The organism is Pseudoalteromonas sp. 1181_04, assembly GCF_052850545.1.
The window spans coordinates 1-57,671 of sequence record NZ_VXCS01000018.1 but is presented as its reverse complement, the minus strand read 5'-3'; the positions used below and the strand labels follow the sequence as shown (position 1 = coordinate 57,671).

At 40.8% G+C, this 57,671-nt stretch carries 56 protein-coding genes and 1 other RNA gene (1 of these 57 running past the window's edge); 24 read left to right on the top strand and 33 right to left on the bottom strand.

The genetic code is table 11. From position 1 onward, the window contains the following. Nucleotides 1-250, bottom strand: partial view of a response regulator transcription factor gene (locus FW757_RS15700; RefSeq protein WP_182718062.1) — the start only. The gene continues 365 nt to the left of window position 1, outside the view; only the first 250 of its 615 coding nucleotides appear in the window; the start codon lies at nucleotides 248-250; the stop codon falls past the left edge of the window. Next, a complete protein-coding gene (locus FW757_RS15695) occupies nucleotides 250-1,350 on the bottom strand; it encodes a sensor histidine kinase (RefSeq protein ID WP_182739697.1) in 1,101 nt (366 codons plus the stop codon). The genes FW757_RS15700 and FW757_RS15695 overlap by 1 nt, the downstream gene beginning before the upstream one ends. A gap of 310 nt (nucleotides 1,351-1,660) precedes the next feature. On the opposite strand from FW757_RS15695, the gene FW757_RS15690 reads away from it, so the two are divergent. The 4 genes from FW757_RS15690 to queG all read left to right on the top strand — a co-directional run bounded on the left by FW757_RS15690 (nucleotide 1,661) and on the right by queG (nucleotide 5,739). Next, nucleotides 1,661-2,527, top strand: coding sequence for a DMT family transporter (locus FW757_RS15690; RefSeq protein ID WP_149980630.1), 867 nt, complete (start codon nucleotides 1,661-1,663; stop codon nucleotides 2,525-2,527). After that, on the top strand, nucleotides 2,524-3,222 hold the full coding sequence (locus FW757_RS15685; protein WP_145236954.1) for a glycerophosphodiester phosphodiesterase: 699 nt from the start codon (nucleotides 2,524-2,526) through the stop codon (nucleotides 3,220-3,222). The genes FW757_RS15690 and FW757_RS15685 overlap by 4 nt, the downstream gene beginning before the upstream one ends. A 95-nt stretch (nucleotides 3,223-3,317) precedes the next feature. After that, nucleotides 3,318-4,535 carry a methyl-accepting chemotaxis protein gene (locus FW757_RS15680; protein ID WP_149980629.1) on the top strand — a complete coding sequence of 406 codons (1,218 nt, stop codon included), beginning with the start codon at nucleotides 3,318-3,320 and terminating at the stop codon, nucleotides 4,533-4,535. Between the two features lie 70 nt (nucleotides 4,536-4,605). Beyond that, nucleotides 4,606-5,739: a tRNA epoxyqueuosine(34) reductase QueG gene (gene queG / locus FW757_RS15675; protein ID WP_182718059.1), complete on the top strand. Its 1,134-nt coding sequence runs from the start codon at nucleotides 4,606-4,608 to the stop codon at nucleotides 5,737-5,739. 25 nt (nucleotides 5,740-5,764) lie between these two features. Here queG and FW757_RS15670 read toward each other — a convergent pair whose 3' ends face one another. The 3 genes from FW757_RS15670 to FW757_RS15660 form a co-directional block, all read right to left on the bottom strand. Continuing rightward, on the bottom strand, nucleotides 5,765-6,895 hold the full coding sequence (locus FW757_RS15670) for a response regulator (protein ID WP_145236944.1): 1,131 nt from the start codon (nucleotides 6,893-6,895) through the stop codon (nucleotides 5,765-5,767). Nucleotides 6,896-6,972: 77 nt separating this feature from the next. Beyond that, complete coding sequence (locus tag FW757_RS15665; protein WP_182739696.1) at nucleotides 6,973-8,955, bottom strand: ATP-binding protein; 1,983 nt, start codon at nucleotides 8,953-8,955, stop codon at nucleotides 6,973-6,975. Nucleotides 8,956-9,030: 75 nt separating this feature from the next. After that, nucleotides 9,031-9,519 carry a GNAT family N-acetyltransferase gene (locus FW757_RS15660; RefSeq protein WP_182794613.1) on the bottom strand — a complete coding sequence of 163 codons (489 nt, stop codon included), beginning with the start codon at nucleotides 9,517-9,519 and terminating at the stop codon, nucleotides 9,031-9,033. 124 nt (nucleotides 9,520-9,643) lie between these two features. Here FW757_RS15660 and FW757_RS15655 point away from each other — a divergent pair, with 124 nt between their 5' ends. The 6 genes from FW757_RS15655 (at nucleotide 9,644) to FW757_RS15630 (ending at nucleotide 15,021) form a co-directional block, all read left to right on the top strand. Next, complete coding sequence (locus tag FW757_RS15655) at nucleotides 9,644-10,216, top strand: glutathione peroxidase (RefSeq protein ID WP_404687563.1); 573 nt, start codon at nucleotides 9,644-9,646, stop codon at nucleotides 10,214-10,216. 85 nt (nucleotides 10,217-10,301) lie between these two features. Further along, entirely contained in the window at nucleotides 10,302-10,583 is a 282-nt protein-coding gene (locus tag FW757_RS15650) for a peptidylprolyl isomerase (RefSeq protein WP_145236931.1), read from the top strand. A 68-nt stretch (nucleotides 10,584-10,651) separates the two neighbouring features. Next, nucleotides 10,652-11,230, top strand: a complete 579-nt coding sequence (locus FW757_RS15645) for a glutathione S-transferase family protein (protein WP_182718058.1) — start codon at nucleotides 10,652-10,654, stop codon at nucleotides 11,228-11,230. A gap of 17 nt (nucleotides 11,231-11,247) precedes the next feature. Then, on the top strand, nucleotides 11,248-11,598 hold the full coding sequence (locus FW757_RS15640) for a DUF2750 domain-containing protein (RefSeq protein ID WP_145236925.1): 351 nt from the start codon (nucleotides 11,248-11,250) through the stop codon (nucleotides 11,596-11,598). Between the two features lie 77 nt (nucleotides 11,599-11,675). Next, on the top strand, nucleotides 11,676-12,356 hold the full coding sequence (locus tag FW757_RS15635) for a hypothetical protein (RefSeq protein ID WP_149980621.1): 681 nt from the start codon (nucleotides 11,676-11,678) through the stop codon (nucleotides 12,354-12,356). Between the two features lie 94 nt (nucleotides 12,357-12,450). Beyond that, entirely contained in the window at nucleotides 12,451-15,021 is a 2,571-nt protein-coding gene (locus FW757_RS15630) for a M1 family metallopeptidase (RefSeq protein WP_182739695.1), read from the top strand. A gap of 47 nt (nucleotides 15,022-15,068) precedes the next feature. On the opposite strand, the gene FW757_RS15625 is transcribed toward FW757_RS15630, so the two are convergent. Together FW757_RS15625 and FW757_RS15620 are read right to left on the bottom strand one after the other, a co-directional pair. Further along, on the bottom strand, nucleotides 15,069-15,434 hold the full coding sequence (locus FW757_RS15625) for a hypothetical protein (protein WP_145236916.1): 366 nt from the start codon (nucleotides 15,432-15,434) through the stop codon (nucleotides 15,069-15,071). Between the two features lie 77 nt (nucleotides 15,435-15,511). Then, nucleotides 15,512-16,381, bottom strand: a complete 870-nt coding sequence (locus FW757_RS15620; protein ID WP_182739693.1) for a hypothetical protein — start codon at nucleotides 16,379-16,381, stop codon at nucleotides 15,512-15,514. 137 nt (nucleotides 16,382-16,518) lie between these two features. On the opposite strand from FW757_RS15620, the gene FW757_RS15615 reads away from it, so the two are divergent. From FW757_RS15615 to yjjG, 3 genes are all read left to right on the top strand, one after another. After that, nucleotides 16,519-17,418: a phosphoribulokinase gene (locus FW757_RS15615; protein WP_145236910.1), complete on the top strand. Its 900-nt coding sequence runs from the start codon at nucleotides 16,519-16,521 to the stop codon at nucleotides 17,416-17,418. Nucleotides 17,419-17,485: 67 nt separating this feature from the next. Next, nucleotides 17,486-18,031 (top strand): inosine/xanthosine triphosphatase, encoded by a 546-nt coding sequence (yjjX, locus tag FW757_RS15610; RefSeq protein WP_145236907.1) that lies wholly within the window; start codon nucleotides 17,486-17,488, stop codon nucleotides 18,029-18,031. Continuing rightward, a complete protein-coding gene (yjjG, locus tag FW757_RS15605; protein ID WP_145236903.1) occupies nucleotides 18,031-18,705 on the top strand; it encodes a pyrimidine 5'-nucleotidase in 675 nt (224 codons plus the stop codon). The genes yjjX and yjjG overlap by 1 nt, the downstream gene beginning before the upstream one ends. A gap of 256 nt (nucleotides 18,706-18,961) precedes the next feature. Here the strand turns inward: yjjG and lpxC are convergent, their stop codons facing one another. The 16 genes from lpxC to mraZ form a co-directional block, all read right to left on the bottom strand. Further along, entirely contained in the window at nucleotides 18,962-19,873 is a 912-nt protein-coding gene (gene lpxC / locus FW757_RS15600) for a UDP-3-O-acyl-N-acetylglucosamine deacetylase (RefSeq protein WP_149980618.1), read from the bottom strand. A 103-nt stretch (nucleotides 19,874-19,976) separates the two neighbouring features. Beyond that, complete coding sequence (gene ftsZ, locus FW757_RS15595; RefSeq protein ID WP_149980617.1) at nucleotides 19,977-21,221, bottom strand: cell division protein FtsZ; 1,245 nt, start codon at nucleotides 21,219-21,221, stop codon at nucleotides 19,977-19,979. 21 nt (nucleotides 21,222-21,242) lie between these two features. Next, nucleotides 21,243-22,475 (bottom strand): cell division protein FtsA, encoded by a 1,233-nt coding sequence (gene ftsA / locus FW757_RS15590; RefSeq protein WP_145236894.1) that lies wholly within the window; start codon nucleotides 22,473-22,475, stop codon nucleotides 21,243-21,245. Beyond that, nucleotides 22,472-23,251 carry a cell division protein FtsQ/DivIB gene (locus FW757_RS15585; protein WP_145236891.1) on the bottom strand — a complete coding sequence of 260 codons (780 nt, stop codon included), beginning with the start codon at nucleotides 23,249-23,251 and terminating at the stop codon, nucleotides 22,472-22,474. Before FW757_RS15585 ends, ftsA begins: the two co-directional genes overlap by 4 nt. A gap of 1 nt (nucleotide 23,252) precedes the next feature. Then, entirely contained in the window at nucleotides 23,253-24,173 is a 921-nt protein-coding gene (locus FW757_RS15580) for a D-alanine--D-alanine ligase (RefSeq protein ID WP_149980616.1), read from the bottom strand. Further along, entirely contained in the window at nucleotides 24,170-25,609 is a 1,440-nt protein-coding gene (murC, locus tag FW757_RS15575; protein ID WP_259398783.1) for a UDP-N-acetylmuramate--L-alanine ligase, read from the bottom strand. The genes FW757_RS15580 and murC overlap by 4 nt, the downstream gene beginning before the upstream one ends. 9 nt (nucleotides 25,610-25,618) lie before the next feature. Continuing rightward, a complete protein-coding gene (murG, locus tag FW757_RS15570; RefSeq protein ID WP_145236881.1) occupies nucleotides 25,619-26,728 on the bottom strand; it encodes an undecaprenyldiphospho-muramoylpentapeptide beta-N-acetylglucosaminyltransferase in 1,110 nt (369 codons plus the stop codon). Next, nucleotides 26,725-27,900 carry a cell division protein FtsW gene (ftsW, locus tag FW757_RS15565; protein ID WP_446441419.1) on the bottom strand — a complete coding sequence of 392 codons (1,176 nt, stop codon included), beginning with the start codon at nucleotides 27,898-27,900 and terminating at the stop codon, nucleotides 26,725-26,727. The genes murG and ftsW overlap by 4 nt, the downstream gene beginning before the upstream one ends. Further along, the gene (gene murD / locus FW757_RS15560; protein ID WP_182767583.1) at nucleotides 27,897-29,222 is read right to left on the bottom strand and encodes a UDP-N-acetylmuramoyl-L-alanine--D-glutamate ligase; all 1,326 of its coding nucleotides are present in this window, start codon (nucleotides 29,220-29,222) and stop codon (nucleotides 27,897-27,899) included. The genes ftsW and murD overlap by 4 nt, the downstream gene beginning before the upstream one ends. Next, on the bottom strand, nucleotides 29,223-30,305 hold the full coding sequence (gene mraY / locus FW757_RS15555; protein ID WP_145236872.1) for a phospho-N-acetylmuramoyl-pentapeptide-transferase: 1,083 nt from the start codon (nucleotides 30,303-30,305) through the stop codon (nucleotides 29,223-29,225). Next, nucleotides 30,299-31,687, bottom strand: a complete 1,389-nt coding sequence (locus FW757_RS15550; RefSeq protein WP_446441418.1) for a UDP-N-acetylmuramoyl-tripeptide--D-alanyl-D-alanine ligase — start codon at nucleotides 31,685-31,687, stop codon at nucleotides 30,299-30,301. Before FW757_RS15550 ends, mraY begins: the two co-directional genes overlap by 7 nt. After that, a complete protein-coding gene (gene murE, locus FW757_RS15545; protein WP_446441430.1) occupies nucleotides 31,684-33,189 on the bottom strand; it encodes a UDP-N-acetylmuramoyl-L-alanyl-D-glutamate--2,6-diaminopimelate ligase in 1,506 nt (501 codons plus the stop codon). The genes FW757_RS15550 and murE overlap by 4 nt, the downstream gene beginning before the upstream one ends. Next, nucleotides 33,182-34,999, bottom strand: a complete 1,818-nt coding sequence (locus FW757_RS15540) for a penicillin-binding transpeptidase domain-containing protein (RefSeq protein ID WP_149980613.1) — start codon at nucleotides 34,997-34,999, stop codon at nucleotides 33,182-33,184. The genes murE and FW757_RS15540 overlap by 8 nt, the downstream gene beginning before the upstream one ends. Beyond that, nucleotides 34,996-35,322 (bottom strand): cell division protein FtsL, encoded by a 327-nt coding sequence (gene ftsL, locus FW757_RS15535; protein ID WP_145236863.1) that lies wholly within the window; start codon nucleotides 35,320-35,322, stop codon nucleotides 34,996-34,998. Before ftsL ends, FW757_RS15540 begins: the two co-directional genes overlap by 4 nt. Continuing rightward, nucleotides 35,319-36,257 carry a 16S rRNA (cytosine(1402)-N(4))-methyltransferase RsmH gene (gene rsmH, locus FW757_RS15530; protein WP_145236860.1) on the bottom strand — a complete coding sequence of 313 codons (939 nt, stop codon included), beginning with the start codon at nucleotides 36,255-36,257 and terminating at the stop codon, nucleotides 35,319-35,321. Before rsmH ends, ftsL begins: the two co-directional genes overlap by 4 nt. Nucleotides 36,258-36,286: 29 nt before the next feature. Further along, the gene (gene mraZ / locus FW757_RS15525; RefSeq protein ID WP_145236856.1) at nucleotides 36,287-36,745 is read right to left on the bottom strand and encodes a division/cell wall cluster transcriptional repressor MraZ; all 459 of its coding nucleotides are present in this window, start codon (nucleotides 36,743-36,745) and stop codon (nucleotides 36,287-36,289) included. Nucleotides 36,746-37,250: 505 nt separating this feature from the next. On the opposite strand from mraZ, the gene FW757_RS15520 reads away from it, so the two are divergent. From FW757_RS15520 to FW757_RS15490, 7 genes are all read left to right on the top strand, one after another. After that, the gene (locus tag FW757_RS15520; protein ID WP_182718047.1) at nucleotides 37,251-37,595 is read left to right on the top strand and encodes a DUF883 domain-containing protein; all 345 of its coding nucleotides are present in this window, start codon (nucleotides 37,251-37,253) and stop codon (nucleotides 37,593-37,595) included. A 6-nt stretch (nucleotides 37,596-37,601) separates the two neighbouring features. Next, nucleotides 37,602-38,051, top strand: coding sequence for a hypothetical protein (locus FW757_RS15515; RefSeq protein WP_145236851.1), 450 nt, complete (start codon nucleotides 37,602-37,604; stop codon nucleotides 38,049-38,051). Continuing rightward, nucleotides 38,051-38,308, top strand: coding sequence for a hypothetical protein (locus FW757_RS15510; RefSeq protein WP_182718046.1), 258 nt, complete (start codon nucleotides 38,051-38,053; stop codon nucleotides 38,306-38,308). Before FW757_RS15515 ends, FW757_RS15510 begins: the two co-directional genes overlap by 1 nt. Before the next feature lie 146 nt (nucleotides 38,309-38,454). Beyond that, entirely contained in the window at nucleotides 38,455-41,553 is a 3,099-nt protein-coding gene (locus FW757_RS15505; protein WP_446441417.1) for an EAL domain-containing protein, read from the top strand. A gap of 109 nt (nucleotides 41,554-41,662) precedes the next feature. After that, nucleotides 41,663-42,331 carry a YoaK family protein gene (locus tag FW757_RS15500; protein ID WP_182718045.1) on the top strand — a complete coding sequence of 223 codons (669 nt, stop codon included), beginning with the start codon at nucleotides 41,663-41,665 and terminating at the stop codon, nucleotides 42,329-42,331. Between the two features lie 153 nt (nucleotides 42,332-42,484). Beyond that, nucleotides 42,485-43,114 (top strand): response regulator transcription factor, encoded by a 630-nt coding sequence (locus FW757_RS15495; RefSeq protein ID WP_149980610.1) that lies wholly within the window; start codon nucleotides 42,485-42,487, stop codon nucleotides 43,112-43,114. After that, a complete protein-coding gene (locus FW757_RS15490) occupies nucleotides 43,101-44,690 on the top strand; it encodes an MASE1 domain-containing protein (protein WP_446441416.1) in 1,590 nt (529 codons plus the stop codon). The genes FW757_RS15495 and FW757_RS15490 overlap by 14 nt, the downstream gene beginning before the upstream one ends. Here the strand turns inward: FW757_RS15490 and FW757_RS15485 are convergent. From FW757_RS15485 to rsmI, 5 genes are all read right to left on the bottom strand, one after another. Then, nucleotides 44,687-45,229, bottom strand: a complete 543-nt coding sequence (locus FW757_RS15485; protein WP_446441415.1) for a hypothetical protein — start codon at nucleotides 45,227-45,229, stop codon at nucleotides 44,687-44,689. The two genes, FW757_RS15490 and FW757_RS15485, sit on opposite strands and share 4 nt — an antisense overlap. Before the next feature lie 294 nt (nucleotides 45,230-45,523). After that, a complete protein-coding gene (locus FW757_RS15480) occupies nucleotides 45,524-46,195 on the bottom strand; it encodes a primase 1D-like protein (protein ID WP_446441414.1) in 672 nt (223 codons plus the stop codon). Next, entirely contained in the window at nucleotides 46,182-47,711 is a 1,530-nt protein-coding gene (dgt, locus tag FW757_RS15475; RefSeq protein WP_446441413.1) for a dGTPase, read from the bottom strand. Before dgt ends, FW757_RS15480 begins: the two co-directional genes overlap by 14 nt. Before the next feature lie 245 nt (nucleotides 47,712-47,956). Next, nucleotides 47,957-48,335: RNase P RNA component class A (rnpB, locus tag FW757_RS15470), an RNA gene on the bottom strand. Between the two features lie 43 nt (nucleotides 48,336-48,378). Further along, a complete protein-coding gene (rsmI, locus tag FW757_RS15465) occupies nucleotides 48,379-49,236 on the bottom strand; it encodes a 16S rRNA (cytidine(1402)-2'-O)-methyltransferase (RefSeq protein WP_149980608.1) in 858 nt (285 codons plus the stop codon). A 61-nt stretch (nucleotides 49,237-49,297) separates the two neighbouring features. Here rsmI and FW757_RS15460 point away from each other — a divergent pair, with 61 nt between their 5' ends. From FW757_RS15460 to dolP, 4 genes are read left to right on the top strand one after another with little or no spacing between them, the layout of a single operon-like run. Continuing rightward, nucleotides 49,298-51,175, top strand: a complete 1,878-nt coding sequence (locus FW757_RS15460; protein WP_446441412.1) for a penicillin-binding protein activator — start codon at nucleotides 49,298-49,300, stop codon at nucleotides 51,173-51,175. A 30-nt stretch (nucleotides 51,176-51,205) separates the two neighbouring features. Then, nucleotides 51,206-51,577: a YraN family protein gene (locus tag FW757_RS15455; protein WP_182767585.1), complete on the top strand. Its 372-nt coding sequence runs from the start codon at nucleotides 51,206-51,208 to the stop codon at nucleotides 51,575-51,577. A 1-nt stretch (nucleotide 51,578) separates the two neighbouring features. Continuing rightward, on the top strand, nucleotides 51,579-52,166 hold the full coding sequence (locus FW757_RS15450) for an SIS domain-containing protein (protein ID WP_149980605.1): 588 nt from the start codon (nucleotides 51,579-51,581) through the stop codon (nucleotides 52,164-52,166). After that, entirely contained in the window at nucleotides 52,166-52,732 is a 567-nt protein-coding gene (gene dolP / locus FW757_RS15445; protein ID WP_182767586.1) for a division/outer membrane stress-associated lipid-binding lipoprotein, read from the top strand. The genes FW757_RS15450 and dolP overlap by 1 nt, the downstream gene beginning before the upstream one ends. 516 nt (nucleotides 52,733-53,248) lie before the next feature. On the opposite strand, the gene FW757_RS15440 is transcribed toward dolP, so the two are convergent. From FW757_RS15440 to petA, 5 genes are all read right to left on the bottom strand, one after another. Next, complete coding sequence (locus FW757_RS15440; RefSeq protein ID WP_145236812.1) at nucleotides 53,249-53,689, bottom strand: ClpXP protease specificity-enhancing factor; 441 nt, start codon at nucleotides 53,687-53,689, stop codon at nucleotides 53,249-53,251. Then, the gene (gene sspA / locus FW757_RS15435; protein ID WP_064667929.1) at nucleotides 53,689-54,315 is read right to left on the bottom strand and encodes a stringent starvation protein SspA; all 627 of its coding nucleotides are present in this window, start codon (nucleotides 54,313-54,315) and stop codon (nucleotides 53,689-53,691) included. The genes FW757_RS15440 and sspA overlap by 1 nt, the downstream gene beginning before the upstream one ends. A gap of 79 nt (nucleotides 54,316-54,394) precedes the next feature. Continuing rightward, nucleotides 54,395-55,138, bottom strand: a complete 744-nt coding sequence (locus tag FW757_RS15430; protein WP_182719666.1) for a cytochrome c1 — start codon at nucleotides 55,136-55,138, stop codon at nucleotides 54,395-54,397. Continuing rightward, the gene (locus tag FW757_RS15425) at nucleotides 55,135-56,400 is read right to left on the bottom strand and encodes a cytochrome b (RefSeq protein WP_149980603.1); all 1,266 of its coding nucleotides are present in this window, start codon (nucleotides 56,398-56,400) and stop codon (nucleotides 55,135-55,137) included. Before FW757_RS15425 ends, FW757_RS15430 begins: the two co-directional genes overlap by 4 nt. Further along, on the bottom strand, nucleotides 56,400-56,990 hold the full coding sequence (gene petA / locus FW757_RS15420) for a ubiquinol-cytochrome c reductase iron-sulfur subunit (RefSeq protein ID WP_182719667.1): 591 nt from the start codon (nucleotides 56,988-56,990) through the stop codon (nucleotides 56,400-56,402). The genes FW757_RS15425 and petA overlap by 1 nt, the downstream gene beginning before the upstream one ends. Nucleotides 56,991-57,671: the final 681 nt, after the last annotated feature.

The window sequence follows — 57,671 nt, the reverse complement described above, 5'->3', positions numbered from 1 at the left end:
TAACTATTTTTATAGCAGGGTATTTTGATGCAATTTGCTCACTGAGTTCGATGCCGTTCATGCTAGGCATTTCGATATCGGTTAAAATAATATCAGGAAGAGAGTTACTGTCTAGCATGTTTATGGCTGTTAATGCATCTTGCCCGTTACTTGCTTGACCAATTACCTCAATATTAAAATCTAGACTTAATAATGCTGCGATTGCGTCGCGCACAAGCCCCTGATCTTCTACTAAATACACCTTGATCATTAGAACCCCTTCGCTGTTAAAGGCAGCATTACATTTAAACTAAAGTTATCCTCACAGGTAAATGTAGCCTTACCATCTAGCTGCTCTGCTCGTTCTTTAATGCCATTTAAGCCATTTCCAGGTTTTATTGAGCTACATGGTGCATGATCAATCACATTGATTATTAACTGCTGCTGATTTTGCGCTATGCTAACGATGCATTTCTTGGTGCTGCTATGGCGTAGTAAGTTAGTAACAGCTTCCTTAATAATAAGACTTGCGATACCTTCTACTTTTGCAGGTAACACATTTAACTTGACGTTAAAATCCGCCTCAAAACCTTGTTCGGTTAGCCTTTGTTTCAATTGGGAAATTTGACTCGCAAGATTGAGCTGTTTTAAATCACTGACAGCACTTCTCACATCACTCAATAGCTGCCTTGCAAGCTCTGCAACTTGGGCAATTTCAGTATTTGCTTGTGTGTAACGCTCACCTTGATTTAATTTATTAGCAAGCTCTGCTTTTAAAGCAATTGATGAAAGAGAGTGACCTAAAATATCATGTAAATCGCGAGCAATACGCTCGCGTTCAGCAATTGCTGCTAATTGCTCTAATTGCGTGGCGTTTTCTTGCTCGCGGATTTTATATTGCTGCTCTCTTTTTGCAGCTATACCGTAGCTAAATAAGGCCGCACATAAAATTAAAGATATAGCGAGAAAGTATTCTACTTTTGCAATATCGCCAATATATGCACTTAATAGAACAGTTAAAATGACCACTAACGCTGAAAAAATTCGTTGCAGTTTACTATATGCATAACCGACAATATAGGCAACGAAACCAAATAATGTCGGTGTGCCTGAGGTATAAAAAGTAGCACTAAAACAAACTAACAACATAGCAATAACTAACTTAGTAGTATCGGTATCTTGGCAATTTATTGCTTTTACATAGAGCATAATAAAAGCAATATATAAAGCTAAGGACATAAAAATGTTGTTTGCGGTTAAATTTGCAAAGTTAATCATAATTGGCAACAAATAAAAGCCAGTAAAAATTAAATGTCCATACTTCCAAAACCCTTTATCGATTTGCTCAGCAACCGTGTCAAGTGAACTCATACTAATACCCCAAGTGTATCGTTTTATTTATAATTATGTTTTTACTAAATAACACAAAAACACATAACAGCATAAAGTAACCGGCGTAAGTAATACTAAAACTATATATTTCAAAAAAATCGCTGATATATAAACTGATTAAAATTAAAGCATTCATAATTACCTCCAGTTGAATGTGATAACTATGCCAGCCGCTAAAAAAAATAAGAGTGTAAAATGTCATCAACTTTGCTGACATTTGTCATGTTTTAAAAATTTCACCTTATTATGAGCAGTGATAAGATAGTAAAAAATAGCAGAGCGAATTTACATGCAACCCCAACAACAAAGTTTAATTTATTTACATATTGCGGTATTACTTTTTGGTGGCACAGCACTATTTGCCAAATTAATAAATCTCAACGCATTAGATATCACAGTGTACCGCGCAGCCATCGCGGGTCTGGCTATTATGATATTGCTGTTATGGCAAAAAAAAGCAATTAAACTCAGCGGTGCTAAAGATTACTTAATTGCTTTGTTGTTAGGGGCTGCTGTAGGTATACATTGGGTCACCTACTTTGCTGGTATGCAAATGGCTGGGATTGCGGTTGGCATGATTGCATTTTTTACTTACCCTGTGATCACCGTATTTATTGAACCATTCTTTAATGGTAGTAAGCCCAAAGTAAACGATTTGCTCAGCGCAAGTGTAGTAATAACAGGGATCTATTTACTGACACCAAATGCAGATATGGGTAATGATGTCACCTTAGGCGTGGTAACCGGTGTTATTTCAGCATTTTTTTTCGCGTTTAGAAATATTGTTCATAAGCGATACTTTAGCCACTACGGTGGGCCACAAACTATGTTTTATCAAACATTAGTGGCTAGCTTGTTATTATGTGCTTTTATTGAAGTACCAGTGATTAATATATCGAACCAAGATCTAGGGTTATTGCTCGTCGCTGGCGTAATTTTTACTGCAACTCCGCACTCTTTATTTGCGGCAAGTTTACAGTATTTATCAGCATCAACAGCGGGACTTATTTCTTGTTTACAGCCTTTATATGGCACATTTTTAGCTTTTTTGCTGTTGCATGAACAACCTTCACTACAGACCCTGCTTGGCGGTGCTTTAGTGATTAGTGCAGCATTTTACGAAACATGGTCAGTTACTCGGAAACACACATTATGATAAAAGTTTTTGCTCATCGGGGCGCCAGTGGCACTTATCCAGAAAATACCCAGAGTGCGATAACCGCAGCAGTCGAAATTGAAGTCGATGGTATTGAAGTCGATGTACAAAGCTGTTTGGATGATTACATGATCATCCATGATACTTGGCTAGATCGCACCACCAGCGGCCGCGGCAAAATAAATAAACTTACCCGAGAGCAAATTCAATGTTTTGATGCCGGCAATGGCGAATTTGTCCCAACCCTACAGCAAACTATTGATTGGACAGCCAATAAAGTGCTCTTAAACCTTGAGTTAAAACACACTTTCTCGTTGGATAAATTTGTTGAGCTGATTGAGTTAAATATCGTTAATAACAAACTATCTCAGGATATGCTGTTAGTCTCTTCATTTGATCATCATCAATTAATGTGGCTTAAACAGAAACTACCTTGGCTAAAAATTGGCGCGTTAACGGGCTCCATTCCTATCAACTATGCCGAATTTGCCCAGCGCTTACAGGCGTTTAGTATTCATGTTGATAAAAACTTTATTAACCATGAGTTTGTCGCGGATGCCAAACAACGCGGCTTACAAGTTTATGCGTACACGGTTGATAAACAAGAAGATATTGAGTTAATGCTGAGTTTTGGTGTCGACGGAATTTTTACTAATTATCCATGCAACACGAAAATGATTTTAAACTCACTGTAGTTATCAAAAATAGCTGCCGTTCATCCTATATTCTTGAATTAAAGTGAATTTGAACGATACTGAGTAAAACAATACTACAGCCGAGCGGGCAATTGATGAGTGGGTATATGCGTATTTATAATTTTATAGAACAAAGCTTCTTTTTTACTTTAACCCGAAAGATTGTTGGCAACCTTAGCTTTGTATTTATTTTCCAAGCTATTACTTTGATTTGGTTATATAAAAGTCTAACTACGCAAGACGCAGACACTAGCCTATTTTGGTTACTCACGGTGATTATTATTGCCGGCTTTGCCTTTACACTCTTTTACATGCGCTTTCTGATCGTGCGCCCAGTTACGGCAATGCGCGATACATTAATAAAAATTAACCGCCAAGATGCAAACTTAGCAGCTAAACTCCCCCACTTTACCTATGATGAATTTCGTGAGATCAGCCAACAGTACAATACCTTTACTGATCATCTAAGCCAATTGCTCGCTACCACTTACCAAAGTTCGCAGGCCAGCGCACAAAGTAATAATCAAGTGACTGAGTCAATGCAACATACGGCGCAGCTAAGCGAACAACAAATTGATTTTAGCCAAACAATAACCGCAGCCAGTAATCAAATAACTGATAGTCTGCAAAGTATCGTTACCAATACCGATGATGTTCATCAAGTAAACGCAGAGCATTTAAACTTTGTTACACACTCTGCACAAGAACTCACAAAACTAGTCACTCAAGTTAAATCGATTAGTCATGTATTGAGCAGTTTTTCAGAAACGATTTCTGGCTTAAAACAAAACAGCGAGAATATTCGTAGCATCCTGAAAATGGTTGAAGAGTTTTCAGATCAAACTAATTTGTTGGCGCTCAATGCTGCAATAGAAGCCGCTCGTGCGGGTGAAGCAGGTCGTGGTTTTGCGGTTGTAGCAGATGAAGTAAGAACTTTATCGGTTAAAGTAAGTGATGCAACTCGCCAGATCAGCGATTTCATCAACCAAATGGATTCTTTAGTAAATCAAACAAATAAAGAATCTGAGCAACTTGTCAGTTATTCACATAATGCAGAAACAACCATTAGTAATACATCCCATGGATTTACCGATCGGCTTGTTGAATTTGAACACAATCAACAACAATTACAGCAAATTGTAAGCGCTGTGCACTTACTCGAACAGACACAAAATCAAACTCATCAATCAGTTGAACAAATCGTTGCGTTAGGCAGCCAAGCAAAAGCACAAATTGATGTAGCGCTAGGTGATTGTCAATTATCACAACAACTAAGTGAGCAAACTCTGCAGCAGTTAAAGCGTTTTGTCTAAGCGCAAGCGTTTTAACTGTGCTGTAAATATGTTAAATTGCGTCGTTATTTTTTCTTAATGATGTACCCATGTGAGTAGCTCAATATCCGATCACACGCAGTTAGCCCTTGATATAAAACAGTGGGGTAAAGAACTTGGCTTTGCTGAAGTTGGCATCACTGACATTGATCTAAGCAAACACGAAGCACAATTACAGCGCTGGCTTGATTTAGGCTATCACGGCGATATGGAATATATGGCCGCTCATGGTATGAAACGCGCTCGCCCTGCGGAGCTAGTCCCAGGTACTGTGCGGGTTATATCTGTAAAAATGAATTACCTGCCCCCTGATGCAAGCTTTGCTAAAACCCTCAAAAATACCGATAAAGCGTATATTAGTCGTTATGCGTTAGGGCGTGATTATCATAAACTGATGCGTAATCGATTAAAAAAATTAGGTCAAAAAATTGAGCTGCAAATCGCTCAATTAGGTTATCGGCCATTTGTTGATTCAGCACCAGTATTAGAACGTCAACTTGCTGAAAAAGCAGGTTTAGGCTGGCGTGGAAAACACAGCTTGCTAATCAATAAAGAAGCCGGTTCTTGGTTCTTTTTGGGTGAGTTATTTGTTGATATCCCTTTACCAATTGATAAGCCCAATGAGTTTGAGGGATGTGGAAAGTGCGTTGCCTGCATTACTTTATGCCCTACCGGCGCAATTGTAGAGCCTTACGTGGTGGATGCACGCAAGTGTATTTCTTATCTTACTATTGAGCTGCAAGGACCAATCCCTGAGCAATATCGCTCACTATTAGGTAATCGCGTTTACGGCTGTGATGATTGCCAATTAGTTTGCCCATGGAACCGCTACGGGCAAATTACCGATGAAGCCGACTTTCACCCACGAACACAACTAAAAGATAAAGATTTACTTGATTTATTTAGTTGGGATGAAGCCACCTTTTTAAAAAATACCGAAGGCAGTCCGATCCGTCGAATTGGTCATCAGCGCTGGCTACGAAATATTGCTGTAGGTTTAGGTAATGCGCAATTTAGCCAATCGATCGTTGACGCACTCAGTGCCAGCTATGATCAATCAACCGAGTTGGTAAAAGAACATATAGAGTGGGCGCTTAAGCAACAACACTCAAAACAAGATAAGTTGCTAAGAAAAACCGCCCGTTTGATACGTATCGTAGAAAAGGGCTTACCAAGAGATGCGTAGCTTCACACCCCTTGATTATTTACTGTTACTTTTTCAATAAGATAGACAGGTCTTGCTCAATTTCATGAAAAGCTGCTTTCACCCCCTGTACAGACTCTTCACGGGCAACTGATTTTTGAATTGCTTGATCTACCTTCTGATAAATAAACACTTCTTGATCTTCGTCTAGCCCCATTGATGGGATCCGCTCTTCTAACTCTTCTTGTAAACGCTTGAACACCGCTTCATTACTCTGACGGTTTTCATTTAACAGCTCAATTAAGCCATGAAACTTGCTATTAACCATAGTAATTGCATCATTTAGCTTTGTTTGCTGCGACTGTAAAGCTTCACGGGTCATGATTGCGCGTAGCTGTTGCTCCGTGACACTGACAATAAAGCACACATGATCTCGGATCCGGCCATGCTTATCAGGATCGTGATCTGGCATATTTAAAATCAATAAACTAATTAATTCATAATTAACTAAGATACGATGGGAAAATTCATGTAGCCGCCCCTTATTTTTGAGCATATCAAACAATTCAATTACAATCGGCGAACACGTTCCATTTAGGGCAAAGTGGTCAGGAGCATCAATATTAGCTCTAAACTCAACATTACTTTGTAAATCAAACGATCTTAAACAATGAACTAAGGCTTCACCCAGCGCTTTAGTATTGTTAATCATACCAATGCTCTCAATATAATTAACTATTTGCCCCATTTCACTACTGTTAGCCATGGCATTAAATGCAGTGGATGTGGCTTCTTCAACTTGCTGTTCTAACGATTCTTTTTCAATCAGTACTTGGTTAAGAATTTTCAGTTTCGATTTAAGTTCGTCCTGTCCAAATGGCTTAACAATATAATCTTCTGCACCGACTGCATACCCTTCCATCCGCTCTTCGACAGTGCCTCTGGCTGATACGAACATCACGATAATATTTGCAGTTCTGGGATTGGCCTTTAGTTTTCTACATACTTCATAACCATTCATTTGTGGCATACTCACGTCGAGTAAGATTACTTGCGGCGCAAACTCTTCCACTGTGCTGAGGCACTCAGGACCACTGCTAACCATCTTTAATTCAAAATCAAGATCCAACAATATCTCTTCTATAATTTCTAAATTAAAAGGCTCGTCATCAACAGCTAATATTCTCGTTAAAGGCATAATTATCATCCATTTCATAATTCATATTAATAGTTTAGTCATAAAAAAAACTCTTACCAGTCAAGCTAAGTAATTTCTTATTGAGTAGCAGAAATTTTTATTTCTAATGGCAGAGCTATACGAATCGTCGTGCCTCCTGAGCTGTTGTTATGAGCAGAAATAACACCTTTATGTAATGATACAAATTCACGACACAGAGCTAAGCCAAGCCCCGTTCCGCCAGCACCATTATTGGTTTTACTACTTTGTACAAATTTTGAGAACACATGTTCAAGCTCATCATCGGGGATCCCTATACCACTATCAATCACTTCAATAATTGCCTGCTCTTGCTGCTTAATTAAAACGACTTCAATACAGCTATGCGGATCACTAAACTTCAACGCATTGCCGAGGATATTGCGTAATAATTGATTTACTTGCTCTTCATCACAGTCAATTATAAGAGGCGGTTTTTGTGGTAAGTACTTCACTTCAATATCTTTTTCCATAGCAGTACCTGACACATCATCAATACTGGTTTTAATAATATTATTAAGATTGTGTGGGTGAGGATTAAAAGGGAATTTACCAACATCGAGTTTAGATAAGTCGAGTAAATTATTAAGTAATGAGAGCAGCCGCTCGCCACTACACTCAATACGAGATAAATATTTCTGTAGCTTTTCAACTGAAATATCATCTCTGCCGAGTTTATCTAAACCAAAGCGGGCAAAACTTAATATTGAATGCATTGGAGTGCGTAATTCATGGGACATGTTAGCAAGAAACTCTGATTTACTGTGATTTGCTGCCTCAGCGATATTTTTAGCGTCTTCAAGCTGTGATGTTCGGGCACGTACTTGCTCTTCAAGCATATCTTTTGCTTCGAGTAATAGCTCCTCTTTGAGCTTAAGGTGAGTAACGTTTTTAAAAATAACCGCAAGTGCAATATCACCATGATGATCTATCTCATTGAATGAACCAACTAATGGAATGGCATCTTCGCCTTCCATTGGCAGATACACGTCACAACTAAATTGACGATTTTTATTTAACGTCGCTATTTTTTCTTTGATTTGCTCAACAGACGTTGCATCCAATAAAGTAAATACTGAGCTGCTTTTCAGTGCTTTTGCCGATAACCGAAATAGTTTAGAGCAAGCATCGTTTGCTTCAATCACTTCACCATTGCGCTCAAATAACATAATCGCATCAGGTGTGTGCTTATAAATGACACGTAACAAGCTATCTTTTTCAATAAGTGCATCAACGGTATCTTGTAGGCGTTCAACTAATTCAGTGTTATGACGTTTTAATAACTCCGTTTGCCAAAGTTTATGCACCGATTGCAGTAACATATTTTCATTAATTGGTTTAACTAGTACGTCTTCCACCCCTTGGCGAATAGCTTCAATCATCGACACTTGATTTGGTTTTGAGGTAAATAGTAAACAACGACATTGCGGATATAATACTTTGAGGGCGGCAAATACTTCTAAACCAGATCCATCAGGCAAGCTAAAATCGCTCAATAGCAGATCAATTTCATGTCCTTGTGTTTGGCTAATCGCAGAGCTAATACTATTAGCTGTAATCGTTTTAATATGAGCACCTAATAGACTATTTGCTATTTTTTCAAGCCGCTGCGGAATATGGTCAACCAACAATACCGTTGGTAATACTAAAACACTATCGGAGCCAAGCTCTAACACACTCTCTAATAAGGTGCTGATCTCTTTATTCGCGAAGAAGGGATAAATCACCAGAGCATTTGGCGCCAGTCGATTAAGCTCACTAAATAAAGATAGTTGTTCGCTGTTTTCAACTTTAGGTGCAAGCAGTAAAAAGCGCTCTTGACTGACCTGTGTTACTAAAAAACTTGCGGTAGCCACTGGAACACCATGTGCAATAGTCACTAAATCATAAGAACTAAACGCAGTACATTCCTGTAGCATTGAAAAGTGGATCAATTCAACTTCACAGCCAATCAATTCAAGCAATACTTTTATCCGCATCGCTAAAATACTATTGCTATCAACGATCAATATTTTCCGCACAGCTTTGACTCCGCTTTTCATCAACTTAACATGATAAAAGCGTAGTCTAAGTTTTCTGCATTAACACCATCTAAAGGATTATTTTTAGTCGTATATCTACCCTAAATGCTTACCTAAGATAGTTAAGCTGTAGTGATTGTCGTCCATAATAGCCACATTAGGTAACTTTCCCCATTGTTGATAACCAAAGCGCTCGAACAATTTAATACTCGGTATATTATGACTAAATATAAATGCTAGTAGCACTTTAATATTTAATGGCTTAGCTTGCTCTTGGGCAAAAGTAAGTAAGCGTTTGCCAAGCCCTTGGCCTTGTGCAAATGCGGTAATATAGATACTGATTTCTACCGTTCCATCATAGGCTGGACGACCATAAAAAGATTTATAACTAAGCCAAGCTATCACCTTCGAGTCTTGCTCATAAACGTAAATAGGGCGCTGCTCGGTATGGCTATTAAACCAATTTTGCTTGTCTGCTATGCTTACTTGTTCGGTGTCGGCTGTAACCATTCTACTTGCTATTGTTTCATTATAAATTGCAACTATGGCGGCTAAATCATTACTATTTGCTAATCGTATTGTCATTTTGTTTTTAGCGGTTGTTGATCACTTCATTGCATAGTAACGTATGAGTTAAAGTCACACTACTGCAAAATAAACGGTAGACTGCCATCCAGGGTGATCAGCCACAACAAGTTAAGGAATCGGTATGTTTAAAAAATTATTATTATGCTGCGCAATATTCAGTTGTAGTGTTTATGCACAGCCAGAGCAAACAAGCCAACAGCAGGTTGAGGATACGTCATGTGATGATTTCACTAATGTTACTATGCGCAAACTTCGCTCTAAAGAGAGCATTAATTTATGTCAATTCAAGAATAAACCCTTATTGATCGTCAATACAGCAAGCAACTGCGGTTTTACGCCACAATTTGAAGGTCTTGAAGCGCTATATCAAAAATACCAAGATCAAGGTTTAGTGATACTGGGATTTCCTTCTGATGATTTTTTCCAAGAAGAAGATGACGAAAAAGCCACAGCTAAAGTCTGTTTTGTAAATTACGGTGTGACCTTCCCGATGTTTGCCACCAGCGAAGTCAGAGGTAGTGATGCCAATGCTATATTCAAGCATTTAAATGCCCAAACGAGTTCGCCAAATTGGAACTTTTATAAATACCTTGTATCTGCAGATCGCAAACAGGTTGAACGTTTTAATAGCAAAACCAAGCCAGATTCAGACAAGTTAGTTAAAGCAATAGAACAAGCAATTTCAGATATTTAATTTTATACTGGTACAAGTAGTTATTATTGAACTAGAATAACGTAAGATTTGATTGAAAAAACACCACCTTGAAACGGGAGATTTTATGACAGTGGCAAGTGCAAGACACATATTAGTAGACAGCGAAGCGCAGTGCTTAGATTTAAAAACCAAGATTGAACAAGGCGAAGATTTTGCTGAGTTAGCTAAGGCACATTCAAACTGCCCTTCAGGTCAGGATGGCGGTGCATTAGGTGAGTTTGGTCCTGGTATGATGGTTCCTGAATTTGATAAAGTGGTTTTTTCAGCACCGATTAATCAAGTACAAGGTCCTGTGCAAACTCAGTTTGGCTACCACTTACTTGAAGTGACTAGTCGTACAGAATAACGTTGGTTTTATTACTAACCTAAAAGAAAGCCGCCTCTGCGGCTTTCTTTTTATCCTAAGGAAAGCACATGCAACTATTAGGCTCAACAACTTCGCCATTTGTACGCCGCATTCGTATTTGGGCACTGTTAAATCAATGCAGTCTTGAGTTTATCAACTTAGATATTTTTTCAGACACTGATCGTCAGCTAATGATACAAAATAATCCAGCCCGAAAAATTCCAGTACTAATCACTAAGCAGCAAACCTTGGCTGATTCAAATAACATCATCCGCTTTTTGCTCGAACAACACAGTCAAACTCGTCTGAATTGGCAACAAGAGCACCTACTAACAATCATTAATGCATGCAATGATTCGCTGGTTGAGCTATTACTTTGTCAGCGTTCAGGATTCGATACGCAAGATGATAAATTATTTTTTAATCTACAAAATGAACGCATTGCTGAAACATTAAGCTATTTAAATAACCATTTTGCAGATGCAGGATTTAAAAGCTGTGAATACCTGTGCATCAGTTTATACTGCTTACTTGATTGGATTTGCTTCCGCGAGTTAACGGATCTAACGGCACATACCGAGTTAATGAAGTTCTATTATTCATTTGCTCAGCAACAGGCAGTGCAGCAAACCGATCCACGTAATTAACATTTAAGGGTAAACACATGAGTGATATCGAAATTGAATCAGAACTAGTTAGTTTTGTTGAAAAAGTACGTCAAAGTGAACAAATCTGGGCGCTAGGTGCTGAAGATGGCGGTTTTGTGGTTTGTGACTCTAACCAATTTGAAAACACCGATGTACTACTATTGTGGGAAAGTGAAGCAACAGCAAAAGCCCAGTGTAAAGAAGAATGGGCCGATTACAGCCCACTGCAAATCACCTTGGATGAATTTTTAGATGACTGGGTTGAAGATCTAAAAGAAGATGACGCACTGGTTGGCCTAAACTGGAATGACGACCAAGTATGTGTTGAAATCGAGCCGGTTGGATTAGCACGCGCACTAAGCGAATAAGCATTATTTAACATTGCTTTACTGCGCTGGTTTATTTGCTATAAACTAGCGCAAATCTTTACTTTCAGGGTATTACGTTGAAGTCCCATCTTGGTCGCCGCCCTTTTTCCGCTATGGAATTACATACTCTTTACCATGGCTATATATATGGTGATCAACGCTTACCTCGCGAACAGCCGAAACACTGGCATTTTTGGCTCCCTTTAATCGCTTATTACAGCGGAGCTTACAGTGATGAAATTGGCCATTTACAACTGTGCGATATTGTTGAACATCAACAGATCCTTTGTTTTCATTTCCATACCCACGGTAAAATAAAAGCCCGTATTGTGCCTATCCATCAAGCACTTTTTGATGCTGGTTTAAACGAGTATATCGCAGCAGTTAAACAACAAGGACACAATCGCCTATTGTTTGACTTACCATCTAAGTCAGGTCGCTATAGCGAGAAAGTTCGCATTTGGTTCTCTGGTGAAGGAGAGCGTGCCGGCTACTTACAAAAGTGTGATATTCCCAATATCGATCAACTTGGTATGAAAACCGCTGTCAGCAGTCTCAGACTCAATTTTGAGCAGCAAATCCGCATTTATGCAATTCAAGCAGGCAATAAAGATGCTTTTAATTATCTGCTGGGTTTTAATGAATATGAATTGACTGAATTTAGCGATGTAATCACCCTTAATCAGATCTGCCAACAAATACGCGTGATCAACCAGCACATTGATTGGCACCGCTTTAATCAGCGCCACACCATTTGACAAACTTTGTTACCAACTAGCTCATTACTCACTGCTTAAAAACTGTTAGGATAACTGTGCACAAAACTCTAACAAGAAAATATCAGGGATATCTATGTTTATTAAAAGCCTACTCACACTCAGTGTGGCCATTGCAGTAAGTTCAGCTCATGCTAATGAGTTTGTCCTAGAAAAGCTCGCAAAACCAAGTTCTCAACACGTATCTTTAACGCTTGATCCAGCTCAAGAAACCTTTAGCGGCATGACCGAAATCGCCCTTGAAGTACTTAAGCCAACTAACTATATCGAGCTTAATGGTGTTGCTTACGCAACCCAAATGGCCAAACTGCTTGGGGCAGAAAACTGTGACTTAAGTGCTGAAATGCTAAAAACAGGTAAAGTAAAATTTAGCTGCGATGAGCAAATTCAACCAGGTAAATACACGCTTAAAGTCGACTTCACTGCCCCCTATAATCGCCAAAGTGTTGGCCTGTATAAAACCTTAGATCAGGGTGTGCCGTATTTATTTACCCAATTTGAAATGAGCGATGCCCGCCGCGCATTCCCTGTATTTGATGAACCAAGTTATAAAATTCCATTCCAATTAACGATTACAGCACCTAGCTCTCAAAAAGTGTATGCCAATACACCTGAGTTAAAAACGACCGTTAATGGCGATATGACCACTCACTTTTTTGATAAAACACCGCCAATTCCTTCATACTTAGTGGCTATGGCTGTCGGTCCATTTGAGGAGCGTGAAGTCAAAGGCATGCCAATTCCAGGCCGTGTGATCACGCCACAAGGTAAAATTCACTTAGGTGAATATGCCGAGCAAGCAATGCCAAAAGTATTGGTCGCGCTTGAAGGCTACTTTGGTATTCCTTATGTTTATAAAAAACTAGATTCAGTCGCTGTTCCTGAGTTTCCATTCGGTGCCATGGAAAATGCAGGCTTAGTTACCTACCGTGAAGATATTTTGCTACTTGATTTGGCTACAGCGACTCGCAATAAAAAACAACGCAATGTATCTATCATCGCTCATGAACTTGCTCACCAGTGGTACGGTAACTTAGTAACCATGAAATGGTGGAATGACTTATGGCTAAATGAAGCGTTTGCAAGCTGGATGGCTGCTAAAATCACAGCCCAGCTTAACCCTGAATTTGAATCACATTTAGACCTGCCGCAAAATAACGTTATGGCGTTAGATGCTCGTTTAAGTACTAAGCCAATTCGTAAACCAATCAAAACCGAAGCCGATATTATGGATGGCCTAGGCTTAGCTTATAGCAAAGGCAGCTCGGTATTAGCTATGGTTGAAAACTGGATTGGCGAAGAGGCTTTCCAGCAGGGTATTCGCGCTTATTTAAAAGAGTTCTCGTATAAAAACGCCGAAGCAGCCGACTTATGGCAAGCCCTTGGTAAAGCATCAAATAAAGATGTGGCAGCGGTTTTAAAATCGTTTATCGAACAATCTTCATTCCCACTGATCAAAGTAACTCAGCAAGGTAAAAAGATTACCATTAATCAAAGCCGCTTTACTAACGCGGGCGTTGATGCTCCTGCACAGCTTTGGAATGTGCCAGTTGCAATAAAATACGGTGCTGGCGATAAAGTTAAAACTGCCAATGTATTACTAACTAAAGCCAATCAAACTGTTGAACTTGAATTTGAACCTGAGTGGATTTATCCTGATCAAGGCGCTTTAGGTTATTACCGCTGGGTGATGGATGACAAACAATTTGCTGCATTGATTGATAACGCCGCACAGTCATTGACAGTACGAGAACGTTTAGCGTTATTGTCTGCCGCTGATGCATTACTAGATGCTGGTGTTATTTCTGCTGCACATTTAATGCAAACACTAGAAGTTTTTGTAAGCGACAAACACCCACGCGTTGCTAATACCGCTTTGGGTTATTTAGCCGCACAAAAGCGTACCTTTGAAGATGAAAGCAACCAAGACCTGTGGCCTGAATTTATTCGTAAAAGCATCATGCCTGCAGCTAAACAGTATGGTTTAACTGCAAAAGTAAATGAAGATGCTGCAATCTCGCAATTACGTACTCAAGTAGTTGCACGTTTAGGTTTTGATGGTGAAGATCAAAGTGTGATCAATACCGCCAAGGCACAAGCCCGTGTTTACTTAAATAACCCAGAAAAAGTTGATCCGTACCTTGCGTCAATCTACTTAAACTTAGCCGCATTCCATGGTGATAAAAACCTACTCGATGCGTATATAAATACCTTTAAAACTACCAAAGATCCGCAAGTGCGTACAAAAATGCTAGCGGCTATGAGTTACTTTGGCACGCCAGAGCTACAAACTAAGGTATTAAATTACAGCTTAACTGACGATGTCACTGCATCTGACATGCGTACGATTATGTCAGGACAGGCTTACACGAAAGCCCGTGAAGCTTTGTTTATTGAATGGATATACGCGAATTACGATAAGGTAGTTGCAAACTTGCCACCTTTCTTCGTACCTAACCTGCCTAACTTTACCACCTCAGGTTGTAGCGCCAGCAGCTTAGCAAAAACGCAAACTTTCTTTATGAGCAAAATTGCTGATGAGCCAGGTTATGCCCGTACCTTAAGCAAGCTTGAAGAAAGCGTAAATAATTGTATTGCACTCAAAGAACGTGAACTAGCTTCAGTTAATAGTTTCTTAAAACGTTAATTTGTACGGCAAGCCATTGGCTTGCCGTTTTTTATCAACAGCGTTATTTATCCATTGATAATTTTTACTAGCTGAGAAATAAACTCTTTTGCTCCTTCAACGCTGGTCATTTTAAAACCAATTCCATAATGGATTGGATTCGTGCTTTTAAAAATACGCGTTGGAAACCGTGTCATTTCACTACTATGAAAAAAACCGCTAATGCGGTTAACGCCTGCTATTTTATTAAAATCATCACTAAAGACTTCCAGTGCAGGACGAAGCACAAGCTTAGCTTGGCCACCTTCTATATGCAGATAAATTGCTTCTTTGGACTTAGGTAACATATATTCAGTGATATTCTTAATTCTAAAATTACTACGGCACTCTAATGCAATAAGTTGCTCGTTGATTTGCTCTGGACTAGCTGACATGGATATCCTTGATTTTCATTAAGCTCTTAGCTGTAAACTACAGCACAGCCAAGAACCTGCAAAGTTTTATATTATAGTTATTTAACGCATACAAAAGCGAGTTGATCATTTAAGTAGCTAATACGGGTAATATTGGTGTCACAGAAAGGCGTTAAATCAAGCCATAGAGAGACCTGTTCAGGGCTATTTAGCTGGCGCTGGTAAACACGATTATCGACCGCATAAATGACCGTATTAGCGTCTTTAAATGCGTAATCTTGTACCGTCTGCGGTAAACGAAAGAGGTCAGTGACGGTATTTTCTTGCGGATCATAACTTGCTAACCAGTGCTGCTGCGCTTTGCTATAACTAAATGTATAGGCAGCTAATGCATGGTTAAATGTCAACGTACGGCCAATATGCTCAGCAACCACTTTTGGCTTCGCTGCAGCAACCTGAGTATATTGTAAAGTATGTGGTTCGCCTAAAATAAACATCACCATATCATCTTTGGCGCCCCAGGCATGATAACCAACTGGCTCTATCCACTCAAAAATACGACTTGGTTTAACATTATCGTCAAACGGATATTGCCATAACTTTTGCTTACCATCCGCCTCGACTACGATAGCTGACAGTGCCTTACCATTAGGTGTTAAAGTCGGCGAGTATTCACTCACAGCAGTATTTGTTAAATTAGTTACTTGCTTATTGGTAAAATCATAAAAAGCTAGATCTGTTTGACTTTGCCCTTCACTTTGCACTTCTTGGGTAAAATAAATACCACCTTTGGTAAGTAAAGGCTGATTATTATAAACATCATTATTAGTGATACGGCTTACTTGTAACCCATATTCTGTGTTAAGTTTAGCAAGTAAAATTTCGCTTTTTGGCATCGCAGCTAAAACGCTATTAGGGGTAACTGCAAGGGTGGCAACAAAACTTAGCCAAGGTAAAGTCAATTTCATATCATTCTCTAATTATTTTTATCGCCCTTATAATAGCGCTATTTTATAGTTATTCCCAAGTCTGTTATTGATATGTCACTTGACCTACCCCCTTACTACGCCTTATAACTACAGAGCTACTTAAAACGAGAAAAATTATGTCAGCTAAACATCCTATTATTGCGATCACTGGTTCATCTGGTGCGGGTACTACCACCACGACAAGTGCTATTAAGCATATATTTCGTAGTCTTAATATTGAGGCCGCATTTATAGAGGGCGACAGTTTTCATCGCTATACTCGTCCTGAGATGGATAAAAAAGTTCGCGAAGCGCAGCAAGAAGGTAAACACATTAGTTACTTTGGTCGTGAAGCTAATGACTTTGCAGCCCTAGAAGGTTTGTTCAGCACCTATGGCGATACTGGAGCAGGTAAATTACGTCGTTATTTGCATACCTTTGACGAAGCCGTGCCATACAATCAACTACCAGGTACCTTTACTCCGTGGCAAGAACTGGAAAGTAGCACCGATATTTTATTCTACGAAGGACTGCATGGCGGTGTTGTCGATGAAGATCATGATGTAGCTAAGCATGTTGATTTACTAATTGGTATGGTGCCTATCATTAACCTTGAGTGGATCCAAAAGTTAATCCGCGACACCTCTGAACGTGGTCACTCTCGCGAAGCTGTTATGGGCTCAATTGTCCGCAGTATGGATGATTACATTAATCACATTACGCCACAGTTCTCACGTACTCACATAAACTTTCAGCGCGTGCCAACCGTTGACACCTCAAACCCATTTAGCGCAAAAGATATTCCGTCCCTTGATGAAAGCTTTGTAGTTATTCGTTTTCGTGGCATAGATGACGTCGATTTTCCGTATTACCTACGTATGATCGAAGGTAGCTTTATGTCGAGGATCAACACCTTAGTGGTCCCTGGTGGAAAAATGGGACTCGCTATGGAGTTAGTATTAACCCCACTTATCAAAGATATTATCCTTAAAAAGCGTGCGCTTGCCGAATTAGCCCCCGTTGATTTGCCTATTTAAGAAATACGCTTGCTGAAATATATAGCTTATGTAAACTGCTGACTTCATCATAAAAGGAGATGTCAGCATGACAGAGCCATTACGCATTCTCGTCGGTTCCAAAAATCCGGTAAAAATAAATGCTGCCCGCAGTATTTTCTCTCTCTATTACCCTAATATGACGATTGATTGTCAAGGAGTTGATGCACCTTCACAAGTACCTGATCAGCCAATAGGTGAAGATGAAACACGAATAGGCGCACAAAATCGTGTCTTGTATTGCCAACAGCATTACCAAGCTGATTTTTATGTTGCAATGGAAGGTGGTGCTGAGCAATTTAGCTACGGCCCCGCTACCTTTGCATTTGTAGTCGTTGCTGATAACCAACAACGTGCTATCGGTCGTAGTAGTAACCTTCCTTTACCCCCAAGCCTGTATAATGCGTTATTGCAAGGCAAAGAACTTGGCGATGTAATGGATAACGCATTTAATACTACCAATATCAAACAGCAAGGCGGTGCTATTGGTTTATTAACTAATCATCATGCCACCCGCGAAAGTACCTATACGCAAGCGCTGACACTCGCTATGGCGCCTTTTCTTCATCCCGCGCTTTACTCTAAGGAAGTTTAATGAAGTACACCCATGTTTTATTTGATGCCGACGAAACCTTATTTAGCTTTAATGCCTATGCAGGCTTAAAAAGAATGTTTGCAGTTTATGGCGTAGATTTTAATGACGCTGATTACAGTCATTATCAAGCAACAAATAAACCGTTGTGGCTTGAGTATCAAAACAATACTATTTCCGCTACTCACCTACAAGTCACTCGATTTAGTGAGTGGGCTAATAAGCTCAATGTTCCAGCTCAACAGCTTAATGATGATTTTTTAACTGCCATGGCTGAGATCTGCGAACCATTACCTGGCGCTATTGAACTGCTAAATAAACTAAAACCGCATGCTAAATTAGGCATTATCACTAATGGTTTTACCCAGCTGCAAGCACGTCGCTTAGAGCATACCGGATTAAAAGAGATGTTTGATTGTTTAGTTATCTCTGAGCAAGTGGGAATTGCAAAACCAGCCGCAGAAATTTTTTATCACACTTTTGAACTGTTAGGTAATCCACCAAAAGAACAGATCTTAATGGTCGGTGATACCGCAAGCAGTGATATCTTAGGTGGCCAAAATGCCGGGATTGATACCTGCTGGCTACAGCATCCCAACACAGTTCTGCCAGAAGGCATTGAACCAACATACCAAGTGACTGAGCTGGTACAGTTACAACAGTTGTTAGGATTGTAAAAAGGCTTAATACCAATCGACTTAAATATTTAACCATTCTAGCGAGCTAAATAAAGCGCTAACTGCGTTATAATTTTTTTAAGTAGAACAACTACATGTCAAAATTTACGCCTTGTTATCACTCCATTTATCTGTCGCTATAAATGGTCAGTAACTTAACACGATTGGTATAACATTAAAAAACTAAACTGCATTATTTAAACAAAAAATGACGCTAGATAGCGTCATTTTTTATAACTGTTTTAAGCGTTTGCGATTAAGCTGTGGCTACTTCTAAACCTGGTGCTGGCATGTATACTGGGGTATCAAATGTTGCCCATTCCCATGCTGACTCAGTCGCCATAATTTTACGAAGTAACTTATTGTTCAGGTCATGGCCTGATTTATAAGCTGTAATTTTTCCTAAAATGTTGTGGCCTGTCATAAACATGTCACCAACACAGTCTAGAATCTTATGCTTAACAAACTCATCGCTATAACGCAGGCCGTTAGGATTAAGTACTTTAAACTCATCCAATACCACGGCGTTATCCATGCTGCCACCTAAAGCTAGGTTATTAGCATGCATATATTCAATGTCTTTCATAAAGCCAAAAGTACGTGCACGGCTGATTTCTTCTGTAAAGCTTTGCGTAGTAATATCTAAACCGATACGTTGGCGGCTTTCATTGATTGCCGGATGATCGAAAGCAATTTCAAAGTCGATATGAAAACCATCATATGGTTCAATCTCGGCCCATTTATCACCTTCTTCAATACGTACTTTTTCTTTAATACGAATAAAGCGCTTAGCCGCATTCTGCTCTGCAATGCCGCCTTTTTGTAACAAATAAATGAATGGTAATGCACTACCATCCATTATTGGTACTTCTGAGCTATCTAATTCAACGATCAAATTATCGATACCCATTGCCGCTACCGCAGCAATAAGGTGCTCAGTCGTAGATAAGCGAACGCCATCTTTGTTAGTTAAACAGGTACATAATTGCGTATCGCCAACGGCTTCAGGTGTTGTTTCAAAATCAACAACCGGATCAAGGTCGACACGACGAAATACTATCCCAGTATTTGCGCTCGCAGGTCGGAGAGTAATAGTGACCTTCTCACCTTTGTGAAGTCCAATTCCTATGGCTTTGACTATCTCTGCAATGGTACGCTGTTTAATCATAGCTTCGCTCACTTATAGTTACAGTTAGACCGCCGATTATATCACATATACGACCAGCTGCCAAATTCGTTCGCTTTTTAAACAAAAACAATTACCTTTTTGCTTAATCTGCTTGTTTTCTTAAAAATGCAGGGATGTCGAAATAATCGCCACCTTCTGATTTATCAGACTTTTTACCGCTATCATTAGTTTTAGATAAACCACTATTGCTTTGCGTTGTCTTGCTCGATTCATGCTTTTCAATCGCTGGAGCAGCAGTCATTTCATCGCCACTACCTTGGCTTGCAAAGCTTGGTACATACATACTGCTAGTTTGGTTTGTTGAACTGCTAACATCAGAACCTGACGCTTTTTTAAAGCCGTTATCGACAATACCAAACTGTGGACGACGATCGCCGCCTAAACCTGTAGCGACTACAGTTACACGTAGTTCATCAGTCATTTCAGGGTCAATAACCGCACCAACCACCACAGTCGCATTTTCAGATGCTAATGCTTTAACGTGATTACCAACAATTTCAAACTCTTCAATTGCGATATCCATACCTGCAGTGATGTTAACTAGGATGCCTTTCGCGCCAGTTAAATCAACGTCTTCAAGTAGTGGGCTTGAGATTGCAGCCTCTGCAGCTTCTTGCGCACGATCAGGACCCGATGCAGACGCTGTGCCCATCATCGCAGTACCCATGGCTGACATTACTGTACGTACGTCGGCGAAATCCACGTTAATCAAACCAGAACGAGTAATTAGTTCCGCAATACCTTGCACGGCACCAAATAATACATCATTTGCTTTAGCGAATGCGTCTAACAGTGTAGTCCCTTTACCTAAAACTTTAAGCAATTTATTGTTAGGAATTGTAATAAGTGAATCTACAATTTCTGACAATTCGTTAATACCTTGTTCAGCCGCTGCTGCGCGCTTTTTGCCTTCAAAGTCAAACGGACGTGTCACTACAGCAACCGTTAAAATACCTAACTCTTTAGCAATTTTGGCAACCACAGGCGCAGCCCCTGTGCCAGTACCACCGCCCATACCCGCTGCGATAAATACCATATCAGCACCTTCAAGGCTGGCACGAATAGTATCGGCGTCTTCTTCTGCTGATTTACGACCTACATCAGGGTTTGCACCCGCACCTAGCCCAGACGTGATCTGAGTACCTAGTTGCACTGTAATATCTGCTGATGAGTTACGTAATGCCTGAGCATCCGTATTAGCGGCAATAAAACGCACGCCTTCAATTTGTTGCTTAACCATGTGCTCAACAGCGTTACCGCCGCCGCCGCCCACGCCTATTACTTTTATGACAGCTTCTTCGCTGTGTTGTTCCATTATATCAAACATGTTTACTCTCCGACTTGAGTATTAAAACTCGCCTTGAAACCACTTCGTTATGCGGTTCCACCAATTATTATCGCCTTCAGGTTTCGATTTTTGTGCATTCATCGATTGCATTGTGCGGCCATATTGTAATAAGCCAACCGCCGTTGCATATGAAGGGTCATCTACATAATCTGTCAAACCAACTATCCCTATAGGTTTGCCTATTCTCACTGGCATCTGGAAAATGTCTTCAGCCACTTCCATCGCGCCAGCCATTTTAGCACTACCGCCAGTAATGACGAGTCCTGCTGCAATTTGGTCTGCTAATCCTGAACGATGAATTTCTTCCATCGCTAATTCAAATAATTCTCTAAAACGTGGCTCAACCACCTCAGATAAGGTATGACGCGACATTAACCGCGCTGGTCGCCCGCCGACACTAGGCACTTCAATAGTTTCTTCGCTGCTGGCCATTTGGCTACTTGCACAGGCATATTGTACCTTGAGTGATTCAGCATGGGATATCGGTGTACGAAATATTTTTGCAATATCGCCAGTAACTTGGTTGCCCGCTACAGGAATAACTGCAGAGTGGCGCAACGCACCATTGATATAAATAGTGATATCCATCGTACCGCCACCGATATCAAGTACCGCAACACCGAGCTCTTTTTCGTCATCGGTTAATACCGAATAACACGACGCTAATGCGGTGAAAATCAGTTGGTCAACTTCAAGACCACAACGCTCAACACATTTTTCAATATTTTTCGCCATATCGTTTGAGCAAGTTATGATGTGAGCACGGGCTTCCATTCGTACACCACTCATACCACGCGGGTTTTTAATCCCTTCTTGCATATCGATACTATATTCTTGCGGCAGTGCATGCAGCATTTTACGTTCGGCTGAAATAGGCACAGAGCGCGCAATATGAATAACATTTTCAATGTCTTCATCAGTCACTTCAGTATTATTAATTGCCACAACACCACTTTCGTTTTGGCACTGAATATGTTTACCTGAGATCCCCAAATACACGGAGCTAATACGGCAATCAGCCATAAGTTCAGCTTCATCGATTGCACGACGAATAGACTCCGACACCAAGTTAAGGTCGTTTACGCCGCCTTTATCCATACCATGGGACACTTGGCTGCCAACCCCAACAATGCTGAGTTTGTTATCTGCGGTGATTTCACCAACCGTGGCCACCACTTTTGAGGTGCCAACGTCTAATCCAATCACTAGGTTTCTTTCTGCTGACTTAGTCATGCCTTACTCTTATTTTGTAATTGCGCTTCTTCCAGGAGCTTCCAGCTCACCGCAAGGCCGGTATCATACCGTAAATCCACTACATCTACTTGTGCATCTGCACGTTTTTCCATCCGCGGGTAAACATCTATAAACCGTTGTACCCGTTTAGCTTTTTCTTTACGCCCTAATTTAAGGCGAATACCGTTATCGAGCCATAACTGCCATGAAAATCGCTCTGACAATGCCAGGCTGGTTAACTTTAAATTATTAACCTTAAGCATTTCATCAAACTGCTTGAAAGCTCCCCATGCTTCAAATTCACTGCCCTCAGGGCCATAAAGTTGTGGCAGCTCGTCACTGAGCTTCGCACTGCTAGCTTGAAACACTTCACCGCTTTGGTTAAGTAATAAATCACTGTTCCACACTGCGACAGCCTGATGCTCTACCACATACACTTGTAATGTATCTGGCCACTGCTTACGTACCGATGCAGTAGCCACCCAAGGTAAGTCTTGCACTAGACGTTGTATGTTTTTCACGTCTAAATCAAAAAAACTCGATAAGTCGGCTTTTTTAATCGCGCTAATAATCGCTTTTTCATCTGTGTATTGAGGTTTCCCCAACACAGCTAAATGCTTTATTTGCGCATCTTTATTTTCTACCAACCACTGTCTAACGCCGCTGGTGATTTGCACCAAACTGAAAACCACGATTAAAAAAAAGCTCACACCTAAAATTAGCGACCAATTTAGTTGCTGTTTTAATTGTTGCGCTTTTTCCAAAAAGGGATGCATATTAAAGCGTTTGCTCCAAAATGCGAACAACTAATTGCTCAAAGCTTGCACCATTTGCTTTAGCAGCCATTGGCACTAACGATTTTTCAGTCATTCCTGGTACTGTGTTTACTTCTAACAAATAAAAGTTACCGTCTGCATCTTGCATTGCATCAACACGACCCCAACCACTGGCACCCACTAGATCAAATGCCGCTAAAGCCATTGCTTGTAAATGCGTGGTATCGCCAGCTGATAAGTCTGCTGGGCAATGATATTGCGTAGTATTTGACTGATACTTTGCTTGGTAATCATAAAAACCATTTGGGGTGGTCATTTCAATCACTGGCTGTACCTCATCGCCTAGTACAGTGATTGTAAATTCGCGCCCGGTTATCCACTGCTCAACCAGTACTTGGCTGTCAAACTTAAACGCTTCAGCTAAAGCAGCTTCAAGCTCTTGCGCATTATTTGCTTGCGCCATACCAATGCTAGAACCTTCGTGCGACGGTTTTACCATCACTTTTTTCAGTTCATTCATTATCGCTGTCGCATCAAAACCACGCTTGCTATCCACCACCGCATAAGGCGCAGTGCTCAAGCCCGCAGATTTAAATAAATGCTTACAACGTATTTTATCCATCGCCAATGCTGAGCCTAATACGTTACTGCCAGTGTATGGCAACCCCATAAACTCAAGTGCACCTTGAATAGTACCGTCTTCACCACCGCGACCATGCAGGGCGATAAATACTCGTTCAATGCCGAGTTCTTTTAATTGCCATAACGGTTGCTCTTTTGGATCAAAGCCAATGGCATCAACGCCCGCATTTTGTAATGCGTTCAATACCGCTTGGCCTGATTTTAGTGATACTTCGCGCTCAGCTGAGTGTCCACCAAACAACACTGCCACTTTGCCAAACTGTGTGTTTAATTGCGTCATACCTTTACCTGCTTAAGTTGCTCAATCGACAGCGATGTCGCCGCGAGTGTTTTTACTAATTGACCAATATTACCAGCACCTTGGGTTATAACTAAATCATTATCTTGTAACGTATCAGCTAATACTCCAGCTAGTTCAGAGCTACTTGCAACATGCAGTGGTTCTTTACCGCGTTGACGTAAGCTGCGACATAAACTTTTACTGTCTGCGCCAATAATTGGCTCTTCACCAGCGCCGTATACATCAAGCAATAATAACTGATCAACATCGGCTAACACTTTTACAAAGTCTTCATATAAATCACGAGTACGAGTAAAGCGATGTGGTTGATAAATCATTACTAAGCGTTTATCAGGCCAGCCTTGGCGAATTGCCGCTATAGTCGCTGCAACTTCTGAAGGGTGATGACCATAATCATCCACCAGCATTACTTTGCCACGTTCGTTTTCAAAATCGCCATAATGCTGAAAACGACGTCCGATACCTTCAAACTGTTGCAATGCTTCTAAAATCGCGTGATCAGCTATTTGTTGATCTTTTGCAACAGCAATCGCTGCAGTGGCGTTCAATGCATTATGTTTACCTGGCATATTTAAATGCACAGTTAAATCATCACCTTGCTTAGTGCGCACTTTAAACTGACTGGTATTTGCCGTTTGGCTAAAATCAGTCATGCGGTAATCGGCGTCGCTTGATTCACCATAAGTGATCACAGGACGGCCAAATCGCGGAATAAGCTCAGCTGCCACTTCTGAATCGATACACACCACAGCAAGGCCATAAAAAGGCAGGTTATGAATGAAGTCCACATAAGTATCTTTCATTTTTTCTAAGCTACCGCCGTAGGTATCCATGTGATCTTCTTCAATATTAGTGATCACCGATACCATAGGTTGCAAATGCAAGAATGACGCATCACTCTCATCAGCTTCAGCAATTAAAAAATCACTTTTACCGACTTTTGCGTTACTACCCGCACTATTAAGTAAACCACCAATAATAAAGGTTGGATCCAGCCCAGCTTGAGCATAAATACTCGCGATCAAACTAGTGGTGGTGGTTTTACCATGAGTACCAGCGATAGCAATACCGTGGCGAAAGCGCATTAGCTCGGCCAACATTTCTGCACGGCGCACAACCGGAATACGTGCCGCCTTAGCAGCAATAATCTCAGGATTAGCTTCATCAATTGCACTTGAAACCACCACTACATTGGCATCTTTAACATTACTTTGATGATGGCCAATAAACACTTCAGCCCCAGCTTGGATCAAACGTTCGGTCATTGCACTATGGGCAATATCAGAGCCAGTAATACGATATCCTTCAAATGCGAGTACTTCGGCAATACCGCCCATTCCTGCGCCACCAATACCAATAAAGTGGATAGTGCTAATTCGGCGCATTGCCGGGCGAGTGCTCTTGTGTGTTGACATTTGTTTCACTTAATTATCTCTTTTTTCTGTTACTTGCAGCGCTGACAAGGGGACACCTGCGGCATCCATACAATGCCATGCGACATTGGCAGTAGCTTCTAGTGTCGCCAATTGCTTAGCATTGCTTGCAAGTTCACTGATTAATGCTGGTTTGGCTAAATACGGGCGTAATAGTTCAACAATACTGTGTTGATTGAACTGCCCCTGTGGCATTAATAATGCCGCATTGCCATCAACTAAAAATTTTGCATTCGCAGTTTGATGATCGTCAACCGCATGCGGAAACGGCACAAACACGGCCATTTTTCCTGCAGCAGCAATCTCACTTACGGTTAACGCCCCCGCGCGGCAAATTACAATATCTGCCCAGCCATAAGCGGTATCCATATCATCAATAAACTCAGCCACCTTAGCTTGTTCAGCACTAAAACCTTGCTGCTGATATGCCTGTGTTACTGAGCCTAAATGACCTTTACCGGTTTGATGCCATGTATTGATCTGAAACTCTTCACTGAGCTGTTTAAATGCTGCTGGCAAAGTTTGGTTTAGCACCTGCGCACCTAACGAGCCACCAACGACCAACACGTTAACCGGACTTGATACTTCCCGCATTGCCACATTTGCTACGCTGGCTCGTACCGGATTACCAACCACGTCACTGTATCCAGAGGCAAATGCTTGCGGAAATGCAGCCAACACTTTATTGGCAAACTTGGCTAAGTACTTATTACTCATACCGGCAACCGCATTTTGCTCATGGATCACCAGTGGTATACCTAAGCTTTTTGCGGCAATGCCAGTCGGCCCAGTAACATAGCCGCCCATTGCTAACACAACATCAGGTTGTTGTTTTTTCAATACTTTGCGTGCTTGTAATATGGCATTAATCACCATAAAAGGGGCTTTTACTAAACGTGCAAGGCCATTGCCACGTACACCTTTAACATTAATAAAATCAATCTCAATATTATGCTTTGGTACAACCTGCGCTTCCATTCGATCAGCAGTGCCAATCCAACTCACTTGCCAACCTTGTTGCCTTAAGTGATCAGCCACAGCTATGCCGGGAAAAATATGCCCGCCAGTACCACCAGCAACAACGACTAATTTTTTATTCATCGCTTGCCTCCACCGGATGTTGCTTGTTTAGTGGCCATTTTGGTTTCAAAATCCACGCGTAATAAAATACCTGCCGCAATAGTCATGATAAGTAAACTTGAGCCACCATAAGATACAAACGGCAAGGTTAAACCTTTGGTTGGCAAAATACCGGCACTCGCCCCCACATTAACCATGGTTTGAAATGCAAACCAAATACCTATTGCGAATGCAAAGTAACCTTCATATTCTTTGCCACATTTAAGTGCTTGCTGACCAATTAACAGTGCTCTAAACACCAAAGTACCAAACACCATTAAAATACTGACGATACCGATAAAACCTAACTCTTCGCCAATCACCGCAAAAATAAAGTCATTATGGGCTTCAGGTAAATATTGCAATTTTTGCACACTATTACCTAAACCTTGGCCAAACCAACCACCTTGGCTATATGCCATCAGCGATTGTACTAACTGGTAGCCTTTACCAAATGGGTCATCCCATGGCTCTAGAAAACCGACCACCCGCGCCATCCGATATGGCTCAACAATAATGAGCAATACGACTAAGCCTACGCCTGTTAATATCAAGGCAAAAAACTGCCATAACTTAGCCCCAGCTAAGAACAATAAGCCTACGGTAGTTACAAACATCACCACCACAGTGCCTAAATCGGGCTGTAATAAAATCAACAATGCGTAAACTGCAAACACTGCGATTGGCTTAGCAAAGCCTTTAATATTTTCTTGAACTTCCTCGCGTTTACGCACTAAGTAACCGGCGATATAACTGAAAAAGAATAATTTAGCCGCTTCAGCAACCTGAAAGCCCACCGGACCTACTGGGATCCAACGTTTTGCGCCATTCACTTCACGCCCAACGATTAACACCACTATCAGTAGCGCCATGCCAAACAGTAATAAGTAAGGATTCGAGCGTTTCCACCAGGTCATTGGTACACAGCAGGTGATCCAAAACAGCACAAAGCCCATCGCCAAAAACATGCTGTGGCGAATAATAATATGATAGGGATTGTTAAATAAGCGATCAGCGGTCGGCATCGACGCACTCGTCACCATCACAAACCCCAAGCCAATTAGCATGATCACACAATATAACAGTGGCACATCGTATAACTGCGCCGAAGGCTTAGGAGTCAGGGTGTCACGAATATTAGCTAAAGCATTCATACTGCCTCCGCTAATACGCATTGACTAAAGTGCTCACCACGTTGCATATAATTGTTATACATATCGATACTGGCACATGCAGGTGCAAGCAACACAATATCGCCCGCAGTGGCAAGTTGCTTGGCAAGCATCACCGCTTGCTGCATATTTTCTGTTAAGTGGCCTTTGTCAGTCAACGCAACCAGTGCTTTGGCATCTTTACCAAAACAAATAAGCGCTTTAACTTGCTGTTGTAAATACGGCTTTAAGCTATCGAGATCGGCGCCTTTGGCATCGCCTCCGGCAATCACTACTAGTTGCTTGGCCTGATCGGCTAAACTTTCTATCGCCGCAATGGTGGCCCCGACATTCGTAGCTTTAGAGTCATTAAAATATTTAACCCCCGCTTGCTCGGCAACAAACTGACAACGATGCGCCAAGCCAGTAAATTGGCTAAAAGCTTGTGCAAACTGACTAGCACTGATATCAAATGGGCTCAATAATGCCATAACCGCTAACGCATTTAGCTGATTATGACGACCAACTACGGCCAAGCTACTAACAGGCAATAGAGCTTTGCCTTGATAACTAAAGTAACTGTCACCTTGATACGTCATTAAACAATAATCCGCATTTTCTAAGCCAAAGCTTAATTGCGGCATTGTTTGTGTATACGTTGCTGGGTCAGTCTTATTTACTACAGCCAGCGCGGCATTAGCATAAATCGTTTGTTTTGAATCAATATAGGCTTGGTAGCTCGGGTAACGATCTAAATGATCTTCCGACACATTAAGTACCGTAGCGCTAACCAGCTTTAAGCTGTGCATCGTATCGAGCTGAAAACTCGATAGCTCTAATACGTAAACATCAAAATCATCAGCTAATAAATCCAGTGCGGCAGTACCAATATTTCCGCCAAGTCCGACCTTATAACCAGCCATTTTCAATACTTCATAAGCCAACGTAACGACAGTCGATTTACCGTTAGAGCCTGTTACAGCCACCACCGGCTTGTCTGTTAAACGGGCAAATAACTCAATATCACCAATCACTTCAACACCCGCTTGCATTGCTTGTGCAACTGCTGGAAGTGTTAAACTTAAACCAGGGCTGATGATGATCATATCGGCGCTTTCAAGCTGTGCAGTTGCTAAATCACCAAACTGCGTCGTTAAATTTGGCGCATGTTGTTGCAACCAATCACAACCGGGCGGTGATTGGCGACTATCAACTACATTAGGCGTTAAACCTTGAGATAATAAAAAACGCACAATGCCCAGACCGGTTACACCGAGTCCGAGCACTGTAATATGTTTGTTTTTCATCTCGTTTAAATACATCATTTACCTGATCTTTAATGTTACTAGGCCAGCTAACACTAGCACGATAGAAATTATCCAAAAACGCACGATAACTCGTGGCTCAGGCCAGCCTTTTAACTCGTAATGATGGTGGATTGGTGCCATTCTAAAAATCCGTTGGCCACGTAATTTATAAGAGCCAACTTGCAAGATAACCGACAGTGCTTCCATCACAAATACACCGCCCATAATGATTAAAATTAACTCTTGGCGAACTAATACAGCAATAATACCCAATGCTCCACCAAGCGCTAATGAACCAACATCACCCATAAATACTTGTGCTGGGTAAGTGTTAAACCATAAAAAGCCTAATCCGGCACCAACAATGGCGGTACATACTACAACCAACTCACTGGCCAATGGTAAATGTGGAATATGCAAGTAAGCAGAGAAATTCACGTTACCTGTTAAGTAAGCAATAATAGCCAGTGCTGCTGCCACTAAAATAGTCGGTACAATGGCCAAACCATCCAAGCCATCGGTCAGATTCACAGCATTTGACGTCCCCACCACGACAAAGTAAGTCATAACTATGTAAAACAAACCTAGCTGCGGTAATACATCTTTAAAAAACGGCACTACTAATGATGTTTCGTTGGCATGATTAGCAGTAAAAAATAATGCGCAGGCAACCACTAAGGCAATCACTGACTGCCAAAAATACTTCCATTTCGCAATCAACCCTTTTGGATCTTTGCGGATCACTTTACGGTAATCATCAACAAAGCCCACAATTCCCAATGAGCCGATCACAAACAAGGTAGCCCATACATATTTATTCGCTAAATCAGCCCACAGCAAAGTACTGGTAAAAATAGACGCTAAAATTAACAAGCCTCCCATGGTTGGGGTGCCTTTTTTCGATAAATGCGACTCCGGGCCATCGTTACGAACCACTTGACCAATTTGCATTCTTTGCAATGCTCGGATCAACTTAGGGCCAAAATATAAAGAAATTAATAGTGCCGTTAAAATACCAAATACAGCGCGAACGGTTAAATACGAGAACACATTAAATGCACTGTAATATTGTGTTAAATACTCGGCCAGCCAAACTAACATTGAGATACTCCATTGCGGCCAGTTTGCTGGCTGTTAACTAAATCTTGTACTAATAATTCCATGCGAGAACTGCGCGATCCCTTCACGACTATGGTGGTTTTTTGTGCTGAGTCAGTTAACTGTGCTTGTAATTGTTGCAACAGTTCCTCGCGGCTTGAAAAATGCCGCTGTGGTTTAGCAAATTCATCACTGGCGTATTGACTCAGTACACCTAAGCTATACAACTCATCAATACCTTGTTGTTTGGCATAGGCGCCAACTTGTTGGTGATAAAGCGCGGCTTCTTCACCAAGTTCTCCCATATCACCTAACGCTAAAATACGCTGACCTTGGAGGTCGCGTAATAAATCAATTGCAGCCTTAACCGATTGCACATTGGCATTATAAGTGTCATCAATCACGGTTAGTGTTTCATTGACTTGAATAATGTTTACTCGGCCTTTTACTTCAGCCATGGTTGCGAGTGCCGTTGCCACAGCCTCAAGACTAACGCCAAATTCACAGGTTAATGCAGCTGCTATAAGGGCGTTTGTAACATTGTGACGACCTGGCAATGCAAGCTTAACGGGTACTCGATGCTGCTTGGTACAAATATAAAAAGACGCCTGAGCTTGCTCATCGAGGCTGACTTCTTCTGCCCATATATCTAGTTTATCAGTGCTTGAAAAACGTTTGACATTGCGCCCTTGTAACTTAGTAAGCCAACCATCACTAAATTCGCTGTCACAGTTAACTAGCGCAATGCCATGCTCTTTCAAACCATCGTAAATTTCACTTTTAGCCGTTGCCACACCCGCAAGAGAGCCAAAACCCTCAATATGCGCAGCTGCCACATTACAAACAACGGCAACATCTGGCTTAGTCATCGCCGTGGTATAGGCAATTTCACCAATATGGTTAGCGCCAAGCTCAATCACCGCATATTTGTGCTGCGGTTCTAGGCGTAACAAGGTTAATGGCACGCCAATGTCATTATTAAAATTACCTTTAGTCGACAGTACTTCACCGTGAGGAGCTAAAATAGCTGCGCACATTTCTTTTACTGTGGTTTTACCGACACTGCCTGTAATTGCGATAGTTTTTGGTGCCACACTGGCCATTACCGCAGCACCAATTTCGCCTAGCGCAATACGCGTATCCGTAACTAAAAACTGTGGAATATCAACGGCAACTTTTTGACTAACAATAGCGGCTATTGCGCCTTTGTCTTTCGCTTGTTGTAAAAACTGATGGCCATCAAAATTAGGGCCTTGTAGCGCTAAAAATACTTCTCCTTCGCATACGGTGCGAGTATCGGTATTAATATTTTTTACTGTTTGATTATCACCTTGATAATCAGTTGCTAGCACATTTGCTAGCCAATCAAAATCCATTGGGATCATAACTGCGATCCTCTTATTTGTTGTTCTTGTGGGTCTAGCTTTTGCTTTTGTTGTAAGTGCTGCTGGACAAATTTACGATCGCAAAAATCTATCCGTTGCGTACCAATTATTTGATAATCTTCATGGCCTTTACCTGCAATAAGCACTACGTCATTGGCATTTGCGTTATCTATTGCAAAGGCAATAGCATGAGCACGGTCAGCTTCTAAGTGCGCACGATCAGGCTGGCTTAAACCAGCAGCAACACCTTTAATGATCTGCCATGGATCTTCGCTACGCGGGTTATCACTGGTAATAATTACTTTATCAGCATTTTGCTCAGCCGCTTGGGCCATCATTGGTCGCTTACCTTTATCACGGTCTCCGCCGCAACCAAATACACAACTTACGCCACCGGGCACATGTTGTTGCAATGCTTGCAATGCTAAAGCTAACGCATCTGGCGTGTGAGCATAATCAACAATACAGGTTGGTTGGTTTGGCGCGCTAAATGCTTGCATGCGTCCAGCAACTGGTTGCAAGCTTGCACAACCCGCTGCCAATTGATCTAATGGGTAACCTAAACCAAGTAAAGTTGCGATTGCAGCCGCTAAATTATATAAATTAAATTCGCCAAACAGCGGACAGGTAATAGCAATATCACCCCAACTTGTCGTAAACTGTGCCGATATACCGGTTTTATGGTAAGAAACATCAGTGAAGTACACAAACTTAGCACCTTTTGGCTGCAAGTTTTTATGGCCATAACACACTAAGTTATTAAAATCGTATTGTTCTAACCATTGCTCTACTTGGTTATCATCTTGATTTAGTACCACCAGCTGCGCGTCAAAATCTCGCATTAGCATTAACTTTGCATCGGCATAACTGGCCATATCACCGTGGTAATCTAAATGATCGCGCGATAAATTGGTAAACACAGCAGCTTTAAAGTGCGTTTTCGCAACACGCCGCTGTACCAAACCATGTGATGACACTTCCATCGCCACCAGTTTGTTATTGTCAGTGGCAAGTTGCGCTAATATTCTTTGTAAATCAACACAAGACGGTGTGGTATTGATTAACTCAGTTAAACTTTCTGGTTGCCCATACCCAAGCGTACCGATAATCGCTGATTGGGTGTCGCAAAACTTAGCTAAATGAGCAATCATCGCAGTGGTAGTTGATTTACCATTGGTGCCAGTAACACCCACCACATCTAATTGTTTACTTGGTTGCTGATAAAAATGACTCGCTAATGCGGGCAATTTCTTATTCAAATCGGAAATTAAATAAAGCGGTTCAAAATCACATTCAAACTCACATAAACGATCAGCAATTACTGCAACTGCACCATTTGCAATCGCTTTATCAATAAATTGTCCGCCATCTAATTGATGACCTTTAATTGCTACAAAGACATCCCCAGGGGTGACATCTCGACTATCCAAACGCAAGTGCTTTACTAGTAAGCTTGTTGCTGCTACTTCTATTTGTTGTAAAATTATTTTTAAATCACGCATCATCATCTATGCCCTTCACGTAGGCAACCGAGCCTTTGTCTGGTGCCACGTTTAAAATTCTTAACGCATTGGAGATTATTTCTGCAAACACTGGTCCTGCAGTTGCACCGCCATAATAAACATCTCCACCGGGCTCATTGATCATTACAACAACAGCTAAACGTGGATTACTCGCAGGTGCTATACCTGTAAAGTAACCAACATACTCATCACCATAACCACCTGCAGCGGCTTTTTTAGAGGTACCCGTTTTACCCGCAGCACGATAACCATCAACTTTTATGCGGCTCGCTGTACCACCTTCTTCAAAAACGCTTTCCATCATATGCACAACCGCTTCAACATCTTTTTGTTGAAAAATACGCTCGCCTTCAGGGATTGAATCTTGCTTGAGGATGGTCAATGGTCTATTGATCCCGCCGGCACCTAACATGGCATAAAAACGCGCCATTTGTGCGGTGCTTACAGCAACGTTATAGCCAAAAGAAAGTGCTGCAATTTCATGGTCAGACCAACGTCGATTCGGATAAAACAAGCCACTACTTTCACCAACCATGCCGGTGCCGGTATCAGAACCAAAGCCAACTTTTTGGAACAAGCCAACAAAGTAATCCTTCGGTACATCTTGCGTTATTTTTGTCACCCCCATGTTACTGGAGTACTTTAAAATCTCACGTAAGGTCATTTCACCATGGTTACGCGAGTCTGTAACTAACGTACCACCGATGCGCATCCAGCCTGGGTAAGTATCAATTTTATCATCCGGTTGGATTGAGCCGTAGTCTAACCCAGCTAATATGGCTAGAGGCTTAACGGTTGAACCTGGTTCGAACAAATCAGTGATCGCTCGGTTACGACGTTTATGTGGCGCTGCATCATTTAAATTATTTGGATTAAAAGACGGGCTGTTAACCATCGCTAACACTTCACCAGTTCTCACATCGACCACCATCGCAGAGCCAGACGTTGCTTTGTAGGTCAGCACGGCTGATTTAACCGCTTTATAGGCTATCGCTTGAATACGCTGATCAATACTAAGTTGGATGTTTTCGGGTTCAATCCGTTCACGTTCATCAAGCACTTCAACTTCACGACCCTGTGCATCTTTACGAATTGTGCGACGACCTTCAACGCCAGTTAATGCGTTTTCGTAAAGCTTCTCTATACCTTCGATACCTTTACCATCAATATTGGTAAAACCAAGCACATGTGCGGTGACTTCTCCTGCAGGGTAATAGCGTTTTGATTCATCTAATAAATGAATACCAGGCAGACGTAAATCGCCAATATAATTGGCAACGGCAGGGGTTACTTGGCGTTTTAGATAAACAAAGCGGCGACTGGCATCATCCCGCAAGCGACCATTAATTTTTTTCGGTTCAATACGCAGTACATCGGCAAGCTCACGCCAACGTAAATCATTTTTGTAGTACAGCGCAATACGTTGTTCAAGTAGCGCGGTATTTTCTGCAAGGGCATTCTCATCTTCGCCATTTTTGCGCGCTTGCTTGAGCACTTTAGCACGCAGTGATTTATGTAATGCTTTAGGATCCGCATATACACTTACAACCGGCACACTAACAGCAAGTTCTTTGCCATTACGGTCAAAAATCATCCCGCGTTGCACATGCAACTTTTCCACGCGCACGGTACGTTTATTACTTTCTGAACGGGCTTTATCAGGCTCAATAACTTGCAAATAAGCAGCACGAGATACTAAAGTCACAAAAACCAGCAGCACCACAGAGCACACCAGCATAAAACGCCATGTGATCAAACTATTTACTGGTTTTTTTCCTCTACTTCTCATGGCAGTACTATCACCTGTTCGTCTTGGCTTGTGGACCGTTTCATTTGCAGTTGCTCAATAGCAATTTCTTCAATGCGCGCATGTTGCGAATAAAACTCTTCTTCAACTAATAGATAACGCCATTCTAAATCGAGTTCATCTCGCTGTTGTAACAGCTGATCTTGTTCAATCAGCTCTTGGCGAGCAAAGTGAGTGACCTGCACCACACTCAAACTAGATGCGAATATCACAACCAGTAAGGCCGAGGTTAACTTGTTTGCTCCTAGGCCTTTGATTATTTCTAAAAATAAATTGGGTTGTCGATGATTCGCTTTTGGCTTCATCCCAATCTCTGTGCCACCCTAAGTACTGAACTGCGTGAACGTGGGTTACGGTCAACTTCAGCTTGGCTTGGCTTAATAGCTTTACCCACTGCTTTTAACGTCAGATTTTGATTTATTTGTGCATCAGTTAAAGGCAGACCTCTGGGTAACGCCGCTCCCTTACTCTGTTTTTTAATAAACTGTTTAACAATACGGTCTTCTAGTGAATGAAACGAAATCACCACTAATCGGCCACCGGGCTTTAATACACCCAACGCAGCTTGTAATGCCGTTTGAATCTCTTCCAATTCACTGTTGATATAAATACGAATAGCTTGGAAAGTACGCGTCGCAGGGTGTTTGAACTTATCCTTTACTGGCACTGCTTCGTCAACTAAATCAGCAAGTTGCTTAGTTGTTGTAATCGGCGTATGAGCGCGCACTTCAAGTACTTTATGTGCAATACGACGACCAAACTTTTCTTCACCATAAGTTTTGATCACATGAACAATGTCTTCCAGCTCAGCTTCGGCTAACCACTGCGCAGCACTGCGGCCGCTAGTAGGATCCATACGCATATCAAGCGGGCCATCTTTCATAAAACTAAAACCACGTTCAGCATCGTCTAGTTGTGGTGATGACACACCGATATCTAATAAAATACCATCTACTTTTCCTAATAGATCGTTTTGCTCTGCTACTTCGTATAGGTTAGAAAAGCGAGTATGGGCAATGGCAAAACGGCTATCGTCGGCAAACTTTTCGGCAGACTTGATCGCTTGTGGATCTTGATCAATGGCCTGTAATCGGCCATGTTCACCAAGGCGCGCCAAGATTTGTCCAGAATGTCCGCCACGGCCAAATGTACCATCCATATAAATACCGTCTGGCTTAATTGCTAGACCTTCGATGGTTTCGTCCATTAGTACGGAAATATGTTCAAATTGCGCTGTCATTAGCTATTGTTTGCCTTTTTATTGTGTGATCAGAGCGAAAAATTATCTAAGTCTGGGGTTGATTCAAACTCACCGAGTCGTTCAATTTCGGTATCTTGGCGCATTTGTTCATGCCAACGTTCTTCATCCCAGATCTCAAATTTATTCATCAAACCGACCAACATGATTTTTTTGCCTAAATCAGCATGAGACCGTAACGACGGTGCCAGCAATATTCGGCCATTTTTATCTAATTGGTATTCTGTTGCATTACCTAACAACATCCGTTGCATGCGTCGAGCGCGTGGATTCATATTGGAAATTTTAGCTAAGCGATCTTCTATATCCTGCCATTGCGCCAGTGGATACAACCACAAGCAAGGCTCGTTCAGTGCGACAGTACAGATCACCGTCCCCTGATCTTCAGACAACAGCGAGTCTCGGTACTTAGTCGGTACCGCAAATCGTCCTTTGTCATCCAAACTCAGTGAACTCGCACCACGGAACATAAAAAGCCTACTTTAAAAGTTTGTAATTAATCTGTTTTGATTAATTTGATCCAATTTGATCCACTAAATACCACTTTTTACCACAGTGCTCCAGTTTAGGGCTTGACAAGCTATTTTGTCAAGTCAGCAGAAACCTATAATGGTGTGTTAAAGCCAGAAAAAATAAGGCCTAGCGCGAAGCTACTGAATTACGTGGGAAAAAGTGGATAACATCAAAAAAAATATTTTATTCTGAGATAAAACAAAATAAATAGACTTAAATGATTAATGAATAATCAATGAACAGTTACAAAATATTAGTAGCGAATTGCTGCTTAATAGATCTTGTAAAATTTACGCGATCTTTTTGCAATAGTTACTTTAAACGCTGTTATTTCAAACAAAGCGATTCACAAGATAAAAAACAAACCATTGATTTTTAAGAATTTAAATAAGATCGTAGAAGTGGTACGAAGGCTGCAACAAGTATTACACAATCTAGTTTTATATTTAAGGAACGATTACTATGACTACTTCAACATCAAGTTCAAATTCAGCTGCAAAAACCAGTAAAAAAGTTGATGATATTGCTGCTCACACTGAATCACCATTAACAGACAAAGCAACCTCAGCGGCTCATCTTGCTGTTGATTCGCTGTCTTCAAAGGCTGCAACAGCAGAACAAAGTATTCGTCATGGTGCTTCAAGTTCAGCTGAAACACTCACTGAAAAGCAAAAAATTGCGCGTGAAAAACTGTCTGAATACAGTGGTAAAACTCGTCAATTAGCCTCTGAAAACCCGCTTGCTACAGCTGGTCTTGCGTTTGCTGCTGGTATGCTAGTGACAGCACTATTTCGCCGTAGCAAGTAAGCAATTATGCAACCACATACCGATCCTAAAGATAAACAGCATCAAGCCGCTGATCCTGCACCGCAAAGTGCTGATCAGTGGCAAGATCATCTTGCTAAATTATCTCAATATGGTGAGCAACTTTATCAAGACTATCGCCAACAGGCTGGTATTTGCAAAGAATTAGCGAGTGCCGAGTGGCGACTATCAACTCGCTCTTTGGCATTGACTATTATTTTGCTGGTAAGTTTTGCCGGTGGTTTAGTATTGTTGTGGGCCGGTTTGCTGATCACACTTGGCTTTGCGGTTTTTGCCTTTAGTCAATCAATATGGCTCAGTGCTGTATGTCTAATTGGCTTACAATTGCTTTGTTTAATGTGGCTGTGGAAAAACATTGGTTATATCAGCAGCAAAATTGGCTTTGATAAAACTGCGCACAGCATTAAACAATTACTCAATATAAATAGGGGTGAATAATGCTAATTGATTATTTTATTAAGAAACCAAATCATAAAGTTCGTCACTTAAGTCAAAAAATGAATAGCATCAATGCGTTAAAACAGCAACATCATCAAGCTTTCAACTACCGACTTAAACGCTTTGCAGTATCGAATGTCGGTATTGCCAGTGCCTTTACGGCAGGTGCAGGCTATCAAGCGCTAAATGGTCATAGCCAAAATTCAGCCAATAAAATAAAGCTAAGTCAATTTAGCTGGTTGTTACGTTTGCTATAAATCCTCATAGATACTGAGCTTTGCTCAGCACAATCTTACTCTTCAGAGCTATTACTTTGGTCTTTATTAGATAAACCGCAATTAACCTTATATTATATATGGTTATTTTCAACTTAATTGGCTACAATTTTATGCCAAAGCCCAGTATGAAGAGTATTGTTATTTTTTCCTCATCGTTACAACATCGACTTTATCGGTTATTTATATTACTGAGTTTACCCGGCATTTTGGTGATCTTATTTAGCCTTTGGCATGCCAAAGAAACCGCACGCCAAGAAAGTCGGCTGCAGGCATTAACGGTTGCCGAACAGCTTGTTGAGCAGCAGACTGAGCTACTCAAAAAAATTAAGACATTTACCACTCAACTTGCTGACTTAAAAGATTTTGCCGCGCCACTACAAACCGGCTGCCCTTATTACTTAGCTAAAATACAAAAACTTCAACCTGAAATTGCAAATATTGGTATCGTCAACATGCAAGGCGACGCGGTGTGTTTATCGCAAGGACGCAAAGAAAATATTAATATTGCCGATCGTGAATACTTTAAAAATGCTGTGGCAACTAAAAGCTTTGCCATTGGCTATTTTCAAAAAGATCGCAGTATCAATTCCCTCAGTTTCAATTTTGCTTATCCACTTATTGATCAGCAGCAACAAGTATATGGGGCAGTAGTAACGGTTGTCACATTAGATTGGTGGAGCCAGATACTTGCCAACTCTCACTTACCCGAAGATGCCATTGCTGTTATAACCGACAACAACGGTCGCATTATTGCAAATTACCCTAACGATCCATCGCTGTTTGGCGAAAATATTAACGCCTATGGATTTAGCTCTGAACTACCAATGCTCAATAGCACAATTGAATTGCAAGGTATTAATCACATTTTACACAGTAAAACCATGTATACCGATGAAACTAAAAATAGCCTAAATGTCTATGTTGTCATGCCATTTAATAACGCAATTCAAGCTGCCAACCAACTATTTTTTATCACATTAGCTGCATTTACATTGATGATTATTGGCCTCTCTATATTTGCTCATAGCCAATTAAAGCGCAACGTATTAACGCCCATAGCACAACTCACTCTGACGATTAAAGAGCTTGCGCAAGGGTTATTACCAAAACAGTTTTCTTTAAATAGCCCAGAGCTGAATACTCTCTATCAACATTTTAAAGCGATGGCGCAAACACGTCTGACGGCAGAAGCGAGTGTCAAACGCCAACATGACGAATTAAGTAGTTTATTAAACGCTTTGCCTGATACCTACATTCGGATCAATGTTCACGGTGATGTACTGAACTTAGGTGGGCAAATTTCACAGTTAAATTTACCTGTGTATACACGTTCAAAGTTACACCTTCGCGAGCTACTTGGTGAAGAAAAAAGTAAACAGTTACTTCAGCATTTGCCCTGCAAAAATAAAACTAGCCAATTTGAATTAACAATCAATAACAGCGAAGTTGAGCAAGTATTTGAAGCGCGGATCAGTGCCAAGCTTAATAGCAACGAGTACACCATCGTATTGCAAGATATTAGCCAGCGAAAGAACGCTGAAAAAGCCTCTCATCTGGCATCATTGGTCTACTCAAATAGCAGTGAAGGAATGGCTATTACCGATCCAAACGGCATTATCTTAGATGTTAACCCGGCTTTTTGTGAAGTAACCCAATACAGTAAAAATGAAATCCTGGGCAATACCACCGCTATCTTAGCTTCAGGCAAGCACAGCAAAGCGTTTTATCAAGAAATGTGGCTGCAATTACAAGAGACTGGCCGTTGGCAAGGTGAAATAATTAACCGTCGTAAAGATGGCGAGTTATTCACAGAGTGGCTTACTATCGATACTGTATACAATGAACATTCTGAAGCGCAGCGCAGAGTCGCGATTTTTACCGATATTACCGCTAAAAAAGCAGCCGAAGATCTGATATGGCATCAAACTCACTTTGATCATTTAACCAATCTACCTAATCGAATTGAGCTTAAAGAGCGCTTAAATCAGCGCCTCAACAACGACTTAAATCCTAATGAGCCACTGGTGATCATGCTACTTGATCTTGATCATTTCAAAGACATAAATGACACCTTAGGCCATTTTTATGGTGACGAATTACTTAAGTTGATCGCAATTCGTTTGCAACAAGAAATTGTTGATATTGAGTTTATTGCACGTATTGGTGGCGACGAATTTGTCATTGTGCATGCCAAGCTAGTCACTGAAGAACACATTAAAAAAGTAGCCAACGATATCCTCAATGCCATGACAAAAGCATTTATACTCGAAGGCGAAGAACTACACATAGCAACCAGCATCGGCATCGCTATTGCACCAATCGATGGCGATAGCTCAGAGCTGTTATTAAAAGCCGCCGACCAAGCCATGTATAAAGCTAAACAAAGTGGTCGTAACTGTTTTGAGTTTTTCAATCACAACTTACGCGAGCAAGCACAAGCGCGTATGGATTTACTCAAAAATATGCGCTATGGCATTGAACAAAAACAATTTGATCTTTATTACCAAGCAATCGTTAACCTAGATTCTGGGCACATTCATAAAGCAGAAGCACTATTGCGCTGGCGCCACCCGACACGCGGCGTAATTAGTCCCGCAGAGTTTATACCTTTGGCCGAAGAGTCTAGATATATCAACCCATTAGGACAATTTGTATTTACTCGCGCATTACAAACGCTAACGGTTTTACGAGCCCAGGTTGATGCCAACTTTCAACTTAGTATTAATGTCTCGCCAGTGCAATTTAGTTGCCTTGATAGCGGTATTGATCAGTGGCCAGCCTTGCTAAAAGCCGCCAATTTACCACCGAGTGCAATTGTTAGCGAGATCACCGAAGGGTTAATGATCGCACCAGAGCAACTCACTCAACAACGCCTGAAAGCGCTGGTAAAATCCGGTATGGAACTCGCTTTAGATGACTTTGGCACAGGCTATTCATCGCTTGCCTACTTGCAACAAATGGACGCAGATTATTTAAAAATTGATAAATGTTTTGTTGATAACATTCAAGCCGACAATCAAGATCTGGCGTTATGCAAAGCAATCATCACTATGGCACATCAATTTGGTTTAAAAGTGATTGCCGAAGGCATTGAAACACCAGAGCAGCAGCAATTATTACTTGGTATAGGGTGTGATTATGGCCAAGGCTATTTGTTTGCAAAGCCATTACCCGAGCAGGAATTTTTAGCACTGGTAAGCAACCAATCCACAACAGCTACCTAAATATTGCTGATCCAGCACACACTATGCACTGAAAATTTAGCTAGCTATTGTTTAATAAATAACGAACTGATACGTTACCAAACAGATTTTATTAAATTAACTGTTAGCCGTGATTTCAAAATTACCTCGTTGGGTAGAATATGGATCGTTTTTACTTGCGCTTGTTGCTGGGCTTGTTAATTCGATAGGGTTACTAGGGTTCAAACATCAATCAATTTCACATCTATCAGGCACTGCAACACTCCTTGGCACAAGCCTTGTTACCTCCCCCGTTACTGATGTATTACACTTAGCTCTTATCCTACTGAGTTTTTTGGCTGGTGCGGCGATCTCCGGCGCTTTTTTGCAAAGTGGTGCATTAAAACTCGGCCATAACTACAGCAGCTTGCTGTTATTTGAAGCCATGCTGTTAGCAAGCTCAGTGTATTTTTTATCGAATGACTCTGTAAACGGGCACTATTTAGCATCCGCAGCCTGCGGCTTACAAAACGCGTTAGCCACCACTTACAGCGGCGCAGTTATTCGCACCACCCATGTTACCGGTATCTTTACTGATCTAGGGCTAATGCTTGGCGCTAAATTAAGAGGCGAACCCTTTGATAAACGCAAAGCACTGTTGTTTTTACTGATCATCTCAGGATTCATTTGCGGTGGCACATTAGGTGCTTATGCATTCCAGTTTTATAAATTTAATGCCCTCTTTATCCCCGCAACCATCTGTCTAGTATTAGCCGTTAGCTACTCAGTGTTTAAAGCGATTAATAGTAAAAAGACTTAGCCCTTTGCACAGTTAACACCACTTTTGCAGTACATCATTGCTACAAACCTACATCAACGTTCATCTCAAGAATCGATAGGTAATTTCACTAGGAATAATTCTTAGACATAATAAATTGATTTAGATGTATAATTCCTGAAAATGGAGGGATTTATGCGGATTGGTATCATTGAAGATCATCAGTTAGTTCGAGATAGTTTTAAAAAACTACTTGAGCTCGAGTTAAACTGGCAAGTAACAATTGAAGCTTGCTCAGTGAACGAAGCAAAGTTAGCAGTAAATATTGACCAGCCAGATGTCTTTATCGTTGATATTTCAATGCACGAAGGTGAGACTGGCCTGACTTTTCTATCATACTTAAATGAGCATTACCCAGAAATAAAAACCATTGTAGCTTCTATGCATGACCATGAACCGTACGTCAGTAATGCAATACAACTCGGGGCGCTTGGTTATGTGTCTAAGCGCTCAGCTTCAGACGCTATGATTGATGCGGTAAAAACAGTAATGCGCGGCCATCGCTACATCAGTGAAGACGTTAACTTCAACTACACCTGTGTTTCTGATAAAAAAGACCTTTTAACAAATAGAGAAATCGAGGCTCTACCACTTTTTGCCAAAGGCTTAAATGCCAAACAGGTTGCTCAACAGCTCGGCATGATGCCGAAAACCGCTCACGTACATAAAACAAATATTTGTAATAAACTAAACGCAACAACTTCATTTGAACTATTAAAAGTTGCCATTGATATCGGGGTTATTCAACTTAATGAGTTGGCCTAGGCTTACCATTGCCACACCTTCCACTACAAACATAGTACTAGGGGCAGCTAAGCAATGCGCGGTTTGCGTTGCTTATTTAATCGCGCTGTGTGCCTCTACATGGGTTAGTAACCATCTAGAAACCGTCCCACAAAGTAGTGCTATATTTCTCCCTGCAGGTATTAAACTGGCTTTTGTTATTATGTTCCCAACACGCTATTGGCCAATAATATGGTTAGCATCACGACTCTATGCAGCGTATTTAGGTTCTTTTTATACCCAGCAATGGCATTTAAATTTATTGCATGGTGCGTGGCAAGAGGCTATCTATTTAGCCATTGTCTTCGCTTTTAAGTATAGCCGTTGGCCACCAACGATTAAAGATAGTAAAGGTGTGCTTTCGCTTATTTTACTAGCAAGCTTAGCGGCAGCATCAAAATGGTTTTTGTTTGCCAGCTCTTTTGAGTTCACAACTTGGTTAGAAGGTAAACAACTACTGCAATATCAGTTAAATATGACTTTAGGTGATTTGACTGGCAGCTTGTTTATCGCACCTTTTATTATTTTGTGTGCTAACAGTTATCGCCGAGCCTTTAGCCTAGAGGGCGGAGTTAAACTAATTATCACAGTCACTGTCTTTACCCTATTAATGCTGTCGATTTATCTGCTGCGCCCTGATATCTACTCACTATTACGCTTGGCTTCCCTACTACCAATTATTTGGTTTTCATATCACTTTGGTATTACAGGCGCTATATTTGGCGCAGCAGCAGCAAATGGCTTAATAATATTAGAAGCAAGCATCACACAAGATGCAACTAATACTTATATTAGCCAATTGTTTATTCTGACCAATGCCGCAACGAGTTTATTACTCGGTGCGGCAGCAGCAGAGCTGCGACAAAAAAATAATATGCTAACACTGACAAACATTGAACTTAGAACGCAATTAGAAAAAAACCAACAACTGGCTATCAAAATGGTGAATGTACAAGAAAGTGAGAGAAAGCATTTATCACAAGAGCTTCATGATGAATTAGGGCAAAACCTGACTGCATTTAAAACCGATCTTGCCGTTTTAACCAGTATGACGGATCAAAGCGTCAGCGCGATTGTGACTACGTTAAAACAAAATGCTAATTCAATGTATGATTCAGTCTATCACCTGATGCATTATCTGCGTCCGCGTGAGCTTGATGAATTAGGCTTAGCAAAAGCACTTTCACAAGGGAAGTTTAAAAGCTTGATGCATAAAGAAAAAGTTAGGTATATAACACATTTATGCATAAACGAAGCAATTAGAGATGAACATCAAATTGCGATCTATCGAATTTGCCAAGAAGCAATCACCAATTGCATCAAGCACAGCTGCGCATCTGAGTTGGTAATTAGTTTAGATTCCAACTCGGATCTGATCACGTTAATTATTCAGGATAATGGCAATGTCGCGACAACCGCCTCACACTCTGGTGGTTATGGTCTCGCTTTCATTGATGAACGCGTGACTGCTCTTGGCGGCCAATGCTCATTCTCAAACGAGCAAGGCTTCACCATTAATGCAACATTCCCCATATCAGCTGATGAACAAGTCCGCTAGCGAATATAAACTTGCTTGGAATAAAACTTTTTCCTTAACTGTATCGCCTCATTATCGTTAGCAGGTACTTGCACTTCAGCTTGATTACCGACTAACTGTAATAGCAATCCTTGAGCAATTTCCTTATCCCCGACTTTTGATTTTATAACCACTTTTTTGCCAATAGCACCTTGCAGCCGAGGCTTAGGAAAAGTGACTTTATTGATTGGCTTTAAGCCTTCATAATTAGTGAAAAGATCAACGCAGTGCTGTTTTGCCGCAAGTATCAAATCGTCTTTAGACTTCACAATATCGACATTATTCAAAAAGTGAATAAGTGCACTATTACGCCGATCAAACTCACTGGGCACATCCTGTATATTAAGCGCTGATGCCCATTTACGGAGCACTAAATATTTTCCTAGTTTGAGCCGCGTCAAGCTGGTTGATGCCCCCGTCATCTTGCTATACCACTCGATGCGGTAGCATGATGAACCTAAGCTATGTAATAGCACCGTTGTATTGCCAAACTCCCTTGTACTGCCCTCGATCACGCTCATTCTAATTCCCTAAACTAGCAATAAAGCAATAGGTTAGGCGCTAATGAAAGAGGTTAATATCATCGTTTTTCTTATTACGACTAAGAAAATGGCTTATAGCATTTATGCCTAGTTTGGATTTAGAACGTATATTTCAAGCACAAAAAAGCCCGCAGCGTTAACTGCGGGCTTTTTTGTTGAATGAGTGAGTCAGCCGTATAAGTTAACAGACTGAAAAATAATTAAGATAATGCGCTAAAAGCAATAAATTTAAATTAAATATATTAGGGGAGATTACTTTTCCATATTTATCAATTAATTAAAACTAATAGTAGGTGGAGGTGGGGGCGGGAAGTATTCACCCACAAAAAAATGCGTTCCTGATACAAACCCACAGTGTGTCGGAAACTTCTTATAATGTGAAGTATTCTTGCTCCATCTTAAAGCAGAATAGCCACCCATAATTCTGTGACCAACCCACCTTTCATCAATCAATTTATAGCCACTTGGTTTGTTTAATAGTAATAAGCTCCCCATAAACTGTAACCACTGTTCATGATTCAACAGTTTATTTCCATATGCGTGGTAAGAGCGACCACTAGAAAATATATTAAAGCCCATGCCCCAATAAGTACATAACTCTTTAAGAACACCAGATGCAGAAGGTTCTGCACCTTTAGAACCAAAGTCGATCATTGGTAAGTGCATTAATACTGAGTTTAAATATAATTTTGAGTGAAGAGCCAGTTCGTAATCAGGAGCAAGATTTATTAACTCTATTAATAAATTGCTTTCATTAAGATCTGAGGCCAGTATGGAGAACTCTTGCCGCTCATCTTTAAAAGATTGTGGCTCATAACGATATCTACTCAAATTTAACTTAATAGAACTATTCAAGTAGCTGTTAAGAACCTCTTTCACCCAACAAATTGGGTGACGATTTAGCTTCATCCGTTGAGTAGCTCCATTATGATCATTTATAGACATTTATACCCTTCACCATTTGAAAAAATTCCATTGAATACTGATCAGTCATTCCTGATACAAAATCAATAATTAAATGTAACCGCAGTTTCCACTCAACTTCATTGTTTAGAGCATTAAAGGTTTCTTTAAATTTATCAGAAGCACTAACATTCTGCTTTCTACAATCTGATTCAAATTTAAGGATAGATGATTCTAAAACAGCTGCTTTATAGGCATTTAAATGTTTCTCTGGTAATCGATTGAATAATCTCCTTTGTCTATGAAGTGATTCCTTCTTAATTCCTTTGAAATCATTGGTTAACAAGTGTATAAAATGCTCTTTTTTAAGTTTAAGAATACATTCAAACTCCTCAAGTATTCCTAAAATAATTTTAAAACCAGACAATTCCATACACTCAGCTTCTTCTGAGGTAAATAGGAAGTCACCGGTATAGACCTTGAGCACTTTTAGTAGGTCATAGCTTAAAGTACCTTCGCAGACTAATTCTTCTTTCTCGTCAAAACCACATATGCTTTCATAGTTACTGACATACTTTTCAGCCACTGAATCAACTAAGAAGTTAGACAGCTTTGTTTTAAAACTCAAAAATATACCTATTGAGTCCCCTTTACTTCCATTTAGCTTACCTATCAATTCGTTACAAATATGTGGGTGCTGATGCTTTTCAGCAACTTCATTTAGCCCACGGATCACTTCCTTTTTAAAGTGATCCATATTAATAATTTTCTTTTCTATTCCATCTTCAATATCGCTTATACAATAAGAAATATCATCGGATGCCTCCATCAAAAAGCCCAGCGGATGCCTGCTGTTTTCTGGCATTTCAAGAGCCTTCCAAGCTGATTTAATCACTTTTTCTTCTGTGCTAAAATAGCCAATTTTCTTGCTAAAAGGAGAACTATCATTTGCTGCCTTCTCAGTTGAAGTATATGTGTATTTTAAAAAGGCCACTAACTGAGTATAGGTTAAATTTAAACCATAAAAACCATCATCTCCTTGAAGCTTTGTAATAATCCTAAAACCTTGCGGATTACCGTCAAAATGAGTTAGGTCTAATGTTAATGATTTTCTTACTTCCGCATCATCAAAAAGCACATTAAGCCATTCTTTTTGAGCTAAAGAACCTGCCCACTCAGATACCGCTGCCTCACCAAAGTGACCAAAAGGAGGGTTTCCAATATCATGCATTAAACAAGCTGTTTCTACGATATTTGATAATGAGAGGCTATTATTTTCCCAATACTTTTTTATCTCATCTGATTTGTCTGAAACAGCTATCTTTTCTAAAACTTTGGCAACTATATATCTTCCGATATGAGAAACCTCAATAGAGTGAGTCAACCTAGAGCGGACTGATGAGTTACTTTCTAAGGAAAAAACTTGAGCTTTCTGTTGAAGTCTTCTAAAAGCAGCGGAGTAAATTAACCTGGCGCGATCACTTTGAGTTGAGGCAAGAAGTGAATCATGGTCAGCTGTTGAGAGTCTATGTCTTCCAATTGAATTTAAATTTTCCATTTTATCTACTTATTATAATTAAAATAACCATTCACTAATTTTAATTAGCATACATAAATTGATCTCGGATTAACATTCAAAAAATTAAGTATTAAGAATCAATTTTTGGTGCAAAGTATTGGATGCTACATCCACATAATAGTATTTGATATCAGTTTTTACCTAGAACCTAGCTAACCTGACTGTCCTCTGTTCTACAAATACAAAAAAGCCCGCAGCGTTAACTGCGAGCTTTTTTATTGAATGAGTGAGTCAGCCGTATAAGCCGGGTTCTGTCCTTTCCGAAGAAAGTGATAATCATTCGTCTAGGCCATAAATCGCTCTATGGCTCAAGCAACCTACCCGGTTCTCACGTGGGCCACGCGTTCATTATTTAAAATGATAGAACCCTATTTGGTCTTGCTCCGGGTGGAGTTTACCTTGCAACCAACTATTGCTAGTGGCCCGGTGCGCTCTTACCGCACCCTTTCACCCTTACCAATCCGAAGATTGGCGGTCTCCTCTCTGCTGCACTTGTCGTAGGCTCACGCCCCCCAGCCGTTAGCTGGCACCCTGCCCTATGGAGCCCGGACTTTCCTCCCCCTGCGCATTTTCGTTGCAGGCAGCGATCATCTTGGCTGACTCGGCGCGCAGTATACCTGAGCTGGATTGTATGTGCAGTAAAGATTTAGCCTTTTTCGTCAATAATTGTTTTATAAAGGGCATTTTTCTTCATGCCAAAATAATCGGCCACTATACCGCAGGCTTTTTTCATTGGCATTTCATTCTCAAGTAACGCCAACATTTTACGTGCTTCTGGCGGAATATCATCAACCTGCTTTGGATTACCAGGCAACATTAGCACTATTTCGCCGCGCTGTTTGGTTGGATCGTCGGTTAAAAACTGTTTAAGTTCACTGACTGTACCATTAAAAAATGTTTCAAAGGTTTTGGTCAACTCTTTGGCAAACACCACTTGTTGCTCACTACCAAGCGCTATCTCAAGATCATCTAAACTTGCCATGATGCGATGAGTACTTTCGTACATAATGCTGGTTATATTGGAATTAACCGCTTCAATAAAAAAGTCTTGGCGAGCTTTGCTTTTTGCAGGGGTAAAACCAATAAACTGAAAACGATCTGTTGGTAAACCTGAACAACATACCGCAGTAATTGCGGCGCAAGCCCCCGGTATAGGCGTGACATGTGCGCCTTGCTCTCGGCATAAATTAACAACCGCATAACCAGGGTCACTAATTAGCGGCGTGCCTGCATCCGAAACTAGTGCTATATTTAAACCTTGATTAAGTTGATCAATAATTTGTTGCGCTTTTTGCTTTTCATTATGGTCGTGCAAAGCAAAGGTTTTTGCCTTAATGCCAAAGTGACTTAGCAACTTACCGGTATGGCGCGTGTCTTCAGCAGCGATTAAGTCAACTTGCGATAAAGTCGCGATTGCACGCTGACTTAAGTCGTCATAATTGCCGATTGGGGTGGCTACAATGTAAAGAGTGCCGATTTTCTGTGAATTCTCCTCATTTAACATTGAGGTCTCCTGCGTCAGTCAGTAATATAAGCAAATCGCGTTAACGTATTGGGAAATCATTGTGCGACTTAAACTTGTTAGTCTATTAATCATATTGTCAGGGTTATCGGCCTGTAGTACAACCGAAAAACCGACTAAAACCAGTGAAAACCTCAGTTCAGCTAATAGCGCATCACAAATTCAAGCGACTGACGCACAATCTATGTACCAACTAGCCTTAAATCGCCAAGGCGCTGATAAAATCCAACTTCTTTATAGTGCGCGTGATGCTGCGATTGTAGAGCAACAATGGCCACTGTTAGAGCAAATTAGTACTGAATTAGAACGTACTCCAAGCGTAGACCAAGTGCAAAATAAACTGTATATCGCTTTTGCGCAAATGCAACAAAACAAGAGTACTCAGGCTCTTGAGATGCTAGCCAGTTTAGACAATCAATTGACTCAACCGGAGCATTTTGCTTGGCATCAATATTTAACCGCCAGTGTGTATGCATCACAAAATTTGCCTAAAGAGGCGATGACCTACTTCTTTCGTGCCTCTGAAACCGCCAGTAAAAATAACTTAACGATTCCACAGCTCAACAAAGACCTGTGGCAAAATTTACAACAATTATCATCGTATGCTTTAGAGCGCTTTAATCGCGGCTCAGTGATACAACAAGGCTGGGTAAACTTAGCGCTCTATCACCAAGTATATTTAGGTGCTCCAGTTGAGCTTGATCAAGCAATTAATAATTGGCAACGCCGTTACCCTGGTCATCCAGCAATCGCCGTGTTGCCAAAAAAAGACGCTGAGTTAATTGCTGCTGAACCACTGAATATTGAGCGCTTAGTTGTTTTATTACCCCAATCAGGTGCTAATGAACGCTTAGGTGATGCCTTAAAAGCTGGCGTGTTAGCGGCACTAGATAGTACATCTATTGCTGAAACCATTTTTATTGATGAAATGCTTAGTTCTGCTGAGCTGTCTGCAAAACTGCTCGAAATTAATCCTGACTTTATAATTGGGCCGTTACTCAAAACGAGTATCGATAAGCTAGTTGCAAGCAAAGCATTACAAGATTACCCAGTTTTGCACTTAAATACCTTTGATGGTGAGCGCCAGTCTCCTCAGCATTACTTCTTTGCGCTTAACCCGGAGCACGAAGTACAGCAAGCACTTGAGCACTTTTTAACGGCTGGTTATCAAAAACCTATGCTGCTGGCGCCAAATAATAGTTCAGGCCAGCGTTTAGTTGATTTTTTCAACCGACAATGGCAACGCTATAGTGAAACCACACCAGAAGTTGGGCTTTATAACGATAAAAAAGATATGCCAACAACCATTGTTAACCTGCTCGAAGTAGATAAATCAAAAGAACGCATTGCGACCGTTAAGTCATTATTTAGACAAGAAGTAGAGAGTGAAACTCGCTCTCGTCGCGATATTGATGTTATTTATATTCTCGGTGATGCGATTGAAACTCGCTTGATTAAACCTTATTTAGATGTAAATGTGAGTACTTTTGCTGATCGCATTCCACTGTATGCCAGTTCAAAAAGTCATAGCAAGCAAATCGATAGCACCGATAAAGGCGATCTCGATGGTTTGTATTTTACCGAGTTACCATGGATGCTTAGTGGGCAAATAAAAGATCATGCCTTGCGCCAGCAATATAATTCGCTGTGGCCAGAACAGGCTGATATAAGTCAGCGTTTATTTGCCATGGCCTATGATTCAGTTGCTATGCTAAGTAATATCACACAATTGAGTATGCTCCCCGGTAAGCGATTTAATGGCTTAACTGGCCAATTGAGTATTACCAGTGATGGGCAAATTAATCGCCAACTTAATTGGGCGCAATACAAAAATAGACAAATCCAAGCGGTACAGCTAGCAACATCAGCGCCGTTACCATTATTTATGCAATCAGCTACCAGCCTGTCACACAGTGAGTAGTTAAAAGCAATATAAAACAAGGATGTTGTGATGTCGTGGTTTAAACAACTGTGGCAAAATAGCCGAGAGAAAGGCCAGTATTACGAGCTTCAAGCGCAAAAATACTTAGTGTCGCAAGGGTTGATCCCATTAGAGCGTAACTATAACTGCCCCTACGGGGAGCTAGATGTAATAATGCGCGATGGCAACACGCTAGTGTTTGTGGAAGTGAAATTTCGCAGTAGCTATGTTAAAGGTGGAGCAATCCACGCTTTAGGTAAACAAAAGCAAGAACGTTTAAAACGCTCTATTTACCATTATTTAGCAACGAAAAAGCTTAGTGATCAAGCAATAAGAATCGACTTTGTCGCAATAACTGGCGACACATCGCAACAACTTAATTGGATAAAAAACGTATTTTAATATGCAAGATACTATAAAAGAGATTTTTACAGAAAGCATTCAGGTGCAAATAGCCGCCGGTGAAGTACTTCCTAGCGCCTTAGAAGCCGCTGCATTTACCATAGCGCAGAGCCTAATCAATGGTAATAAGTTGATTTGTTGTGGTACTGCCAGCTGCCACATGCTGGCCCAACATATGGCTGGCGTATTGATCAACTACTACGAAACCGAACGTCCTTGTTTACCGGCAATTGCGCTATCACAAGAACATATCAATCTTGGTCCAAGTAACCAAAGTGACGACCAAGAAACCTTTGCCCGTCAAGTACGAGCGTTTGCTCAACAAGGTGACTTACTATTGGTTTTAGCAATCAATGGCAACGAAAAAAACATCATATCGGCAGTCGAAGCCGCACTCACCAAAGACATGAAAGTTATTGTTATGGTTGGTGATGACGGCGGTGAGCTAGTAGGTTTACTCGGTGCCAATGATGTCGAAATTCGTGTTCCGTCAAAACGTCCGAGCCGCATCATAGAATCTCACTTGGTTAATCTTCATTGTTTGAGTGAACTCGTCGACTTGACCCTATTCCCACAGGAAGAAAGCTAATGTTGAAACAATCTCTAATTGTTATTAGTACAGTACTATTATTACAAGGCTGCGCTGCTGCAGTTGTTGCAGGTACCGCTGGTGCCGTTACCGCAGCCAACGATCGTCGTACTCTTGGTTCGCAAATCGATGATAGTAATATCGAAATCAAAGCTGGAGTCGCTATAAACGATGTACCTCGCCTTGCTGATCATGCCAACATCAGCGTGATTAGCGTTAACGGCATTGTATTGTTAATAGGCCAGGTTGCAACTCAAGAAATGAAAGACGAGGCTCAGCGTACGATTGAGGGCTTACCTGCTATACGCAAAATACATAACCAAATTCGTATTGGCTCTAACATTAGCATGAGCACCCAGACCCATGATTCTTGGTTAACCTCTAAAGTAAAAACACAATTACTTACCACCGACAACATCAGTAGCAACAACATCAAAATAGTAACTGAGAATGGCGAAGTATTTTTAATGGGCTTAGTATCAGATGCAGAAGCAAACACCGCTGTAAGCGTTGCTCGTAATGTATCGGGTGTAGAACGCGTTATTAAGGTATTTGAATATTTGTAAAGGTATCAGGTTCTAGGAATTAAAAGCCTTGCAGTTGATATCGCAAGGTTTTCTATACCTGTAGGCGGGAGCTTACCTCACGCACCTCCACTAAAAAACGCGGGGTAAACCCGCTGCTACAACAATCAACCTTAACCTTCGTCTCACAACTCGTCGCTCGTAAACTTTAACTAATACCAATCAACTTAAATATTTAACCATTCTAGCGAGCTAAATAAAGCGCTAACTGCGTTATAATTTTTTCAAGTAGAACAATTACATGTCAAAATTTACGCCTTGTTATCACTGTATTTATCTGTCGCTATAAATGGTCAGTAACTTAACACGATTGGTATAAATCTGCGTGGATAAAGCCCCGCCTACAATAAATCCAAACACCCATGCCAACCCCGTAGCCCTTAGTTTACCTAGCGCCTTTTACCTTTATCTTTTACCTTTTACCTTTTACCTTCAGTCTACTTTTATACAGGCATAAAAAAACCGCTTAATCAGCGGTTTTTATCAAACAATTACATATTACTTAATAACACGTAAGTGTGAGCCTTTTTTCTTTTCAGGCTTAGAAGGAGCTGGCTCGTCAGGTAATAATTCATCTGCGATATCAACACTTTCTAACTCAGCTGCAAACTCGTCTTCATCTTCTAAAAACTCATCTGCAGTAAACACAGTGCCTTCACCGTTTTCGCGGGCATAGATCGCAAGCACGGCACCAATTGGCACGTATACTTGCATTGGCTGACCACCAAAGCGGGCACTAAAGCTTAACTGCTGATTATCCATTGAGAATTGTGTGACAGCTGATGGGCTAATATTCAACACAATTTGTCCATCTTGAACAAACTGTGTTGGTATTTGCACGGCTGGAAAATCAGCATTAACCACTAAATGCGGTGTACACTGATTATCAACAATCCAATCAAAGAAAGCACGAAGTAAATAAGGACGATTAGGCGTCATTACAAACGGATCTCGCGCTCAGTTTCAGTAAGAGAAGCTTGGAATGATTCACGCTCAAATAAACGGATCATATATTCTTTCATCTCTTTAGAACCTGCACCAGTTAGCTCAATACCAAGCTCTGGTAAACGCCATAGTAATGGTGCTAAGTAACAATCAACTAAACTAAACTCTTCACTCATAAAGTAAGGAGCTTCAGTAAAGATTGCTGAAACAGCAAGTAAAGCTTCTGTTAGTTCTTTACGCGCTTGCGCTGATTCAGCGCCATTAGCATAAATTTTAGCAGCAAGGCTGTACCAATCTGTGTCGATGCGATGCATCATTAAACGGCTGCGGCCACGCATTACCGGATAAACAGGCATTAGTGGAGGGTGAGGAAAACGTTCATCAAGGTATTCCATGATGATGTTTGCCTGATATAAACCAAGCTCACGGTCAATCAGTGTTGGCACTGTACCGTAAGGGTTAATTTCATGAAGTGCTTCTGGCAGGTTGTCCTTTTCGGCCAGATGAATATCTACACTTACGCCTTTTTCAGCAAGTACAATGCGTACTTGATGGCTATACATACAGTTAGCACCAGAAAAAAGGGTCATTACAGGGCGCTTATTGGCAGCTACGGCCATGCCTACCTCCATTAAATAACAAAAACAGCAAAAGGGGCTTAAGCCCCTATTGCAAAATTACCTTTAAATATGTTCAAAATTAATGAACATCTCTCCAGTATTCTTTCTTCAACATGAATGCCAAGATAAATAGGATAACTAAGAATCCGATAACCTTGATACCTAACGCTTCTGATTCAAGACGTGAAGGTTCACCCACGTACTCAAGGAAGTTAGTTAAGTCACGAGCCGCTTGATCGTACTCGTCTACACTCATTTCGCCAGTCCCATCTGTTTCAGTACCAATAACTTTAGTCACAGTGTGACCATGTTCTTCGACTTCTTCAGTAATAGGCGTTGGTAAACCTTGCAGTTCTTGCAAAACGTGAGGCATACCTACCGATGGGAAAACAATATTGTTAACTCCAAACGGACGAGATTCATCTTTATAAAATGACTTTAAGTACGTGTAAATATAATCCGGAGATTTTACACGTGCAATTAGAGTTAGATCCGGCGGAGCCGCACCAAACCATTTTGCTGCATCATCTTTAGTAATTGCGTTAGTGATATGGCTACCAACTTTTGAACCGTCAAAAATTAACTGCTCAAGGCCAACGGCTGTTGGAATACCGATATCACGGAAAGTACGCTCATAACGCTGATACTGCATTTGGTGACAACCAAGACAGTAGTTCATGAACAACTTTGCACCACGTTGCAACGAAGGCTGATCAGTTAGGTCATTACCGGCTTCCATTAATGGAACCGATGGACCTGCCGCCATTGCCGGCAATACGTTTATTGATAAAGCAAATAAACCGATAATTAGCTTTTTCATCATTTCGTTAACCTCTCTGGCAATGGCTTAGTTTTTTCATTCTTACTGTATACAAACAACAGTACGAAGAACATAAAGTAAGTCACAGTACAGATTTGTGAAATGATCGTCTTCATATCAGTTTGTGGAGTTGCACCCACCCAACCAAGAAGCACGAAAGTAACAACAAAACCTGCGATGTTCCATTTATGGAAGCCACAACGGTAACGAACCGATTTCACTGTGCCACGGTCAAGCCAAGGTAATAACGCCAGCACTACAATCGATGCACCCATCGCAGCAACACCAATTAGTTTATCTGGGATTGCACGTAAGATTGCATAGAATGGCGTAAAGTACCAAACTGGGAAAATATGTTCAGGTGTTTTAAGTGGGTTTGCCGCTTCAAAGTTTGGTCCTTCAAGGAAGAAACCATTCATCGCAGGCATAAAGAACACCACCCAACAAAACAAGATTAAGAAACCAACCACACCCACAATATCTTTTACTGTGTAATAAGGATGGAACGGAATCGCATCAACAATATCTTTCTTGTCAGTGTAATACTCATGGAATTTAAATTTAGGCTTATCTTCTTCAGCAACAGAGCCTTTCTTACGCTTGATCTCAACGCCGTCAGGGTTATTTGAACCCACTTCGTGCAGTGCCACAATGTGTAAGAATACTAAAATTACGATAACCAATGGTAAAGCAATAACATGTAATGCAAAGAAGCGGTTAAGCGTTGCACCTGATATTACATAATCACCACGGATCCAAAGTGTTAAGTCATCACCAATAACCGGAATAGCCCCGAATAGTGAAATGATTACCTGTGCACCCCAGAATGACATTTGACCCCATGGTAATAAGTAACCCATGAATGCTTCAGCCATTAACGCTAAGAAGATAAACATACCGAATAACCACAGTAATTCACGTGGTTTTTGGTAAGAACCGTAGATCATGCCACGGAACATATGCATATATACAACGATGAAAAACGCTGATGCACCTGTTGAGTGCAAATAACGTAGTAACCAGCCGTATTCTACATCACGCATGATGTATTCTACTGAAGCGAATGCGCCCTCAGAAGACGGAACAAAGTTCATCGTTAACCAAATCCCGGTAAGAATTTGGTTTACTAGTACTAACATGGCCAATGAGCCAAAGAAATACCAGAAGTTAAAGTTTTTCGGTGCTGGATACTGTGCAATATGCATGTTCCAAACACGTGTCATTGGGATACGGTCGTCTATCCAACCAATAATTTTACCGAACATTAGGCTACCCCTTTTTCTTCGCCCACTAAAATAGTGGTATCATCAAGAAATGTGTAAGGTGGTATTTCTAAGTTTAACGGGGCAGGTACCGATTTAAATACACGGCCAGCCATATCAAATTTAGAACCGTGACATGGACAGTAGAAACCATCATCTGTTCCCTCAACCTTTTCACCAAAATTACCTTGGAAAAAGCCAGGTGAACACCCTAAATGCGTACAAATACCTACCGCGAGAAATATCTCAGGGCGTAATGAACGGAAATCATTGGTTGATGATTCTAATTGTTGTGGCTCTTGCGATTGCGGATCACGAAGTTGACCTTCGTGTTCTTTCATCTGCTCAAGCATTTTAGGGGTTCGTGATACAACCCATACAGGTTTACCACGCCACTCGACACGTATTAATTGTCCCGGCTCAAGTTTGCTGATATCTACTTCTACAGGCGCACCCGCAGATTTAGCTCGCTCACTTGGATTCCAAGACGCAATAAAAGGAACAGCAGCCCCAGCCGCACCAACACCACCTACAACAGAGGTAGCTATGGTTAAAAAGCGACGTCGGCCATTGTCTACAGGCGCATTGCTCATCCACTTATCTCCACTATGATTCTCAACACTTGCTATATTGAGAACATCAGTTACAGCAGGTTAATTTTTCGAAATTTTAAAATAGAAGCGATCATAATTAAAACCCTTGATTAAAACAAGGTTATTAACAGCCTCATGCTCGAATAATCCCGACTTTATCAACTAATTGACTAAGTTAGCTCGAGCATAGAGCCGTTTCTATGATATGACTTTTACAAAAACAATATACTGACCAAGATCAACCTCACTAAAAGGAAGCAGATAAACTGCACATGGTGCTGTTGAACTCACTCACATTACTTGCCAGACAATTGTAGCAAAAAAATTCATCAATTAACTGACGGATTTACACTTATTACGATAATTATTGAACTTTTTTTAAAGTTATACGCAACAAAGGCAGTAGCAGGTTAATTATTAGCCGCATATTTGATACGAGTTTGCTGGTTACTTATTAAAAGTGCGAGTTTGCTTATGTCTGATAAAAAGTGCAAGTTTGCTTATGTCTGATAAAAAGTGCGAGTTTGCTTATCTCTGATAAAAAGTGCGAGTTTGCTTATGTCTGATAAAAAGTGCGAGTTTGCTTATGTCGATAAAAAGTGCAAGTTTGCTTATGTCTGATAAAAAGTGCGAGTTTGCTTATGTCGATAAAAAGTGCAAGTTTGCTTATGTCTGATAAAA

Excerpts from the sequence above, each read along its gene's own strand:
- FW757_RS15665 (WP_182739696.1), bottom strand. The coding sequence starts at position 8,955 with ATGAAAAGCGGAGTCAAAGCTGTGCGGAAAATATTGATCGTTGATAGC.
- rsmH (WP_145236860.1), bottom strand. The coding sequence starts at position 36,257 with ATGACAGCGCAATTTGAACATATTTCCGTACTAATGGACGAAACCATC.
- murC (WP_259398783.1), bottom strand. The coding sequence starts at position 25,609 with ATGTCAACACACAAGAGCACTCGCCCGGCAATGCGCCGAATTAGCACT.
- ftsL (WP_145236863.1), bottom strand. The coding sequence starts at position 35,322 with ATGAAGCCAAAAGCGAATCATCGACAACCCAATTTATTTTTAGAAATA.
- FW757_RS15440 (WP_145236812.1), bottom strand. The coding sequence starts at position 53,689 with ATGACGCCTAATCGTCCTTATTTACTTCGTGCTTTCTTTGATTGGATT.
- FW757_RS15425 (WP_149980603.1), bottom strand. The coding sequence starts at position 56,400 with ATGTTCGGTAAAATTATTGGTTGGATAGACGACCGTATCCCAATGACA.
- FW757_RS15645 (WP_182718058.1), top strand. The coding sequence starts at position 10,652 with ATGCAACTATTAGGCTCAACAACTTCGCCATTTGTACGCCGCATTCGT.
- FW757_RS15660 (WP_182794613.1), bottom strand. The coding sequence starts at position 9,519 with ATGACAATACGATTAGCAAATAGTAATGATTTAGCCGCCATAGTTGCA.
- murE (WP_446441430.1), bottom strand. The coding sequence starts at position 33,189 with ATGCGTGATTTAAAAATAATTTTACAACAAATAGAAGTAGCAGCAACA.
- FW757_RS15585 (WP_145236891.1), bottom strand. The coding sequence starts at position 23,251 with ATGCATCCCTTTTTGGAAAAAGCGCAACAATTAAAACAGCAACTAAAT.
- FW757_RS15695 (WP_182739697.1), bottom strand. The coding sequence starts at position 1,350 with ATGAGTTCACTTGACACGGTTGCTGAGCAAATCGATAAAGGGTTTTGG.
- FW757_RS15655 (WP_404687563.1), top strand. The coding sequence starts at position 9,644 with ATGTTTAAAAAATTATTATTATGCTGCGCAATATTCAGTTGTAGTGTT.
- ftsZ (WP_149980617.1), bottom strand. The coding sequence starts at position 21,221 with ATGTTTGATATAATGGAACAACACAGCGAAGAAGCTGTCATAAAAGTA.
- FW757_RS15540 (WP_149980613.1), bottom strand. The coding sequence starts at position 34,999 with ATGAGAAGTAGAGGAAAAAAACCAGTAAATAGTTTGATCACATGGCGT.
- sspA (WP_064667929.1), bottom strand. The coding sequence starts at position 54,315 with ATGGCCGTAGCTGCCAATAAGCGCCCTGTAATGACCCTTTTTTCTGGT.
- FW757_RS15630 (WP_182739695.1), top strand. The coding sequence starts at position 12,451 with ATGTTTATTAAAAGCCTACTCACACTCAGTGTGGCCATTGCAGTAAGT.
- dgt (WP_446441413.1), bottom strand. The coding sequence starts at position 47,711 with ATGGAAAATTTAAATTCAATTGGAAGACATAGACTCTCAACAGCTGAC.
- FW757_RS15580 (WP_149980616.1), bottom strand. The coding sequence starts at position 24,173 with ATGACGCAATTAAACACACAGTTTGGCAAAGTGGCAGTGTTGTTTGGT.
- FW757_RS15505 (WP_446441417.1), top strand. The coding sequence starts at position 38,455 with ATGAAGAGTATTGTTATTTTTTCCTCATCGTTACAACATCGACTTTAT.
- FW757_RS15430 (WP_182719666.1), bottom strand. The coding sequence starts at position 55,138 with ATGATGAAAAAGCTAATTATCGGTTTATTTGCTTTATCAATAAACGTA.
- FW757_RS15490 (WP_446441416.1), top strand. The coding sequence starts at position 43,101 with ATGAGTTGGCCTAGGCTTACCATTGCCACACCTTCCACTACAAACATA.
- FW757_RS15690 (WP_149980630.1), top strand. The coding sequence starts at position 1,661 with ATGCAACCCCAACAACAAAGTTTAATTTATTTACATATTGCGGTATTA.
- FW757_RS15615 (WP_145236910.1), top strand. The coding sequence starts at position 16,519 with ATGTCAGCTAAACATCCTATTATTGCGATCACTGGTTCATCTGGTGCG.
- mraY (WP_145236872.1), bottom strand. The coding sequence starts at position 30,305 with ATGTTAGTTTGGCTGGCCGAGTATTTAACACAATATTACAGTGCATTT.
- mraZ (WP_145236856.1), bottom strand. The coding sequence starts at position 36,745 with ATGTTCCGTGGTGCGAGTTCACTGAGTTTGGATGACAAAGGACGATTT.
- FW757_RS15650 (WP_145236931.1), top strand. The coding sequence starts at position 10,302 with ATGACAGTGGCAAGTGCAAGACACATATTAGTAGACAGCGAAGCGCAG.
- FW757_RS15685 (WP_145236954.1), top strand. The coding sequence starts at position 2,524 with ATGATAAAAGTTTTTGCTCATCGGGGCGCCAGTGGCACTTATCCAGAA.
- FW757_RS15620 (WP_182739693.1), bottom strand. The coding sequence starts at position 16,381 with ATGAAATTGACTTTACCTTGGCTAAGTTTTGTTGCCACCCTTGCAGTT.
- FW757_RS15510 (WP_182718046.1), top strand. The coding sequence starts at position 38,051 with ATGCTAATTGATTATTTTATTAAGAAACCAAATCATAAAGTTCGTCAC.
- FW757_RS15680 (WP_149980629.1), top strand. The coding sequence starts at position 3,318 with ATGAGTGGGTATATGCGTATTTATAATTTTATAGAACAAAGCTTCTTT.
- FW757_RS15485 (WP_446441415.1), bottom strand. The coding sequence starts at position 45,229 with ATGAGCGTGATCGAGGGCAGTACAAGGGAGTTTGGCAATACAACGGTG.
- murG (WP_145236881.1), bottom strand. The coding sequence starts at position 26,728 with ATGAATAAAAAATTAGTCGTTGTTGCTGGTGGTACTGGCGGGCATATT.
- murD (WP_182767583.1), bottom strand. The coding sequence starts at position 29,222 with ATGATGTATTTAAACGAGATGAAAAACAAACATATTACAGTGCTCGGA.
- FW757_RS15450 (WP_149980605.1), top strand. The coding sequence starts at position 51,579 with ATGCAAGATACTATAAAAGAGATTTTTACAGAAAGCATTCAGGTGCAA.
- FW757_RS15520 (WP_182718047.1), top strand. The coding sequence starts at position 37,251 with ATGACTACTTCAACATCAAGTTCAAATTCAGCTGCAAAAACCAGTAAA.
- yjjG (WP_145236903.1), top strand. The coding sequence starts at position 18,031 with ATGAAGTACACCCATGTTTTATTTGATGCCGACGAAACCTTATTTAGC.
- FW757_RS15670 (WP_145236944.1), bottom strand. The coding sequence starts at position 6,895 with ATGCCTTTAACGAGAATATTAGCTGTTGATGACGAGCCTTTTAATTTA.
- FW757_RS15480 (WP_446441414.1), bottom strand. The coding sequence starts at position 46,195 with ATGTCTATAAATGATCATAATGGAGCTACTCAACGGATGAAGCTAAAT.
- rsmI (WP_149980608.1), bottom strand. The coding sequence starts at position 49,236 with ATGTTAAATGAGGAGAATTCACAGAAAATCGGCACTCTTTACATTGTA.
- FW757_RS15625 (WP_145236916.1), bottom strand. The coding sequence starts at position 15,434 with ATGTCAGCTAGTCCAGAGCAAATCAACGAGCAACTTATTGCATTAGAG.
- lpxC (WP_149980618.1), bottom strand. The coding sequence starts at position 19,873 with ATGATTAAACAGCGTACCATTGCAGAGATAGTCAAAGCCATAGGAATT.
- ftsW (WP_446441419.1), bottom strand. The coding sequence starts at position 27,900 with ATGAATGCTTTAGCTAATATTCGTGACACCCTGACTCCTAAGCCTTCG.
- FW757_RS15495 (WP_149980610.1), top strand. The coding sequence starts at position 42,485 with ATGCGGATTGGTATCATTGAAGATCATCAGTTAGTTCGAGATAGTTTT.
- yjjX (WP_145236907.1), top strand. The coding sequence starts at position 17,486 with ATGACAGAGCCATTACGCATTCTCGTCGGTTCCAAAAATCCGGTAAAA.
- FW757_RS15640 (WP_145236925.1), top strand. The coding sequence starts at position 11,248 with ATGAGTGATATCGAAATTGAATCAGAACTAGTTAGTTTTGTTGAAAAA.
- FW757_RS15455 (WP_182767585.1), top strand. The coding sequence starts at position 51,206 with ATGTCGTGGTTTAAACAACTGTGGCAAAATAGCCGAGAGAAAGGCCAG.
- dolP (WP_182767586.1), top strand. The coding sequence starts at position 52,166 with ATGTTGAAACAATCTCTAATTGTTATTAGTACAGTACTATTATTACAA.
- FW757_RS15515 (WP_145236851.1), top strand. The coding sequence starts at position 37,602 with ATGCAACCACATACCGATCCTAAAGATAAACAGCATCAAGCCGCTGAT.
- FW757_RS15550 (WP_446441418.1), bottom strand. The coding sequence starts at position 31,687 with ATGATCCCAATGGATTTTGATTGGCTAGCAAATGTGCTAGCAACTGAT.
- ftsA (WP_145236894.1), bottom strand. The coding sequence starts at position 22,475 with ATGACTAAGTCAGCAGAAAGAAACCTAGTGATTGGATTAGACGTTGGC.
- petA (WP_182719667.1), bottom strand. The coding sequence starts at position 56,990 with ATGAGCAATGCGCCTGTAGACAATGGCCGACGTCGCTTTTTAACCATA.